48 protein-coding genes and 1 other RNA gene (2 of these 49 cut by a window edge) are annotated in these 57,671 nt (G+C 61.0%); 35 read left to right on the forward strand and 14 right to left on the reverse strand.

Going from position 1 to position 57,671, the window contains the following annotated elements:
* Positions 1-469, forward strand: the 3' portion of a protein-coding gene (locus tag AC1D17_RS05215; RefSeq protein ID WP_477564358.1) for an AAA family ATPase. Its footprint begins 224 nt before the window's first position; the window shows 469 of its 693 coding nt (coding positions 225-693); its start codon lies off the left edge, out of view; the stop codon is at positions 467-469.
* Positions 470-637: 168 nt separating this feature from the next.
* Here AC1D17_RS05215 and AC1D17_RS05220 read toward each other — a convergent pair whose 3' ends face one another.
* Both AC1D17_RS05220 and AC1D17_RS05225 read right to left on the reverse strand, forming a co-directional pair.
* Positions 638-1,927, reverse strand: coding sequence for an NAD(P)/FAD-dependent oxidoreductase (locus AC1D17_RS05220; RefSeq protein WP_477564359.1), 1,290 nt, complete (start codon positions 1,925-1,927; stop codon positions 638-640).
* A 476-nt stretch (positions 1,928-2,403) separates the two neighbouring features.
* On the reverse strand, positions 2,404-3,780 hold the full coding sequence (locus AC1D17_RS05225) for a L,D-transpeptidase family protein (protein WP_477564360.1): 1,377 nt from the start codon (positions 3,778-3,780) through the stop codon (positions 2,404-2,406).
* A 207-nt stretch (positions 3,781-3,987) separates the two neighbouring features.
* On the opposite strand from AC1D17_RS05225, the gene AC1D17_RS05230 reads away from it, so the two are divergent.
* Positions 3,988-4,842, forward strand: coding sequence for a DUF4432 family protein (locus AC1D17_RS05230; protein ID WP_477564361.1), 855 nt, complete (start codon positions 3,988-3,990; stop codon positions 4,840-4,842).
* Positions 4,843-4,916: 74 nt separating this feature from the next.
* Positions 4,917-5,255, forward strand: a complete 339-nt coding sequence (locus AC1D17_RS05235; protein ID WP_477564362.1) for a protein tyrosine phosphatase family protein — start codon at positions 4,917-4,919, stop codon at positions 5,253-5,255.
* Between the two features lie 60 nt (positions 5,256-5,315).
* Here the strand turns inward: AC1D17_RS05235 and AC1D17_RS05240 are convergent, their stop codons facing one another.
* Genes AC1D17_RS05240 through AC1D17_RS05250 form a run of 3 tightly spaced genes read right to left on the reverse strand, consistent with a single transcriptional unit; the run spans position 5,316 to position 8,911 of the window.
* Positions 5,316-6,962 (reverse strand): thiamine pyrophosphate-binding protein, encoded by a 1,647-nt coding sequence (locus tag AC1D17_RS05240; protein WP_477564363.1) that lies wholly within the window; start codon positions 6,960-6,962, stop codon positions 5,316-5,318.
* A 34-nt stretch (positions 6,963-6,996) separates the two neighbouring features.
* On the reverse strand, positions 6,997-7,947 hold the full coding sequence (locus tag AC1D17_RS05245) for a DMT family transporter (RefSeq protein WP_477564364.1): 951 nt from the start codon (positions 7,945-7,947) through the stop codon (positions 6,997-6,999).
* 13 nt (positions 7,948-7,960) lie between these two features.
* Positions 7,961-8,911 (reverse strand): lysophospholipase, encoded by a 951-nt coding sequence (locus tag AC1D17_RS05250; RefSeq protein ID WP_477564365.1) that lies wholly within the window; start codon positions 8,909-8,911, stop codon positions 7,961-7,963.
* Between the two features lie 193 nt (positions 8,912-9,104).
* Between AC1D17_RS05250 and AC1D17_RS05255 the strand changes: the two genes are divergently transcribed.
* The 4 genes from AC1D17_RS05255 to metF all read left to right on the forward strand — a co-directional run bounded on the left by AC1D17_RS05255 (position 9,105) and on the right by metF (position 13,861).
* Positions 9,105-9,872 (forward strand): ribonuclease T2 family protein, encoded by a 768-nt coding sequence (locus AC1D17_RS05255; protein ID WP_477564366.1) that lies wholly within the window; start codon positions 9,105-9,107, stop codon positions 9,870-9,872.
* A gap of 93 nt (positions 9,873-9,965) precedes the next feature.
* Positions 9,966-11,615, forward strand: coding sequence for an energy-dependent translational throttle protein EttA (gene ettA / locus AC1D17_RS05260; RefSeq protein WP_264221572.1), 1,650 nt, complete (start codon positions 9,966-9,968; stop codon positions 11,613-11,615).
* 289 nt (positions 11,616-11,904) lie between these two features.
* Complete coding sequence (locus AC1D17_RS05265) at positions 11,905-12,933, forward strand: ArsR/SmtB family transcription factor (protein WP_477564367.1); 1,029 nt, start codon at positions 11,905-11,907, stop codon at positions 12,931-12,933.
* Position 12,934: 1 nt separating this feature from the next.
* Complete coding sequence (metF, locus tag AC1D17_RS05270; RefSeq protein WP_477564368.1) at positions 12,935-13,861, forward strand: methylenetetrahydrofolate reductase [NAD(P)H]; 927 nt, start codon at positions 12,935-12,937, stop codon at positions 13,859-13,861.
* 533 nt (positions 13,862-14,394) lie between these two features.
* On the opposite strand, the gene AC1D17_RS05275 is transcribed toward metF, so the two are convergent.
* Complete coding sequence (locus AC1D17_RS05275; RefSeq protein ID WP_477564369.1) at positions 14,395-15,339, reverse strand: DMT family transporter; 945 nt, start codon at positions 15,337-15,339, stop codon at positions 14,395-14,397.
* Positions 15,340-15,415: 76 nt separating this feature from the next.
* On the opposite strand from AC1D17_RS05275, the gene AC1D17_RS05280 reads away from it, so the two are divergent.
* Entirely contained in the window at positions 15,416-16,855 is a 1,440-nt protein-coding gene (locus AC1D17_RS05280; protein ID WP_477564370.1) for a cation:proton antiporter, read from the forward strand.
* Here AC1D17_RS05280 and AC1D17_RS05285 read toward each other — a convergent pair.
* The 4 genes from AC1D17_RS05285 to AC1D17_RS05300 all read right to left on the reverse strand — a co-directional run bounded on the left by AC1D17_RS05285 (position 16,842) and on the right by AC1D17_RS05300 (position 21,150).
* Positions 16,842-18,050: a lytic murein transglycosylase gene (locus AC1D17_RS05285; protein ID WP_477564371.1), complete on the reverse strand. Its 1,209-nt coding sequence runs from the start codon at positions 18,048-18,050 to the stop codon at positions 16,842-16,844. The genes AC1D17_RS05280 and AC1D17_RS05285 overlap by 14 nt on opposite strands.
* Before the next feature lie 136 nt (positions 18,051-18,186).
* The gene (locus tag AC1D17_RS05290) at positions 18,187-18,987 is read right to left on the reverse strand and encodes a glycoside hydrolase family 25 protein (RefSeq protein WP_477564372.1); all 801 of its coding nucleotides are present in this window, start codon (positions 18,985-18,987) and stop codon (positions 18,187-18,189) included.
* A gap of 250 nt (positions 18,988-19,237) precedes the next feature.
* On the reverse strand, positions 19,238-19,903 hold the full coding sequence (locus tag AC1D17_RS05295) for a class I SAM-dependent methyltransferase (RefSeq protein WP_477564373.1): 666 nt from the start codon (positions 19,901-19,903) through the stop codon (positions 19,238-19,240).
* On the reverse strand, positions 19,900-21,150 hold the full coding sequence (locus AC1D17_RS05300; RefSeq protein WP_477564374.1) for a BtaA family protein: 1,251 nt from the start codon (positions 21,148-21,150) through the stop codon (positions 19,900-19,902). The genes AC1D17_RS05295 and AC1D17_RS05300 overlap by 4 nt, the downstream gene beginning before the upstream one ends.
* A gap of 243 nt (positions 21,151-21,393) precedes the next feature.
* On the opposite strand from AC1D17_RS05300, the gene AC1D17_RS05305 reads away from it, so the two are divergent.
* Entirely contained in the window at positions 21,394-22,752 is a 1,359-nt protein-coding gene (locus AC1D17_RS05305; protein ID WP_477564375.1) for a serine hydrolase domain-containing protein, read from the forward strand.
* 146 nt (positions 22,753-22,898) lie between these two features.
* On the opposite strand, the gene AC1D17_RS05310 is transcribed toward AC1D17_RS05305, so the two are convergent.
* From AC1D17_RS05310 to AC1D17_RS05320, 3 genes are all read right to left on the reverse strand, one after another.
* Positions 22,899-23,858: a transglycosylase SLT domain-containing protein gene (locus AC1D17_RS05310; protein ID WP_477564376.1), complete on the reverse strand. Its 960-nt coding sequence runs from the start codon at positions 23,856-23,858 to the stop codon at positions 22,899-22,901.
* Positions 23,859-23,975: 117 nt separating this feature from the next.
* Positions 23,976-24,611, reverse strand: a complete 636-nt coding sequence (locus AC1D17_RS05315; RefSeq protein ID WP_477564377.1) for a LysE family translocator — start codon at positions 24,609-24,611, stop codon at positions 23,976-23,978.
* An 84-nt stretch (positions 24,612-24,695) separates the two neighbouring features.
* Entirely contained in the window at positions 24,696-25,910 is a 1,215-nt protein-coding gene (locus AC1D17_RS05320; protein WP_477564378.1) for a pyrophosphate--fructose-6-phosphate 1-phosphotransferase, read from the reverse strand.
* Positions 25,911-26,387: 477 nt separating this feature from the next.
* Here AC1D17_RS05320 and AC1D17_RS05325 point away from each other — a divergent pair, with 477 nt between their 5' ends.
* From AC1D17_RS05325 to murB, 17 genes are all read left to right on the forward strand, one after another.
* Positions 26,388-27,095 carry a TerB family tellurite resistance protein gene (locus AC1D17_RS05325; protein WP_477564501.1) on the forward strand — a complete coding sequence of 236 codons (708 nt, stop codon included), beginning with the start codon at positions 26,388-26,390 and terminating at the stop codon, positions 27,093-27,095.
* Complete coding sequence (locus tag AC1D17_RS05330) at positions 27,092-27,856, forward strand: N-acetylmuramoyl-L-alanine amidase (RefSeq protein WP_477564379.1); 765 nt, start codon at positions 27,092-27,094, stop codon at positions 27,854-27,856. The genes AC1D17_RS05325 and AC1D17_RS05330 overlap by 4 nt, the downstream gene beginning before the upstream one ends.
* A gap of 228 nt (positions 27,857-28,084) precedes the next feature.
* The gene (locus AC1D17_RS05335) at positions 28,085-28,615 is read left to right on the forward strand and encodes a lytic transglycosylase domain-containing protein (RefSeq protein WP_477564380.1); all 531 of its coding nucleotides are present in this window, start codon (positions 28,085-28,087) and stop codon (positions 28,613-28,615) included.
* A 108-nt stretch (positions 28,616-28,723) separates the two neighbouring features.
* Positions 28,724-29,914 carry an NAD(P)/FAD-dependent oxidoreductase gene (locus tag AC1D17_RS05340; protein WP_477564381.1) on the forward strand — a complete coding sequence of 397 codons (1,191 nt, stop codon included), beginning with the start codon at positions 28,724-28,726 and terminating at the stop codon, positions 29,912-29,914.
* 70 nt (positions 29,915-29,984) lie between these two features.
* Positions 29,985-30,382: RNase P RNA component class A (rnpB, locus tag AC1D17_RS05345), an RNA gene on the forward strand.
* Between the two features lie 421 nt (positions 30,383-30,803).
* Complete coding sequence (gene mraZ, locus AC1D17_RS05350; RefSeq protein WP_477564382.1) at positions 30,804-31,244, forward strand: division/cell wall cluster transcriptional repressor MraZ; 441 nt, start codon at positions 30,804-30,806, stop codon at positions 31,242-31,244.
* Between the two features lie 14 nt (positions 31,245-31,258).
* A complete protein-coding gene (gene rsmH, locus AC1D17_RS05355; RefSeq protein WP_477564383.1) occupies positions 31,259-32,284 on the forward strand; it encodes a 16S rRNA (cytosine(1402)-N(4))-methyltransferase RsmH in 1,026 nt (341 codons plus the stop codon).
* Between the two features lie 3 nt (positions 32,285-32,287).
* On the forward strand, positions 32,288-32,698 hold the full coding sequence (gene ftsL / locus AC1D17_RS05360; protein WP_477564384.1) for a cell division protein FtsL: 411 nt from the start codon (positions 32,288-32,290) through the stop codon (positions 32,696-32,698).
* Positions 32,698-34,443 (forward strand): peptidoglycan D,D-transpeptidase FtsI family protein, encoded by a 1,746-nt coding sequence (locus tag AC1D17_RS05365; protein ID WP_477564385.1) that lies wholly within the window; start codon positions 32,698-32,700, stop codon positions 34,441-34,443. The genes ftsL and AC1D17_RS05365 overlap by 1 nt, the downstream gene beginning before the upstream one ends.
* Positions 34,444-34,506: 63 nt before the next feature.
* Positions 34,507-35,967 (forward strand): UDP-N-acetylmuramoyl-L-alanyl-D-glutamate--2,6-diaminopimelate ligase, encoded by a 1,461-nt coding sequence (locus AC1D17_RS05370; RefSeq protein ID WP_477564386.1) that lies wholly within the window; start codon positions 34,507-34,509, stop codon positions 35,965-35,967.
* A 1-nt stretch (position 35,968) separates the two neighbouring features.
* Positions 35,969-37,402 (forward strand): UDP-N-acetylmuramoylalanyl-D-glutamyl-2,6-diaminopimelate--D-alanyl-D-alanine ligase, encoded by a 1,434-nt coding sequence (locus AC1D17_RS05375; RefSeq protein WP_477564387.1) that lies wholly within the window; start codon positions 35,969-35,971, stop codon positions 37,400-37,402.
* Between the two features lie 123 nt (positions 37,403-37,525).
* A complete protein-coding gene (gene mraY, locus AC1D17_RS05380) occupies positions 37,526-38,626 on the forward strand; it encodes a phospho-N-acetylmuramoyl-pentapeptide-transferase (RefSeq protein ID WP_264221551.1) in 1,101 nt (366 codons plus the stop codon).
* A 6-nt stretch (positions 38,627-38,632) separates the two neighbouring features.
* Positions 38,633-40,024 carry a UDP-N-acetylmuramoyl-L-alanine--D-glutamate ligase gene (gene murD, locus AC1D17_RS05385; protein ID WP_477564388.1) on the forward strand — a complete coding sequence of 464 codons (1,392 nt, stop codon included), beginning with the start codon at positions 38,633-38,635 and terminating at the stop codon, positions 40,022-40,024.
* Positions 40,025-40,085: 61 nt separating this feature from the next.
* The gene (gene ftsW / locus AC1D17_RS05390) at positions 40,086-41,240 is read left to right on the forward strand and encodes a putative lipid II flippase FtsW (RefSeq protein WP_477564389.1); all 1,155 of its coding nucleotides are present in this window, start codon (positions 40,086-40,088) and stop codon (positions 41,238-41,240) included.
* Between the two features lie 22 nt (positions 41,241-41,262).
* Positions 41,263-42,387, forward strand: coding sequence for an undecaprenyldiphospho-muramoylpentapeptide beta-N-acetylglucosaminyltransferase (murG, locus tag AC1D17_RS05395; RefSeq protein WP_477564390.1), 1,125 nt, complete (start codon positions 41,263-41,265; stop codon positions 42,385-42,387).
* Positions 42,384-43,799, forward strand: a complete 1,416-nt coding sequence (gene murC / locus AC1D17_RS05400; protein ID WP_477564391.1) for a UDP-N-acetylmuramate--L-alanine ligase — start codon at positions 42,384-42,386, stop codon at positions 43,797-43,799. Before murG ends, murC begins: the two co-directional genes overlap by 4 nt.
* Positions 43,796-44,770 (forward strand): UDP-N-acetylmuramate dehydrogenase, encoded by a 975-nt coding sequence (gene murB / locus AC1D17_RS05405; RefSeq protein WP_477564392.1) that lies wholly within the window; start codon positions 43,796-43,798, stop codon positions 44,768-44,770. Before murC ends, murB begins: the two co-directional genes overlap by 4 nt.
* A gap of 172 nt (positions 44,771-44,942) precedes the next feature.
* On the opposite strand, the gene AC1D17_RS05410 is transcribed toward murB, so the two are convergent.
* Entirely contained in the window at positions 44,943-46,247 is a 1,305-nt protein-coding gene (locus tag AC1D17_RS05410; RefSeq protein WP_477564393.1) for an MFS transporter, read from the reverse strand.
* Between the two features lie 356 nt (positions 46,248-46,603).
* Between AC1D17_RS05410 and aqpZ the strand changes: the two genes are divergently transcribed.
* The 9 genes from aqpZ to ligA form a co-directional block, all read left to right on the forward strand.
* Positions 46,604-47,290: an aquaporin Z gene (gene aqpZ, locus AC1D17_RS05415; RefSeq protein WP_477564394.1), complete on the forward strand. Its 687-nt coding sequence runs from the start codon at positions 46,604-46,606 to the stop codon at positions 47,288-47,290.
* 317 nt (positions 47,291-47,607) lie between these two features.
* On the forward strand, positions 47,608-48,534 hold the full coding sequence (locus tag AC1D17_RS05420; RefSeq protein ID WP_477564395.1) for a D-alanine--D-alanine ligase: 927 nt from the start codon (positions 47,608-47,610) through the stop codon (positions 48,532-48,534).
* The gene (locus tag AC1D17_RS05425) at positions 48,522-49,454 is read left to right on the forward strand and encodes a cell division protein FtsQ/DivIB (RefSeq protein WP_477564396.1); all 933 of its coding nucleotides are present in this window, start codon (positions 48,522-48,524) and stop codon (positions 49,452-49,454) included. The genes AC1D17_RS05420 and AC1D17_RS05425 overlap by 13 nt, the downstream gene beginning before the upstream one ends.
* A complete protein-coding gene (gene ftsA, locus AC1D17_RS05430; RefSeq protein ID WP_264221539.1) occupies positions 49,451-50,782 on the forward strand; it encodes a cell division protein FtsA in 1,332 nt (443 codons plus the stop codon). Before AC1D17_RS05425 ends, ftsA begins: the two co-directional genes overlap by 4 nt.
* A 93-nt stretch (positions 50,783-50,875) precedes the next feature.
* Positions 50,876-52,657, forward strand: coding sequence for a cell division protein FtsZ (gene ftsZ / locus AC1D17_RS05435; RefSeq protein ID WP_477564397.1), 1,782 nt, complete (start codon positions 50,876-50,878; stop codon positions 52,655-52,657).
* A 346-nt stretch (positions 52,658-53,003) separates the two neighbouring features.
* A complete protein-coding gene (lpxC, locus tag AC1D17_RS05440; RefSeq protein WP_477564502.1) occupies positions 53,004-53,936 on the forward strand; it encodes a UDP-3-O-acyl-N-acetylglucosamine deacetylase in 933 nt (310 codons plus the stop codon).
* A gap of 234 nt (positions 53,937-54,170) precedes the next feature.
* Positions 54,171-55,004 carry an outer membrane protein assembly factor BamD gene (locus AC1D17_RS05445; RefSeq protein ID WP_477564503.1) on the forward strand — a complete coding sequence of 278 codons (834 nt, stop codon included), beginning with the start codon at positions 54,171-54,173 and terminating at the stop codon, positions 55,002-55,004.
* Between the two features lie 50 nt (positions 55,005-55,054).
* A complete protein-coding gene (gene recN / locus AC1D17_RS05450; protein WP_477564398.1) occupies positions 55,055-56,728 on the forward strand; it encodes a DNA repair protein RecN in 1,674 nt (557 codons plus the stop codon).
* Between the two features lie 183 nt (positions 56,729-56,911).
* On the forward strand, positions 56,912-57,671 hold the 5' end (the start) of the coding sequence (ligA, locus tag AC1D17_RS05455) for an NAD-dependent DNA ligase LigA (protein WP_477564399.1). The gene runs 1,400 nt beyond the window's last position; the window shows 760 of its 2,160 coding nt (coding positions 1-760); the start codon lies at positions 56,912-56,914; its stop codon lies off the right edge, out of view.

A 57,671-nucleotide genomic window follows, 5' to 3' on the forward strand; every position in this document is an offset into this window, starting at 1 on the left:
CCGGGCAAGGACCGACTATTTCATCATCGATCTCGCCGGCGCGCGCAACACGCTGATGGCAACCGCGATCGGCCTGTCCGATCACGTGATGATACCGATCCAGGGCTGTGCCATGGACGCCAAGGGCGGCGCTCAGGTGCTGGAACTGCTGGGTCATCTCGAGGAGAAGGCAGGTATCCGCATCAAACACTCAGTCGTCTTGACGCGGGTCAATTCGCTGGTAACCACACGGGCGCTGCAGGTGGTCAAGCAACTGCTGTCTGAGCGTTCCGTGCCGGTGCTCGATACGCCGATCATCGAGCGCGCGGCCTTCCGCGACATCTTCGACTGTGGCGGCACCTTGCAGACGATGGACCCGGCAAGGGTCAGCAATCTCGACAAAGCCTGTCAGAACGCCCGCGCCTTCGGTGACGAAGTGCGCAGGCTCGTTCCGCTGCGGCTCACAGGCGGCATGCGCCGCGCCGCGTGAAGCCAACCACTCGGCATCTCGGCGCCGCGCGTTTTTCGCGCGGCGTTTTTGCATTTTGCAGAAGGCCAAAGCGCGCCGCGATCTTTCAGATTCGCTTCCTGCCCATTAGGTCCTTCATGTGCGCATATCGTTATCGCAAAACCGCTGCGCACGTTTGCGCGACATGCTCTAAAACCTGCGGTCGATGAAATGTTTGGCCTGTGCGCCGGCATGATAGAAGGCCGATTTGAGGGTGCGCCATGGATCGGGCGTTAGCGGCGTTTCGACAAGCGGCAGGGCGTTCGGTTCGCCGCTGACGTGGTTGGCCAGCGCGCGGCCGAACACGGTGCCAGGTGCGATGCCGCGGCCGTTATAGCCGCTGACCGAAAAGACGTTGGGGGCCATCACATGCATCTGCGGCAGGTTGTTGGTGGTCATGCCGATGCGTCCGTCCCACCAGTATTCAAAGCGGAAATCGCCGAGTGCCGGGAAAAGCTTGCGTAGCGAGCGCTCGGCAAAGGCGCGGTGGGTGCCTTCGGCCAGCGCATCGAGACGGCCGACGCTACCAAAAATCAGCCGGTTCTGCTGGTCCATGCGGAACGAGGTCATGACCAGCCCGGTATCCCAGCAGCCCTGCCGTTCCGGCAGGATGGTCCGGGCGATGTTGTCGGACAGCGGGTTCGTGGCGAACTGGAAATAGGGCAGGATCGTCAATTCCTGGGTATGCGCCTTCCAGGGTGTCTTGCTCAATAGGTCGCCATAGGCTTCGGTTGCAACGATGACAGATTTGGCGGTGATCGTTCCGCCAGGTACGCCGAGTTTCCAGAGGTCGCCCCGGCGTTCGGCGGATTGCAACGCGGTTTCCGTATAGATTTGCGCGCCGGCGGCAAGAGCGGCGCGAGCAAGGCCGCGGGCATAGGCAAGCGGCTGGATCGTGCCGGCCCGGCGGTCAAGCAGGGCGCCGGAGAAACCCTGCGCACCGGTCAGCGATCGGGTACGGCCCGCATCGACCACTTCCACCGGCGCCCCGAACGTCTTCCACTGCCGTTCACGGTCGCGGATGTCTTTCAGGCCTTCGGCGCCGACAGCCAGATGCAGTGTACCGTTGCGAACGGCTTCGCAGGCGATGGCGTGTTTTTCGACAAGTTGGTAGACCAGCGACGGACCATCACCAAGCTCGGTCAGCAGCCGCGTACCGACTTGCTTGCCGAGGGTGGCAATAAGATCCTCAGGCTTCGTCCACATGCCGGCATTGACGAGGCCGACATTGCGGCCGGAGCCGCCAAAACCGATCATTTTTGCTTCAGCGATGGCGACGCTGACACCCTTTTCGGCAAGATGCAAAGCTGCGGAAAGTCCGGTAAAGCCACCGCCGATCACGGCGACATCGACCGTGATGTCGGTTGCAAGCGGCTTTGTTTCAGGAGCCGCCGGTGCCGTGGCATGCCAGAGGTTGGGGAGGGTACGTTCGGCGGCCATCACGGCATTCCTCGTCTGTCGGAATTGGTCTTTGAGTTCTCCGACAGATAAAGCATCGCGGCAATGTTTTTTAATGACAATATCTGATGAGGTGATGAAGCCTTACGATATCGGTCCAAGGGGCAGGCGGGCTAATCAGGCGGGTGGGGTCGCGGCGCTACCAAGCTTAAACGCCACGGCCCCCGATCTCCGCCTTCGCGAAAGTGTGCCCAAATTGTCTCGCGTTTCCGTACCCGGTACGGCGAAGGTCGCCAAGGCTGCGGTTAATCGTAACCTTGACCCAACCATTCTCACCGTTCTGCGGATTTCGTCACCCTCCAATTAGGGGAGAGGCCAGCGATTATTAGCCTTTGGAGCCTCGTACAGAAGGACGGCGTGGAGCGATGCTGCTCCTTCGGTCAAGCCGTCCGATGCAGCGGGCGGCCGATTTCAGGCAACCCGGAGGGCAGAATGCGTCTCATTTATCGTAAGAGGCTCTAATCGACGAATTCAACCGTTGTGCCGACGCTGACCATTTTGGCGAGCTCGGTGGCGTCCCAGTTGGTCAGGCGCACGCAGCCATGGCTCTGGGTCTTGCCGATCTTGGAGGGTTCCGGTGTTCCATGGATGCCGTAGGTCGGCTTCGACAGCGCGATCCAGACCGTGCCGACCGGACCGTTCGGTCCCGGCTGCAGCGTCAGGATCTTGTCGTTCTGGCCCTGCTTGAAGTTGATCTTCGGATTGTAGGTGTAGCCGGGGTTGAGCGCGATGCGATCGACCTGAACCGTGCCCGAGGGGGATGGCGTGTCGGACGAGCCGATGGTTGCCGGGTAGGCGGAAATCAGAGTGCCGGCCTCATCATAGGCAAACACCTGCTTGCGGTATTTGTCCGCAACGATGCGCGCCACCTTGGCCTTCTTGACCTCGCCCGGATTGATCACCTTGATGATCGTGCCCGGGATAGTGAAGTCGATACCGGGGTTCAGCTCGCGCAGATAGGCTTCGTCCATGTGGAATTTCTCGCCGAGCATTTCCGTCGTCGAGGTGAAGGAGAGGTGCGGCAGGGCTGCCTTGTGGGCATAGTCTTCCGGAATGGAGGCGACATAGGGACCGGCAGCATCGGCTGCGGTGATCGTGTAGGTGGTGATCGGCAGGCCGCCGGTAAAGCGCAGACGCTCGAGAATGTCGTCGGTATTGTTCGGATCCAGCGTTTCCCCGGTTGCCTGCTGCCAGGCCTCGATCGCCTTGGTCACGTTGGAGCCGGTCTTGCCGTCGATCACGCCCGGCGAAAAGCCTTCCCGATCGAGGAAAACCTGCAGCGCGGTGATTTCGGCACTGGATTTCTTGGTGATTCGGGCAGCCGATGGCAAGGTCTGGCGCTCAGGCATGCCTTCCTCAGGCGGCAGGGCCGCCATGTCGTTTTCGTCTTGCATCGGCAGACTTGCCGGCAATTCCTGACGGTCGACGTTTTGCGGCGACGCATCACGGTAGTCCGGGATAGAGCCGGTAATATCGCCGGGCTGCGAAAAGCCCTGGTCGGTGAAGGCGGGATCGGAATAACCATAGTCAGGATTGGTATAGACGTCGCGGTTGCGCTCGCGGCGGCGCCCGTCATTGCGCGGCCGTCCCGATCCCATCACGGTCGCGACAACATTGCCCCAGCTATCGACCAGAACGGTCCGGCCGCGGCGGTCGCGCATGATCTGCACGTCGGGGGATTCGGGGATGTAATCGAGAATTTCACCCTGCGGCGTCACCAGAACCGAATTGGGCGGCAGGCGGCCAAAGCTGTCCTGAGCTCCCGCGGCAGAGGCAGAGGCGATCACGCTGATGGCGGCAAAAAGGGCAAGGCGGGTTCTCAAAACGAACGTCACGGTGAAACCTGTTGTCTGGCAATTGAGCTCGGGGCCTACAAATCAAATGGGACGGTAATATGAATAAACTGAATTCATTATGAACGGTTCCCTAAAATCCTTCGAATTCGGTGGGTTGCCCGTTTCAGCCAGGTGATGAACCCCTTTCTTTGCGCTAGTTTTGGGCCGTCACCGATTCAGCCGGTGGTACCCACGGGAGAACAGGCAATGTCGATCAGCATCTCCGGTGGCGGCCGGGAAAATGACTTCCAGGTTCTGCTCGACCGGCAGTCAGCCCTGGACATCGGTGCTTTCGTCGTCGATGGGGTCGATCTTTCGCCGGGCACGGCCATTCCATCCGACGGCGACCGGCGCATCGACCATGCGCTGCAGGGTTTTTTCTTCACCTGCGGTCCGGACCACATCCGCCACCCTGAGCCCGTGGAAGGGAGCGATGACGGGAACATATTTCCGCTGCACGGTTCGCTATGCGGCACGCCGGTCGAACAAACGCAGATGTCCGCACCGGATGCGCCGCCAGGCTGTAGCGCACAAACCGAGGTTCTACTCGCGAATGGCGGAAAGGCGCGCATTTCCCGGCGCTGGGCCGTCAACGCCGATACGGCGGAGGTCACGCTCTGCGATCGTGTCACCAACATCGCAGACACACCGTTTGCACCGATGCTGATGTATCATATCAATATCGGCGGCTGGCTCGCGGGCGAGGAAACGCGGATCTGCGGAACGATGTTTGCCGATGAAAAACGCGCCTGGCGATTCGGTGAAGGGGAAAGCGCGCATTTCTGCCTGCCGGCCGCACCTGGTGCCGAAGACGGCTGGGCGCATGTGGCCCTGGGGCCTTTTGAGGCTCTGGCCGGCCGCTCGCTGGCCGTCCGGTTTTCCACTGGCACCTTGCCGTTCCTGCAGATGTGGCGGTGCCAGCGCGGCATAGCTGATGTGATCAGCATCGAGCCCGTTTCCCACCGGCTGGCCAAACGGACCGAACTTGCCGCCGCTGACGAAATGCCGATGCTCGAGCCCGGAAAGACGGTCGAATACGCCCTGGCGTTCCAGATCCGGTGAGCCGCCTTTCCAATTGACGCGTTGCGCCGCCGGTCTTACATCAGTCCGGACAATATTTTGAGGAAGGCTTCCCCATGGACATTCGCCAGATCAATGATGAATATTCGGTCACCGGTCAGATTTCCGTCGAGGACCTCGACGCGATCAAGGCGATGGGGTTCAAGTCCATCGTCTGCCATCGCCCGGATTTCGAGCAGCCCGATCAGCCACAGTTCGAAACGATCGCCGCCCGCGCCAGGGAACTTGGCCTCGACATCACCCATATCCCGGTCGGCCCGATGGGCGTGACTGCCGATGCCGTGCGTGACATGGTCGATGCGCTGGATACGTTCGAGCGCCCGATGCTCGGCTATTGCCGCTCCGGCGCCCGCTCCACCAATGTCTACCAGCAGACCCAGCACATTCGCGGCTGAGACAACGTCGGACCGGCGCGCGATCTTCCAATCGCGCGCCGGTCAAACATTTCCTGAAACCTAGCCGTTTCGGATCTGGCTCAGCGTCCGTGCCGGCGTGATCGCCTCCGGATCGAGCCTGATCTCGATGATCGATGGCTTGCCGCTTTGCCGGGCGCGCTCGAATGCAGCGGCAAAATCCTCCGTCTTTTCTACGAGCTCACCATGACCGCCATAGGCGCGGGCAAAGGCTGCGAAATCCGGATTGGTGAGGTCCGTGCCGCTCACGCGCCCCGGATAATCCCGTTCCTGGTGCATGCGGATCGTGCCGTAGATGCCGTTGTTGATGACCAGCGTAATGATCGGCAGATTGTAGCGCACGGCCGTTGCGAATTCCTGGCCATGCATCATGAAGCAGCCGTCACCGGCAAAGCAGATCACTTCGCGTTCAGGAAACAGCTGTTTGGCAGCGACGGCAGCCGGCAGGCCGTAGCCCATCGAGCCCGATGTCGGCGCCGCCTGCGTGTTGAAGCGCTGGAACCGGTGAAAGCGGTGCAGCCAGGTGGCGTAGTTGCCGGCGCCATTGGCAAAGATCGTGTCCGCTGCCGTATTTTCCTCGATATAGCGCATGATCGGCCCCATCTGCACGTCGCCGGGGCCGGTTTCCGGCGGGGTGGACCAGGTGAGATACGCCTGATGCATCCTTGCCGTCCGTTCGGACTGACGATGCGTCTGCGCCGGTTTCAGGGCCTCAAGGGCAGCTGCGAAATCGTCGGGTGCAGCAGCAATTGCCAGATCCGGACGGTAGACCCGGCCGAGTTCGCCGGGATCGGGATGGACATGGACCAGGGTTTGGTGCGGGTAGGGCACCTCCAGCAGGGTGTAGCCCGAAGACGGCATTTCGGAGAAGCGGCCCCCGATCAACAGCACCAGGTCGGCCTCGCGGATTTCCTTGGCCAGCGCCGGGTTGATGCCGATGCCGACATCTCCGGCATAATTGGGATGAAGGTGATCAAACAGCATCTGACGGCGGAAGGAGCATCCGACCGGCAGGCCGAAACGCTCGGCGAAAGACCGGAACTGCTGAACGGCCTCATCGCTCCAGCGCGTGCCGCCGAGGATGGCGATCGGCCTTTCGCTCTTGGCGAGCAACGTTTCCAGCGCCTGCATCTGGCTTGGCCCGGGATGGCTTTCCACCGGCTGGTACGGCTTTGCTGAGACAGCCTCGGTCTTCTGCGTCAGCATATCCTCCGGCAAGGTCAAAACCACCGGCCCGGGGCGGCCGGAGGTGGCGACAGCGAAGGCGCGCGTGACGAATTCCGGGATGCGGGCGGGATCGTCGATCTCGCCGACCCATTTGGCGATTTCGGTGAAGGCGCGGCGATATTCGATTTCCTGAAAGGCTTCCCGCTCGCGGGCGTCGCGCTGGACCTGGCCGATGAACAGGATCATCGGGATTGAGTCCTGGCGGGAGATATGCAGGCCGGCGGACGCATTCATGGCGCCTGGACCACGCGTCACCATGCAGATGCCGGGTTCACCGGTCAGCCGGCCCCAGGCATCGGCCATCATTGCAGCGCCGCCTTCCTGGCGGCAGACCAGCACGTCGATGTCGGTATCGTAGAGTGCGTCGAGCACGGCGAGGTAGCTTTCGCCCGGTACGCAGGAAATCCGCTTGACGCCGTTCGCCTTCAGCGCCTCGACGATCAATTCTCCGCCTGTCTTCATGTCTGCTCCTCCCAAAGCGTCTTAAACTGTCTTGTCAGATGGCCGGTGACACCGGCGCGATACTTGCGGTTTTGTTGATCCGGCGCTCGCGCCAGATGATGTAAAGGCCGGACGCGATGATGATCGCGATGCCCAGCCATTTCAGTGCGTCCGGCAGATCGCCGAACACCAGCCAGCCGAAGATCGTCGCCGAGACGATCTCCAGATATTGCAGCGGCGCTAGCACCGAAGCGGGGGCGGCGCGATAGGCATAGACCCCGAGCACGCCGGATATGGTTGCCGTGATGCCGACGCCCAGCAGATAGAGGCTGGCGGTCCTGTCCGGCATGACCGGATCGAAAATCTCGGAACCGGTGCCGTCGCCGATATAAAGCAGGATGCCACAGAATATCGCGCCCCAGACACCGGCATGAAACTGCATCGACCATGGGTCCTCGTTCTGTGCGACGAGGCGGGTGACCAGCAGGAAGACCGCAAGCCCGAAAGCCGAGACAACAGGCAAAAGCGCGATCCATCCCACTTCCTGCATGCTCGGCTGGATGACCAGCATGGCGCCGAAAAAACCGGTGGCGCAGGCGGTATACCGCCGCCAGCCGATGGTCTCCTTGAGGAAGATGCTGCCCAGGATGGTCAGGATGATCGGTTCGACGAAGAAGATGGCGATGGCATCCGCCACCTCCATCGCCTTCAGCGTGGTGATGAAGGAGAGCATGGATACAACCAGCAGGCCGCCGCGCAGCATATGCAGCCCGGTCTTCCTCCAGGTCAGATCGAACAGCGTGCCCCGGACAAAGACGATCGGCAGGATGAAGATCATCTGCAGCACGAAGCGGACGGCGGTGATTTCAGCCGATGGTACGGTGGTGATGGCAAGTTTTGCAAAGATATCGATCAGCGGCGAGATCAGCACCGCGATGACCATCAGGCCCAAACCGAAGGAAACGTCGTTATTGTGTGCGGCCGGTTTTGCAGAAATGTCGGTCATGCCGTGCCTTCGTTTATGTCCGCTGTTCGACAACGGAGAGGCACCATCCGGCAAAATCCCGTATGGCGCCATCGCGTTCCGTCTCATTCAAGGTTTCGTGGCGCATCGCCGGATAGACGATCGTCGTCACGCGCTTCAAGCCGGCGGCCCGCATGCGCCGTTCCAGCCAGCGAATTTCCTGCCCGCCATTGGTGGCCGGATCCTGTCCGCCGCCGACAAGGTGGACCGGCAGGTCTTGCGGCAGCCGGGCGAGCCGGTCCGGGCTTGCGCCGGCAAAGGTCAGCTTGAACAGATCGATCCACATCGAAACGCTGGCATCAAAACCGCACAGCGGATCGCCGATATATTTTGCGACTTCTGCAGGGTCGTGCGACAGCCAGTCATAGTCGGTCTTGCGCTCGGGGATCGATTTGGCCCAGGCGCCGAATGTCAGCTTGGACAGCAGCCCGCTCGGCACATCGGAACCCTTCAGCATCTTCTCGACGGCGAGGACGGCTTGCGCTGCGCGTCCGGCAAGGCCCGGATTGAAATTCGAATTCCAGACAGCCAATCCGTCGTAAAGGTCCGGGTTTTCCTCTGCGGCGTTCAGGGCGATCAGGCCGCCCATGGAATGGCCGAACAGGATGACGGGAAGACCGGGATGACGGCTTGCGGCCATCGTACGCATCGCCGCGACGTCGTCGACGACCTTGGCTGCCCCTAGCGATGGCGCATAGCGGCCGAGCGGTGCACCGGCAGCGCTGGTTGCGCCGTGGCCGCGATGATCATGCGCATAGACATTGAAGCCGTGGGCCGCCATGACTTCGGCGAAGCGGGCGTAGCGGGCGGAATGTTCGGCCAGTCCGTGGCTGATGATCAGCACGCCTTTGTGCGGGCCGCTGGTGTGCGGGGCGCCGGCTGGCCAGTGGCGCCAGGCAAGGGCGGCCCCGCTTGGGCTTTGCAACGTTTCGACCTTGGCGAACACCCCTTTTGATCCTCCCAGGCGAAGTCCTGCGCTTAACCGCTATCAACTTGATTTACCAGCCAAAGGCAACGGCCGCTTGGTGCTTGTTTGGCATCAGGTCAGGAAAGATTCGTGCGGAGATGAATTTCCGGTTGCAATTTTCCCGTTTTAGTCTCTAAATGATCTTGTTTTGTTCTTGTTTGGAGAAGCTGTCATGCGGAGAAATGTGAAGACTATCTTTGTATCGCTTCTGCATCGTCTGGGGGTGGTCATGCTCGCTGCGATGCTTGCGTCATCGGCAAATGCCGGGGAAACGGCAACGGCTGCCAAAGGCAAGACCGCGTATATTCTCGTCGTCAGCTGGCTGCCGGGATTTTGCGAGACCCGGCCGAACCGCAAGGAATGTGCCGGGCAGACCGCGGAGCGGTACGATGCGACGCATTTTTCCCTGCATGGCCTGTGGCCGGTGAAGAAGAGCTATTGTGGCGTATCTGCGGAGATCAAGGCCCGCGACCGTAAGGGCGACTGGGTGGACCTGCCGCAACTGGCCATGGCACAGGAGACGGCAGCCAAGCTTTTGGTGGCCATGCCTGGCACGCAATCGGGGCTCGACCGACATCAATGGCTGCGCAGCGGCACCTGCCACGGCGGCACCGCGCAGGATTATTTTTCGGTGCAGCTTCGACTTCTCGATGAAATCAACGGCTCGGCGGTGCGCGCGCTGTTTGCCGGCCGGCTCGAACGGGAGGTGACGGAAGGCGAGGTCAAGCAGGCCTTTGACGAAAGTTTTGGCGCCGGAGCCGGCGAGCGCGTGCGGATGCGCTGCCAGAAGGCCGGCGCCCGCAGCGTCATTACCGGGCTGACGATCGGTCTCTCGGGCGATGTTTCAGCCGATGCCGGGCTTTCAACTCTGATCCTTGCCGCCGGCGATACCGATTTCAAATGCGCAAAAGGGATCGTCGATGCGGCCGGCATTCACTGAATGGCGTTGCTAAAGCCGGTTTCTTCATTGCTCCGCCGGGATAATTCGCCTACATAGCGGGCAAAATCCCATTCCCGTCGGAGCAGTCTCTCTATGGCACGTCAATTCATTTATCATATGTCCGGGCTGAACAAGTCCTACGGCACCAAGAAGGTGCTGGAGAATGTCAATCTGTCGTTCTATCCGGACGCCAAGATCGGTATTCTCGGCCCGAACGGCGCCGGTAAGTCGACCGTGCTGCGCATCATGGCCGGCCTCGACAAGGAATATACCGGCGAAGCCTGGGTCGCTCAAGGTGCGACCGTCGGTTACCTGGCGCAGGAACCGCAGCTCGACCCCACCAAGACGGCGATGGAAAACGTCATGGAAGGCGTGGCCGACAAGACTGCCATCCTCGAACGCTACAACGAACTGATGATGAACTATTCCGACGAGACGGCGGAAGAGGGCTCGAAGCTCCAGGACATCATTGACGGCCAGAACCTGTGGGATCTCGAAAGCCAGGTCGAGATGGCGATGGAAGCTCTGCGCTGCCCGCCCGGCGATGCGGATGTGACCAGCCTTTCGGGTGGTGAGCGCCGCCGTCTGGCTTTGTGCAAGCTGCTGCTCTCCAAGCCGGACCTCCTGTTGCTCGACGAGCCGACCAACCATCTCGACGCCGAAACCATCGGCTGGCTGGAAAACCATCTGCGCCAGTATCCGGGTGCGGTGATGATGATCACCCACGACCGCTACTTCCTCGACAACGTCACGGGCTGGATCCTCGAACTCGACCGTGGCCGCAGCATTCCCTACGAAGGAAACTACTCGGCCTACCTGCTGGCCAAGGCCAAGCGCATGCAGCAGGAAAACCGCGAAGACGCCTCCCGTCAGAAGGCGATCAGCCGCGAACAGGAATGGATCGCTTCCAGCCCGAAGGCCCGTCAGTCGAAGTCGAAAGCCCGCATCAAGGCCTATGACGAACTGGTCGAAGCAGCAGACAAGATGCGTCTTGGCGATGCGCAGATCATCATTCCGATCGGCGAGCGCCTCGGTCAGGTCGTCATCGAAGCCGAGAACATTACCAAGGGTTATGGCGACCGCGTGCTGATCGACGACCTGTCGATCAAGCTGCCGCCGGGCGGCATCGTCGGCGTCATCGGCCCGAACGGCGCCGGCAAGACCACGCTGTTCCGGATGATCACCGGCCAGGAAAAGCCGGATAGCGGTACCTTCCGCGTCGGCGATTCCGTCAAGCTCGGTTATGTCGACCAGAGCCGCGATGCGCTCGATGGCAACAAGACTGTCTGGGAAGAGGTTTCCGGCGGTGCCGAAGTCATCAAGCTCGGCAAGCTGGAGATGAACTCGCGCGCCTATTGCGGCGCCTTCAACTTCAAGGGCACCGATCAGCAGCAGAAGGTCGGCAATCTCTCCGGTGGTCAGCGCAACCGCGTTCACCTTGCCAAGATGCTGAAGGCCGGCGGCAACGTGCTTTTGCTCGACGAACCGACCAACGACCTGGATACCGAAACGCTGGCGGCACTTGAAATCGCGCTGGAAAACTTTGCCGGCTGCGCTGTGATCATCAGCCACGACCGCATGTTCCTTGACCGGCTGGCCACGCATATCCTTGCCTTCGAGGGCGACAGCCATGTGGAGTGGTTCGAAGGCAACTTCGAGGACTACGAGAAGGACAAGATCCGCCGCCTCGGCCCGGAATCGGTCAACCCGAGCCGCGTCAGCTACAAACGCCTGACGCGGTAGTTAAAGCATGCGCGCAAAAGTGCGAAGCGGTTTTGCGATAACGGCATGCGTAAAATCAAAGACCTAAAGCGTGAGAAGCGAATCTGAAAGATCGCGACGCGCTTTAGGCGCGGGCGTCATCGCCTGCGGTTGCGAAGCGTCAATTTGTTTCGCCGGCTTAAAACAGAAAGAGGCGGTCCGTTCGGGCCGCCTTTTTCCTTTCCTGCTGCCTGTGGTCAATGCCACATTTCAACTTGCGGAAAATCCGAAAATCACATAAACATATCTTTATGTGTTGATGAGGTTTAGGATGGCGCGAGAGCACGGGCTGGGACTGGACGAGTTGGTAGACGTGCTGAAGGCGGCAGGCGAGCCGACGCGCATGCGTCTTCTTGCGCTCCTGGCTGCCGGCGACCTGACCGTCACCGATCTTACCGAAATTCTCGGTCAATCGCAGCCCCGAATTTCCCGCCATCTCAAGCTGCTTGCCGAGGTCGCGCTGATCGATCGTTATCAGGAGGGCGCCTGGGCCTATTTTCGCCTGAGAGGCGAGGGGGCGGGTGTTGCGCTGGTTCGGGATCTGCTTTCGGCCTCCGATATTGCGGATGCGGTACTGCGGCGCGACGGTGAGCGGCTGGTGGCGCTGAAACAGGCTCGGTCCGAAAAGGCGCAGGACTATTTTAGCCGCAACGCCGCCGAGTGGGATGAGCTGCGCCGCCTGCATGTCAGCGAAGCGGATGTCGAAGCTGCCTTGAAGAAGGTCGTCGGCACGGAGCCGGTTGACGGCCTGCTCGATCTTGGCACCGGCACGGGCCGTATCCTCCAGCTTTTCGAAGGCCTTTACCGCCGCGGGGTCGGCGTCGATGCCAGCCGCGACATGCTGGCCGTGGCCCGCGCCAATCTCGATCGCGCCGGCATCACCAAGGCATCGATCCGTCACGGCGATATCTTCAACTTGCCGCTCGACGGCCGTCAGTTCGATCTGGTTATCATCCATCAGGTCCTGCACTTCCTGCAGCAGCCGCAAGCGGCGATTGCCGAGGCTGCCCGCATGCTTGTGCCCGGTGGCCGGCTGGCGATCATCGATCTTGCGCCGCATGCGCTGGAATATCTGCGCGACGAGCATGCGCATATGCGGCTCGGCTTTTCGCGCCAGACGATGGCCGATTGGCTGGACAAGGCCGGGCTGGCCGTCGAGGAGACGGTGGACCTGACCCCGGACACGGATCGTGACCGGCAGCTGACGGTGACGATCTGGCTTGCGCGCGACCAGCGGCAGGCCGTCACATCCGATACACCTGAGAGCAACCGCGCTCTCGCCTATGCCGGAAGGACATGACATGCCAATACACACCCTTTACCCGGCCGAACGCGGAAACCTGAAGCTTTCCTTCGAGTATTTCCCGCCGAAGAATGACGATATGGAAGTCCAGCTGTTCGAGACGGTCGCGGCTCTGTCTGCCTTCGATCCCGCCTTCGTCACGATGACCTATGGCGCCGGCGGTTCCACCAAGGCGCGTTCGCTGACTGCCGTGCGGCGGATGATCCACGACGAGGGGATCGCCAGCACCGCTGCGCATCTGACCTGCGTGGGGGCGGCCAAAGCGGAAGTCGATGCCGTTGTCGCAGAGTTCATCGACAATGGCGTTCGCCATTTCGTAGCTCTGCGCGGCGATCCGCAGGGCGGTATCGGGGTGCGCTACGAGCCGTTTCCGGATGGATATGAGAATGCCGCGGCATTGGTTTCGGCACTTCGGGCGAAGGGGGATTTCGAGATTTCGGTGTCCGCCTATCCGGAAAAACACCCGGAAAGCCCGGATGTCGCTGCCGATATCGACATGCTGAAGCGCAAGGTCGATAATGGCGCGACGCGGGCGCTCACCCAGTTCTTTTTCGACAACAATGATTTCGAGCGCTATCTCGAGCGCGTCAGGCGCGCGGGCATCAATATCCCGGTCGTTCCCGGAATCATGCCGATCAACAATCTGGCGGCGATCAGCAGGTTCGCCGGGCTCTGCGGGGCAAAGGTTCCAGACGCGATCGTCACGCGGCTGGTCCACCTGGATGAAAGCCCGGAGGAACGTTTCAAGGAAGCCACCCATATCGCGGCCGAGCAGATCGTCGATCTGGCACGGCGCGGCCTTCGCGATTTCCATATCTACACGATGAACCGGTCGCCGCTGGTCGCGGCCGTGTGCGATCTGGTTGGATTTGAACGGCTGGCACCGGCTACGGTTCAGTCCCGGTCAGCGGGTGCCGCTGCCTGAGAATGGCAAGCGACGTGTTGTCTCGAATAGAAAAAGCCCTTGAGACCGGATGGTTTCAAGGGCTTTTTGTCTTTGGCAGCTTCAGGTTTTCGGTCCTTCGCGGAGCGCCTTGCCTGGCTGGATCTTGCTGCAATGGATTGCGGTCCTAAAGTCCTTCTGCATTGGCTGGCTGCATTGGCTGGACTGTTTGCTGATGCTTTCAGATGAAAAGCATGGTTGCAACGAATAYGAACGCTGCACTTATCATGAGGACATTCAACGAATGTGTCATTCCCATAACCGGCCCTCCTTGCGTTGACTGGGGAACGATAGGAGGAAAATGTCACGCATGAAAGGAAAAGTTATGCTGCGCTGCGGTAACTGCGCTGCCGCCTACGCTTATTCACAGGGTTAAGCTCATGTTTTTATAGTATTTTCTCAATTGCCACAATTTTTTCACAATGTCTTCGATCTGGTTAATGTAACGCACTGAAATGCGCCGTGAGTGACCGATTGGACACAGCATGAATGCTCGGGACGGCCGTTTGATTCCTTCATTGCGTCTGCGCGCGGCGGCCAGGCAGCAGGCGGCCGTCGAGGACGACCAGGCCAGCGGCGATCAGCAGCATGCCGGCGATATCGGTTTGTTCCAGCGTTTCCCCAAGGAAGAGAAAACCGAGGAGAATGGCGCTCGGAGGCACCAGGAGGGTGACCAGCGACGTGTTGGTGGCGCCGGCGCGGCTCATGATGCGAAAGAATAAAATGTAGCCGTAAGCGGTCGAAAGAAGCGCCAATGCCAGGATCGCCAGCACGGAGGTCACCGGCGGGAAGGCGAGCTGCCATGGCTGATCGACGATCAGGGAGAGCGGCAGCATGATCAGCGTCGATGCGGTGAGCTGTCCGGCGGCCGTGACGGGGGCTGCCAGTCCCCGGAAGCGCTTGCCGTAGGTCGCGGCAAAACCATAGCTGATCGCCGCTGCCACGGGAAAAAGCAGGGCCCAGAGCGGAACGCTGCTGCCTGCCTGCTGCAGGCCGGGCAGGGCGCTTGGGCCGATGAGAACCGCCGTACCGGTAAGGCCGAGCAGGCAGCCGGCGATCTTGGCAAGGCTCAGCTTTTCGTCGTGCGTCAGCGCATTGGCGATCAGCACCGTCCAGACAGGCGTGGTGGCGTTGAGAATGGCTGCGAGGCCCGCACCGATCTGTGTCTGGCCGAGAAAAATGAACGTGTGCGGAATGGCATTGTTGATCAGGCCCAAAAGCAGAAACTGTGGCCAGCGAGCCTTCAGTTCGCGGTAGATGTCATGGCGGCCGAACACGTAGATATGCAGCGCCAATGCGGCCAGTGCCACGCGCAACAGAACAAGGGTAAACGCCGGCACATGCTGGATGGCGATGCGCGCGAAAAAGAACGAGCCGCCCCAGATCAGCCCGAGCAGTGCCAGAAGACCCCAGGTGGCCAGCGTCATGCGGTTCTGCAAACCGTCCGTTTTCGCGTGCATGTGACTTGACCTTCCCCTGCCTCATTCGGAACATAACGACGGTTAAGGGGTATGAGGGGATTTATCCACCCGATTCTTGAACCGCACCACAGATAGGAAGGATGACCTGCTGGAGCCCGTCACGACACAATCCATCGCTGCCGCCGCACATGAGGGGCAGGGGCTTGTCCCCATTGCGATCGTGGTGGCGGTCGCCGCTATACTGGGGCTGGGGTTCCTGCGCCTGCGCCAGCCGCCGCTGGTGGGGTTCATCCTGGCCGGCGTTGCGCTGGGACCGACGGGGTTCGGTTTCATCTCCGCCAGCGCCAACGTCACGCTGCTTGCCGAGATGGGCGTTGTCGTCCTTTTGTTCTTCATCGGCATGGAACTGTCGATCAAGGCCTTTGTGCTCAGCCTGCGCCAGGCTTTGCTGGTTGCGGGCGGGCAGGTAATCGCTGCCATTGCAGCAGCCGGGCTGATCGCGCTGATCACCGGCGCAACCATGGCGGAGGGGCTAATCCTTGGCTTCGTCATTGCGATGTCATCCACCGTCGTTGCCATGAAGATGCTTGAGGACATGGGCGAGTTGCGTAGCGAGACCGGGCGGATCGCCGTCGGCGTGCTGATTGCGCAGGATATCGCAGTTGTGCCCATGCTGATCCTGGTTTCGAGCCTTGGCGGCGAGGAGACGCACTTCGCAACGATCGCGATCAAAATGGTCATCGCCATCGCCATTCTGGCGGCCCTGCTCTGGTGGTTCGGCCGCCACGGCAAGCTCCGGGTTCCCTATAGCGAGGCGGTCGAGGACAAGGTCGAGATATTGGCGCTCGGGGCGCTTGCCGTCTGCTTTGGTGCCGCAGCCGTTTCGGGCCTTGCCGGCATGTCGCCGGCCTATGGCGCATTTCTGTCCGGCATCGTGATCGGCAACTCGACGCTGCGCAGCCGGGTGATACCGGTGATCGAGCCGATCCAGAGCGTGCTGCTGGTGGTCTTCTTTCTATCGATCGGGTTGCTGATCGACTTGACCTTCATCGGCGAGAATTTCTGGGCGGTGCTGACCGCTGCACTGATCGTCATTGCCGCCAAGACCGTGCTGAACATTTTCCTGCTGCGCAAAACCGGCTCATCGCCGCAGATCGCCCTGGTCGCCGGCCTGTCCATGGCGCAGATCGGCGAGTTCTCCTTCGTGCTTGCTGCTGCTGGTCTTGGCGCCGGTGTCCTGCAGTTTGATACCTACAAGGTGGCAATCGCCGTCACGGCGGTCTCGTTGCTCGTCTCGCCGCTTTGGGTCAGCATGATGCACCGGCTGGAAAACATTGCTTCCGAACATCTGCTCACCTATCGCAAGGCCTTCGCGATCGCCTATGCGCGCGAATTGAGCGAGGTATCGAAGCGGGGTGCGGCCCTTGCCGGCGCCCGTTGGTCGCTGAAGCTGCGCTACAGGGCGTTCCGTCTTGCCCGCCACCACCGGCGGCGGGCACGATTGGAAAACAAGCCCGAAGCGGACCCTCCTGAATCGAACCTTAAAGAGCGCTGAGAACGGCCGGCGTTGCCCAGCCATCGGCGGGAATGCCGAGACGCAGCTGCTCCTTCTGAAGGGCCGCACGCGTGCCGGAGCCAAGGATGCCGTCGATCTTGCCGACGTCATGGCCCTTGTCCTGCAGCTTCGTCTGCAGTGCCTTCATGCCTTCATCGTTCAATCCCGGTTCCGGATTATGCGTGTCGTAAGACGGAGCGCCTGCCAGCCGGGTGGCGAAATAGGCAGCCGAGGTCGTGTAGATGAACGACTGGTTCCATTCGAGATAGATGTTGAAGTTCGGATAGGTCAGGAAGGCGACGCCGTGGCGGCCCTGCGGGATGACCAGTGACGAGGCAAGCTGCGGGAAGGCGGTGTTGCCGTCGCGCGGCTTGACGCCGAGTGCGAACCAGTCACCGGCAGTCATGCCGGCCTGCAGCCCGGTCTTCTCCCAGGGCAGGTTTTCCGGCAGGCTCACTTCCTGGATCCAGGGCTGACCGGCTGTGAAGCCGAGGCTCTTGATGAACTTGGCGGCGGTCAGGATGGCGTCCGGCGAGCTCTGCTTGAGGTTGACATGGCCGTCGCCATCGCCGTCCACGCCCTGCGCGATAATGTCTTCCGGCAGCATCTGGACCTGGCCGATTTCGCCAGCCCACGCGCCGGTCGTCGTTGCCGGGTCAAGATCGCCGTGCTGGACCATCTCGATCGCGGCAATCAGCTGGGGGCGGAACATTTCAGGGCGGCGGCAGTCATGGGCCAGCGTCACCAGTGCGTTGCGCGTGTTGAAGTCGCCCTGAACCGCGCCGAAATCCGTTTCCATCGCCCAGAATGCGGTGATGACCGGGGCCGGAACGCCGAATTCCTTTTCGGCACGTTCGAAGACGGCGGCATATTCCTTCATCTTCTTGGCGCCGATATCCAGCCGCGCCTTGCTGACCGTGCGCTGGGAGAATTCGGTAAAGCTCTGCTTGAAGACACCCTGGGCGCGGTCGCGGCCCAGCACCTTTTCGGAGATGGCAGCGCCGGCCAGAGCGCGATCGACCGCTTCGGCGGGAATGCCCTTGGCAATCGCCTCGGCCTTGACGCCCTGCAGGAAGGTGGCGAGATCACCGCCGCACGGTGCGGCAGGTGTGGCCGCCTGTTGCGCAAGGGCAGATGAGGCCAAAAGGGTGAGAAAGCCGATCGAGAGAACGGAGCGCAGTGTGCTGCGTGTCATCGCAAGTCCTTGTTGTGTCGGGCCGGAGCCGGCCAAAACGGCCTTTCAAAAACAGGCCGCAGTTAGCGTCGAAATTATGGGAGCCGCTGTCGCACGGCAATGGGGCGGAAAGAAGAAATGCGCCCTTTTCGCAGGCTCAATTCTGGGCCTGTTCGCGCGCCTTGGAGACAGCTGCCACCCAGTTCTTCCAATTCTTCGGCGATCCCGCGAACACGTTGATGTCAGCGTTGCCATCGATGCCGGGGATCACGCCGGTGCTGGTATATTGCCAGAAGGCCCAGCGGCGTTCCGCGTAGATTTCCGTCGGGTGCGATGCGACCGAACGGACCCAGAAATGATAGTCCTTGAACTGGCCGACGAGATTGTCACGGTGGAAATCGACCGAGGTATAGATGATCGGGCGCTTGCCGTAATAGGCTTCGAGCCGGTCCATGAAGCGCTTCATTTCGGTCTGAACGGTCAGTGGCGACGGCCGGAAGCGGCAGGTCTTGGATTCGCCGTTCCATTCGACATCGAGAACCGGCGGCAGGTAGACGGCGCTCTTGGGCACATTGGCGATGAACCAGTCGGCTTGCTGGTCGGCTGTCGAGCAGAAATAGTAGAAATGATAGGGCGCATAGGGCAGGCCGGCGGCGCGGGCCTGCTGCCAATAATCGCTGAACTTCGCGTCGATCCTATCCTTGCCTTCGGTCGCCTTGATGAAGGCGAAGGAGACGCCTGAGGCCTTTACCTTGACCCAATCGACGTCGCCCTGCCATTTCGAGACGTCAACACCATGGATATTGTGAAGCTGCGGCGTGCGCGCGCCAAAATCCTGCGGATCCTTGTCCTGGAATTTCGGCGGGATGGAGGCTGTGGAGACGAGATCGTAGTCTGTCGAGGTACAGGCGGAAAGAAGGCTCACAATAGGCAGGAGAGCCAGGAATAGCCGGCGCATGGGGTTCCCGTTCTGAAACGATCGACGAAGCTGCCTCACACGATGATATCCGTTGATGTGAATTCCCCCGGAGGCCTGAACCTCATCTTCATCACATCATCGTAAAAAATGAGTTAGTTTCAAGCAGCAATTGCCAAAGCGGTACCACCGACCCAAAAGTAGTGGTCTACGCCGGGAAAATTAGACCGGCAGCATTCCGCGGGGCTTGCGGCGGCCTATTACGCGAGGCGCCGGCAATACCAAGTCTCTATCATCGAGACTTGGTATAAGTGAAGAGCCATGCATAGCCGCGGCCGATAGGCCGGAACGCAAGCGCATCACCAAGGGTTTCAGCCTTGGCCTCAAGCACTGTTGTCATGGTCTTTCGCGGCGTGACGTGGAACCGCTTGAGCCACCCCTGAAGGCCGCGCCGGAACAGGCGGGGCAGGCGCTCCTGCTGGCCGAAATCGGCGATGTGCAGCGAACCGCCCGGATTGAGCGCGCCAATCGCCGCGTCTATTGCCTTTTCCCATTCCGGGATCATGGAAAGCGCATAGGAGATAACGATGCGGTCAAAGCCGGGCTGGCCGAATTCGCCAGCTGTGAAGCCGGTCGCGTCGGCAACGCGCAGCACTGCATCCTGACGGCCTTCCCGGGCCAGTTTGGCCTGCGCCGAAATCAGCATCTCGGCGGAAATATCGAGCCCGTACAGCCGGGCGTGCGGAAACCGCCGGCTAATCAGCGCCAGATTGCGGCCTGTGCCGCAACCAATTTCCAACACGCCGGCGCCAGCGGGGATGTCGAGTTCGCGGATCAGCGTGTCGCGTCCAAACAGATAGTATTTCCTGGTCAGGTCGTAGAAATGCCGCTGCGTGCGATACATCCGGTCCATGCGGTCGGCATGGCTGCTGCCTGCACCGGTCTCGATCGCCGTCATGCTGCTTTCCTGTAGATATGGAAGCCGCCATAGATTGCCGAGCGGTCTTTCAGATTGAGCGCCTGCGACTGCTGAGCATCATAGCGCCATTGCCCGAGCAAGGCGTCCGAGACGCGGCCTTCCAGAATGCTGGCCTCGGCGGCAGTCCGGAAGATCACTATGGCGCCTTCAGCCGAGGTGCGGGTGATTTCGCCCCACAGGTCGTTGAGCTGGCGGTCGTTCATCCAGTCCTGGGCGTCGAGCAGCACGTAGCGATCGACGGAGCCTGCAGGCTTCTTGGCCAGAAGCTCGGTAAAGCTGGCATGATGCACATGGACGCGCTCGGCATTGTTGCGGATCGCCTCGTGGCGGCCGGCCTGCAGATATACGGGCAGTTCGCCTTCATGCGGCATCGGATAGCGGCGGGCAAAGGCCTGCCAGGCAAAGTAGTTTTCCTTCAGAGGAAAATGGCAGGAGAGCTTTTCCAGCCGATGGCGCAGTACGCCCGCCAATGATTTTTCCGCGCTGAGGCTTGCCAGCTCGTCGAACTGCTGCGGCGGAATACCGAGACCGAACAGCGAGCTCTTGCGGCTGGTGATCCAGCGGATAACCGGACGGTCGAACAGGGGGGCCAGCCGCTCGTCGAAGAACTGGCGCTGTTCGCGCATCGAACGGGCACTGGCAAGTTCGCTCGGATCCACACCGTGCAGCCGCGCCAAAAGGTGGCCAAGACCGATAAACCGTCCGAGCAGGCCGGTGCGATAGATGTTCTTGCCGAAAACCTTGATACGGCGTTGGCCGGTCAGGCCGCGGGCGTTCCAGTATTTGCGCGTCTCTCTGTCGAGTTTCGGTGCGATGAAAAGGTCATAGGCCCGGACATTGCTGGCAAGATCGTGGCGGGCGAGGAAACGGACGATGTCCGCATGGGTGGGCAGATGCCGGAATGCGGCGAGCTTCAGCCGGTTCAGCGCGACGTGATGCGGGTTGAGGTCCACGACATCGATGCGTTCGGGGGCCGCAGAAAGGTAGGCCAGCATGTTGCAGCCGCCGGAACCGATGGTGACGATATGATGCTCGGGCCGCAGCTGCATCGCAGTCATGTCGACGGCTGGATCCTCCCATATCTGCGGGTAGACGAGCCCGCTAAAGAGAAGCCCGAAAAGACGTTCCGAAAGACCGTCAAGGCTCAGCGCCTTGTGCTGGATAAGCGCGGTTTTCAGCTTGCGGTTTCGTTTGCCATAGCCAGCATCGGGTGCGAGATCGGTCATGTCATCCTGCCATCCGTTAATGTTGGAGGAGCTTCTAAGACGAGTCCGCTACACTTTGATGACGAAAGCCTTATGCAATGTTCACCCGTAGAATTGCAGGGGCGAATGCTGTCCCCCCGGGGCCGGAAAAGCTCGAGGTGCGATCGATCGCCACTAGAAACATGTTTAGCACCAACGTGATTGCCACAAAGCCTTCCTAAATGCATGGAATCCTGTTCTTCTGGCCATGGCGAAGCAGGGACGATGCGGATGCGGAAAAAAAGGTGGTTCTGGCTCGCAGGCTCGGTATCGGCAGCCGTCACGGCTTTCGTGGGCTGGCTTGCCGTCGTGCCGCCGGAGCTGCTGCGGGTCGGTGACGGTTATGCGGCCAAGATTGTCTGCTCCAACGTTTTCATTGCCGGCAGGGATGCGAACACGGTTCTAGCCGATGACGTCCAGGCGCCCGGACACCCCCTCCTGCGCCTGGTGCGGATATCCGTCGATGAAACGCGAAAAGCAGTCACGGCGCGCATGTTCGGTTTTGCCGCACCCGGCCGGGCTATCTATCGCGAGGGGCTCGGCTGCACCAATGTGACCGAGGGCGAATTCGCCACTTTTCCCGGAAACAGGCAGCTTCGCCGCCGGCCACCGCAATCGGATGACGGCAAACCGTGGCCCGATGGCAGCGGCACGGCAGTCAACCCGGCAGTCCAGACGCTTTTGACCGACCCGCAGCTGTCCGGGCCCGGCATGCGCGCCATCGTCGTCGTCAAGGACGGAAGGATCGTCGCGGAAAACTATGGCGAGGGGTTCAACAGCGCGACGCCGCTGCTCGGCTGGTCCATGACCAAGTCGGTGACGGCTGCCCTGATCGGCTTGCGGATCCGTGACGGCCAGATGTCGCTTGAGCGGACTGAATTGTTGCCGCAATGGCGAAACGATCCGCGCAGTCAGATCAAACTCGCCGATCTTATGGCCATGCAGAGCGGACTTCAGTTCAACGAGGACTATGGCGATGTGACCGACGTCACGCGCATGCTCTATCTGGAAGGGGACATGGCCGATTTCTCAGCGGCCAAGCCATTGGAGGCAAAGCCAGGCGAGCGTTTCAGCTATTCCAGCGGCACCTCGACCATCCTGTCGAGGCTCTGGATGGACACGTTCGGCAGCGTGCGCGAGGCACTGACCTTTCCGCGCGCGGCGCTTTTCAGGCCGCTCGGCATGAACAGCGCGGTTTTGGAGCCCGACGCGCACGGCACCTTTGTCGGCTCTTCCTATATGTATGCGACAGCGCGTGATTGGGCCCGGTTTGGCCTCTTCCTCTTGCAGAACGGCAGCTGGAACGGTGAGCAATTGTTGCCGCAGGACTTTGTCAGCTACATGCACACGCCAACCAAGGCATCCGGCGGCCGTTATGGGGCAGGGCAGGTTTGGACGAAGTTCGGAAATGACGGCGGCCCGCCTTTGCCCGGCGATGCCTACTGGCTGCAGGGGCATGACGGCCAGACCGTGATGCTGGTGCCGTCGCTCGGGCTTGCGGTCGTTCGGTTGGGCCTCACGCCGTCGCGCAGCGGCTATGACGTGCGCCAGCTGCAAGCCAAAATAATAGAGGCGGTCAACTGACCGCCTCGAAATCCGACAGGCTATGGGGCAGGCTGGCTAGAGCGCCGCACGTCATTCATGATGCGCAAAACGTCGCTGTAACACCTTGAATTTGCCGCATAATTTTTCCTTAAATCGATTCCGATTAAAGGAATTATGCAGCAGGCCTATTTCATGCCCAGTGTTTCGAGCAGGCCCTTGCGCTTGGCGTGATAGTAATAGCCGCTGGCATAGAGCTTGACCGCGCCGTCGTTCTGGTTGTCGGCCACCATCCAGGCGCCAGCCAGATATTTCGTCGCATATTTCAGATTGGTTTCGGCATCGAACAGGCCTTCGGCCGGCCCTTCATAGCCAAGTCCCTTGGCCGTATTGTAACGAATCTGCATCAGGCCGTAATTGCCGGAGTGATAGGCCCGCGGATTATAGGTGCTTTCGCGCTTGACGACACGGTGCACCAGTTCTTCCGGGATATTGTTGAGCTTGGCATAATAGGCGATCAGGCGATCGAGTTCGGGGCGCGAGCTTGTCGGCTTGGCGCCGATACCCAGCGAGGCCGGGATGTTCTTTGCCATCGCATAGGCGCTGGCGCCGATCGACGGCTTCGGCATCGGCACGATCATGTGATTGGCGACCAGCGTTTCCAGGCCGACAGGTTCGCCGGTATCGAAATCCGATTCCATCGCGGCCATCATCATGCCTTCGGGTATCTGCGGCACGCGATCGGTCTTTGCAGATACCAGCGCATTTGCCGTTTCAGGCAGCGTGGCGGCTGTTGCCGCCTGGGCAGCTGCAGACGTCTGGGGGGCCACCAGGGCATTGGCAGCGGTCGCCGGCATCGTTACCGGATTGGTAGCGGCAACCTGTGCCGTTGTGGTTTCGCCGGGCTTCATCATCGCTGTTTCAGCAGCAAGCGCTGCTGCGGTCGCCGATGTCGCGCCGTCTGGGGTCGGCAGAGCGTAAGCCGTCATTTCCGTTCCGGGCTTCGGCAGCGGCGTTACCGTCTGCACCGCCATCAGCTGTTCCATCGGCGTTCGCTCGACGCTCGAACAACCGCCAGCCAGCGATGCCGAGATCAGAGCACAGGCCGTAACAGCCGGTTTTGAAACGAAAAAACGGAAATTAGCCATGCTGTCACTTTCGTGCTGTCAGGCCCCACAGCCCCCTGCAAATCAGCAGCCGGGAGCCGCCATGCGCTGAACGTCATTAACCTATGAGGCGGTGAACCGCAAGCATGAGGCACTTTTTCAGGCGCCAGCACGCCGCAGGCCCGCAGTCAGAAGGCCTGCGCCGATCAAAAGAGAGCCGCCGGTACGGTTGACGATGGCCTGGACTTTGGGTTTTCGAATCGTCTGGCGGGCAGCCGAGGCCATCAGCGCGTAAAGAGTCGCGTTGATGGTGGCGAGCACCAGGAATGTGCTTTCAAAGATCAGCATCTGATTGAACAGCGGACGGCCGAGGTCGAGGAACTGCGGCAGGAAGGCGACGAAGAAGACGATGCTTTTCGGGTTGAGCGCGGTGACGATATAGGTGTGCAGGAAAATCCGCACCGGCTTCTCCGCTGGCGCCGGCATCGTGCCATCGGCTTCCTCCGTTGAGATCGGCGTGCGCCAAAGCTTGATGCCCAGCCAGATCAGATAGGCGGCGCCCACCCATTTCAGCACGGTGAAAATCGCAGCCGAGGTCGCAAGCAGCGCTCCAAGGCCGAGCATCGATGCGGTCATCGCGGTGAAATCACCCAGCGCCACGCCAGCGACCGTTGCACTTGCGACCTTGCGTCCGTGCCCGAGCGCATAGGAGATGACGAGAAGAATAGTCGGGCCGGGAATGGCGAGCAGAATGGAGGAGGCGGCAACGAAGGCCAGCCAGTGTTCGATCGACATGAAAACAGCTCCGTTTGGACGTGGCGTTCGATTGAGGAAGCCATGCGCAAACGGAGCCGTCAATAGGCGTTTATGAGCGTCAGATTACTTTGCCGGCGACCATTTCTGGCCGATCACGTCCATGACTTCGCCGAACCATTTTACCGATGTGTCGAAGTGCTTGCCGCCACGGATGCGCGGGAATTCGATCGTGCGCAGCTTGCCGCCCTGATCTTCGTCGTGGCCGGTGACGCCGGACACCTTGTTCAGCGCGCTTTCGACGGCAAGATCGACCATGCCCTGGATGAGGCGCAGGTCGTCGGCGTTCGCCGGTGCGGAGCGGGCATAGTAGCCGGATTTCTGCACCATCGAGCGTTCGGCGCCGAGAAGAGCTGCGAACTGCTTGGAGAACCAGCCGCCGACATTGATGGTGTCGATCTTCACATGGCCGAAGGCATCGCGCTTGACGGCTTCACCGGCTGCTTCGCGTTCGGCAACGACGGCATCGAGGCAGGCGCCTTCCGAGACGAACAGCGTCACGAAGCCGGTCTTGTCCATCGTCGCGCGCAGCCGCGCGGCTTCGGCTTCGAGGTTGAAGGCGGTCTCGGGCAGATAAAGGCCGTCGATATTCTTCATCTGGCGGTTCATCATGAAGCCATCGACGAATTCCCGGTCGTCGATATGCTGGATGTAGGCGCGCGCGGTTGCAGCCGTGAGCCAGCCGCAATGGCGGCCCATGACTTCGTGGACGACGAGCGTGCGCGGCGCAGCACTCTGTTCGTTGCTGACATTGTCGAAGAATTTTGCGCCATATTCGGCAGCGGTCCACGCGCCGAGCGACTGGCGGATCGGCACGACATCATTATCGACGGTCTTCGGCAGCCCGACGACGGTCAGGTCGTAACCGTTGGCGCCGAGGTAGGCGGCAAGGTCGGCAGCCGTCGTATTGGTGTCGTCGCCGCCGATGGTGTGCAGGATGGTGATGCCGTCGGCGGCCAGCCGTTCGGCGGCGACCCGCAACGGGTTCTGGCCTTCCTTGACCAGGCCGCGCTTGACGCAATCGGCCGTGTTGGTCAGCTTCACCCGGCTGTTGCCGATCGGCGAGCCGCCGTGGCGGTGGAGGATATGGGCGTTTTCCCGCATGTCGCGGGTGATTTCGATACGGTCGGCGAGCAGAAGGCCCTGATAGCCGGAGCGGTAGGCAACCAGCTCGATATCGGGCGCGATATCGGTATATCGCTCGATCAGACCACCCACGGCGGAAGACAGGCAGGGCGCGAGTCCGCCTGCGGTCAGCATTGCAACTTTCTGTTTGGCCATGGAGTCCTCCTCGGGGATTGCGGCAAGATGTTCGGGGTCTCTCTAGCGCAATTCGCATGGAAGTTAAATGACATGCTTTTGGCAAGGCAGGGGATAGCTCAGCYATCCACGATCGGGCCAGGCGCCATGCCCATGGCCTGCGGGTGGGCGGAAATACGCATGGGAACTGAAACGAAAAGTCGCTTGTCCGTTCGCATCTCGGTGTTTTCCGGTCATCTTCATTTACATGATTGGACGATCACGGCCGGGAATGCTATAATAGTGAGGTGCCATCACAAATTCGTCATTTCGGCTAATTGCATGGCTTTGCCGCCTTGCAATCTGTGCTGACATCTGGTCATGCTGTTTTGTGAGCTGCATGATTGTCGTGGCGACACAGCCGTGCGTGCCACCTTGCATCTACGCATGGACGCATCGCCCGTGCCATCCCCACCCGAACGTGACGTGGATCAGCCGACCATGGGAAAGAACGTGCCTATGTCATTCTGGGATAGTATCCTCAGTATCGTCACCGCGACGGGCAATGCGCTTGCCGGTGTGATCGAGGCTGTGCGGACGCTGTTCGAAGGCGATCCTGAAACGCGCCGCAAGGTGGCTTTTTCCGTCGCCATGATTGCGCTGTCCGCCAAGATGGCCAAGGCCGACGGTATCGTCACCGAGGCCGAGGTGTCGGCATTCCGCGATATTTTCAAGTTTCCCGACGATCAGGCACGCAACGTCGCCCGGCTCTACAATCTGGCTCGCCAGGACGTCGCCGGCTACGAGGCCTATGCCGAGAAGCTGGCATCGCTCTGCGTCTCTTGTGATCAGAATTGCCCGGTGCTGGAGGACATCATCGACGGGCTCTTCCACATCGCCAAATCCGATGGCGCCGTCCACGAGAAGGAACTGCACTTTCTCACACGCGTCGCCGAGATCTTCCGTATAAAGGAAGAGCGTTTTCAGGAGATCATGGCCCGTCACGTGCACCGCGCCGGCGCCGATCCCTACAAGATCCTTGGCGTTTCGCCGAAGGACGACTTTTCGATCATCCGCAAGCGTTACCGCGTGCTTGTGTCGGAGAACCATCCCGACATGCTGGTCGCCCGTGGTGTTCCGCAAGAACTGCAGGCGATCGCCAATGATCGTATGGCCGAACTCAACGCCGCCTATGAGGCGATCGAGAAAGAACGCCGCGCCGCATGACTGACTTCGCCTGTGACTATCCTGCTGCACGCTTCGTGCCGTCGCCCAACCATGGCGAAAGGGCAGGCGGGCTGAAGCCCGACATGGTCATCCTGCACTATACCGGCATGGAAACGGCAGCTGCCGCGCTCGACTGGCTCTGCCGCGATGAAAGCCAGGTCTCCAGCCACTACTTCGTCCACGAGGACGGCCGCGTCGATCAGCTGGTTGCCGAGGATCGCCGCGCCTGGCATGCGGGCAAGAGTGTCTGGAAGGGCGAAACCGACATCAATTCCCGGTCTATCGGCATCGAAATCGCCAATGCCGGCCACCCCGGCGGGCTACCGGATTTCCCCTTGGTGCAGATCGATGCGGTCGTTGAACTGTGTCGAAACTGTGGTGAACGGTGGTCGATCGCCCCTGAAAGGGTGCTGGCGCACAGCGATATCGCCCCTATTCGCAAGGTTGATCCGGGAGAAAAATTTCCCTGGGAACGCCTGTACGCCGGCGGCGTCGGGCATTGGGTTCCACCGGCCCCGATCAGTGGCGGACGGTTTTTCCAGCGCGGCGATCAAGGCCAGCCCGTCGAGGCAGTCCAGACGATGCTGTCGCTCTATGGCTACGGAATTGAAGTGACAGGCGTTTTCTGTGAGAAGACGGAAGGCGTGGTGGCTGCATTCCAGCGCCATTTCCGTCCGTCGCAGGTGGACGGCATAGCCGATATTTCGACCTTGGACACGCTTCACCGATTGCTTTCGGGCCTGCCGGATTTCAGCCGCTGACCAGCGGTTGCGCCAGCAAATCCGAAGCCCGTTTCAGGCCGTCGCCACACAAATTTTGTGCGCTGCCACATCATCACCATGATGCCGGGGTCTTTTGCGGCCGTACCGAACCGCAGGCAATTGAGGCCCTCTAGCCCTTCCTGTTGATGACGAAAATCGGGATGCGAGACGGCAGGGCGGGGTGCGCCCACAGGGCCGTAGCGCCCGAAAGTGGAGACTTCAAGCTATATGAGACTATCGCATCTTGCTGCGGCCGCGGCATGCTTCTGCATGCTGTTTTCCGGGGTTGAAACGTCGTTTGCCGGGGGCATCGACAAGACCATCACATCCTCCATCACGCCAGTGACCAGAACGACCGGTTATCCCGTGCCGGGCGTCACCTCGCTCAAATCCTCCGTCTATAGTGGTCTGATCCAGACCTACGCCAAGCAATATGGTGTGCCGGTCGATCTTGCCCATGCGGTGATCAAGGTCGAAAGCAACTTCAACCCTCAGGCCCGCGGCAGCGCCGGCGAAATCGGCCTGATGCAGATCAAACCTGCCACGGCCCGGATGATGGGGTATTCCGGCGGCAAGCGCGGCCTGTTCGATCCCGAGACCAATATCAAGTTCGGTATGAAATATCTCGCCATGGCGCATGAACTGTCCGGCGGTTTCACCTGCGGCACGATCCTTCGTTACAACGCCGGACATGGCGCCACGAAGATGAACCCGGTGTCGCGCCGTTATTGCGGCAAGGTGCAGGCGATCATCAACTAACCAGTCCGGGTGCCGGGCCGGTTTTCCGATGCCGGTATTTTTCAAGTTCGCAGATGCCAGCCGGTGGTTGCCATGGTATTTCCGTTCCATCATTCTTGAGGACGGGACATGGCAGGCACATTCGATTTCATCATTGTTGGCAAAGGCATGATGGGGGCAGCGGCCGCCAGGCATCTGGCGAAAAGCGGTGCGAAGATCGCGCTGTTCGGGCCCGATGAGCCGGAAGACTGGGCAAGCCATGACGGTGTCTTCAGCAGCCATTATGACAATGGCCGCATAACCCGCACGATCGATCCCGACCCTGTCTGGGCGCTTCTGGCCCAGCGCTCGATCGAACGTTACGATGATATCGCGACATCAAGCGGTGTCGATTTCTACAGTGAATCCGGCTGCCTGATCGCAGCACCCTTGCCGGGCGGCGAGGAAAGCACGCTCGACAATGTGATTGCTGCCCGCAACCGTCTCGGCGTTGATGCGCCCTTCGTCGGCGAAAAGGAACTTGCCGATCGATTTCCCTGGTTCCGGTTTCCGGCCGGATACGGCGGCGTGTTCGAGCCCCGCAATGCCGGTCATATCGATCCGCGGGCATTGGTCAGGGCCCAGGTCATCTTGGCTGAAAAGGCCGGGGTGACGATTCTTCGCGCCGAGGTTTCGGCGGTCGTGCGTGTTGGAAGCAGCGTCAATGTTCGAACCATTGACGGAGCGGTCTTCAGAAGTGGCCGCGCGGTCATCGCCGCCGGTGGATTTTCGATTTCCGGGCAGCTGCTTGCCCGGCCGCTCGATCTGACTGTCAAGGCGCGCACCGTCCTGTTTGCCGAGGTGGCGCAGGCTGACCTGCCACGGTTTGCCGGGATGCCGTCGCTGATCGGTTCTGCGCTCGCCCAGGACGAGAACTACTATCTCTTGCCGCCCATCCGTTACCCCGACGGGAAGTTCTACATCAAGATCGGCGGCGATCCGAGCGACATCAATATCGGCTCCGAGCCGGAGGTTCGCGCCTGGTTTCGCGGGGAAGCCAACCAGTCTGCCGCGGACCACATGGCGGGTCTCTTGTCGCGCGCCATGCCGTCGTTCACCCCCGCCTCGCTCCGCTGGAGCCCGTGCGTTACAACCTTCACCCGTCACGGCTATCCCTATATCGGCTTTGCGGATACGGACCGCGTCGCCGTTTTGACCGGCTGCAACGGTGCGGCAGCCAAGAGTTCGGACGAGATTGGCCGGCTTGGCGCGTCGTTGCTTCTGAACGGCGTGCTGGACGCGCCCGAATACGATACGGATTTTGCCGTCTGCTTCCGGTAGACGCAGTTGCATCACGACATTGTTGCTTTTGCACTGGCAATTGCCGGGCGCCTCGGTTATGCAGCGCCTGCCAGTTGGCCGGGCAGCCGCGCTCCGCTAGGACCGAAAGGTTGCGGGGGGAGGAAAGTCCGGGCTCCACGGAAAAGCGGTGCCGGATAACGTCCGGCGGGGGCGACCCCAGGGAAAGTGCCACAGAGAGAATACCGCCTGCATCTCGCAGGTAAGGGTGAAAGGGTGGGGTAAGAGCCCACCGCACGCATGGCAACATGGGTGGCAAGGCAAACCCCACCGGGAGCAAAACCGAATAGGGATGACGTGGTTCGCGCAAGCGTTCCGGCCTTTTCCGGGCCAGTCATCCGGGTGGGTTGCACGAGGCAGCGCGCAAGCGTTGTCCCAGATGAATGGCTGCCACGTTCCGGCTTTCGGGCCGGAGCCATACAGAACCCGGCTTACAGGCCAACTGGCAAATTCCCTTATTTTTCAACGCCTCAAATGGCGATTTCAAAATTGTGTATCTGCCTGAATATCTATTTCATTTAGATGTTACTAAAACACAATAGGCGGAATCAACGAGGGGGGATTCGCCGGTGAATCCAAAGTCTTGACTGTGCATTTGTAACCATTTGTTAAACTTAACGGACTATCAATATTTGCTGACGACGCGTGCTGAAATAGAGCAAATCCCATTGACGCCCATATGGTCCCATGCTATCCCAATCATGCACTGCACACGGGCTGATTCAGGTCCACTCACCGCAAGTTTCGGGATTGCTCCGTAAGGGGTTTTCAATCGGGCGTGTCGCCCGGCTGTGGGGTGTTGCGCGTCCTTTTGATGGTGCGTGCCGGCTGTTGGGGCTGGTATGTCCCCTGGGAACGGCTGTATCGTGTCATGAACCGCTTCCTTTCGCATGCGACAAACCGGGTCGACTCCAAGGGGCGGGTTTCCGTTCCCTCGATGTTTCGTTCCGTTTTGACGGCGCTGGATATTCGGGAGCTTTATTGCTTTCAGGATTTCGTCTTTCCGGCTATCAGCGCCGGCGGTCCCGATTTGCTGGATCGTTTCGAAAGGCAAATCAGCGGCGAGGATCCGTTCTCGCCGCAGGCCAATCAGATGTCGCTCCTCGTTCATGGGGGCGGGGTCTTCATGAAGCTCGACCAGGAAGGCCGGTTGATGGTCACGGATTTTATCCGCGATTTCACGGGTATCGACACGGAGGTAACCTTCGTGGGGCGGGCGGATCATTTTCAGTTGTGGGCGCCGCACGTGTTTGCGGAAACGCAGGCAGCGGCACGGGAAGAACGCAGGTTGCGAGGTCTGCATTCGGGCTAGAGTGGAGAGACGGAATGATGACGGATCAAGGCACAGGTCTTACTGATGCCGAAGGCGGACCGGTCCGTCACATTCCGGTTCTTCTCCCCGAGGTTCTCGCCAGTCTGGATATTGCTCCAGGTAAAATCATCCTTGATGGTACGTTTGGTGCGGGCGGTTATACCTCGGCGATCCTCGCTGCCGGAGCCGATGTGATCGCGCTCGATCGCGATCCTGCAGCGATCCTGGGCGGTCAGTCGCTGGTGGCGGCGAGTGCCGGTCATCTCACTCTGGTGCATGCCCAATTTTCCGATCTCGCGCAGCATGCCCCGGCCGGTGGCCTGGACGGTGTCGTACTCGACATCGGAGTTTCCTCGATGCAGATCGACGAGGCGGATCGCGGCTTCTCCTTTCAGCGCAAGGGTCCGCTCGATATGCGCATGTCGTCGGATGGCGTGTCGGCCGCCGATGTCGTCAATAGGGCCAAAGTCTCGGACCTCACGCGCATCTTCGGTTTTCTCGGTGAAGAGCCGCAATCCGGCCGGATCGCCCGCGCCATCGAAAAGCGCCGCCTTGAAGAGCCGTTCGTCACGACCCGTGATCTCGCCGGTCTGATCGAGGTCGTCACGCCGCGCAAGGCCAAGGACAAGATCCATCCCGCCACCCGCGTCTTCCAGGCGCTGCGCATTTTCGTCAATGACGAGCTTGGCGAATTGGCCCGGGCGCTGTTTGCGGCCGAGCGGACCCTGAAGCCCGGCGGGCGGCTGACGGTGGTCACCTTCCATTCGCTTGAAGACCGGATCGTCAAGAAATTCTTCCAGGATCGCGCCGGCAAGGCGTCAGGCTCCAGGCATTTGCCGATTGCGCATGAGCGTGCCGCAACTTTCGCACCAGTTGGAAAATCTATGGTGGCGGCCAGTGAAGAAGAAGCGTCCCGCAATCCACGTGCCCGCTCTGCCAAGATGCGGGTCGGTATGCGGACCGAGGCTCCGCCTGAGGCAGATGACCTGTCCATTTTCGATTTGCCGAACCTTGCAAGCCTTGGAAAGATGGGGGGCTGAGACATGTTGCGTAGTCTTGACATCGTCCTGATCGTCGTCATGACGGCCGCCGCCACGGTCACCTACACGATCAAGCACCAGGCTGAAAACAAGCTTGAAGAGGTTCGCAAGCTGGAGGCCGGGATCAAGCTTGAGGAAGACACGATCGATCTCCTGCGCGCCGACTGGGCGCTGCTCACCCAGCCAAACAGACTGGAAAAGCTCGTCGGCGTCTATCAGAAGGACCTGCAGCTGGCGCCAACCGACCCGACCCAGCTTGCCCGTCCGGAGGAATTGCCGATGCTGAGGGCCGACCTGCCGCCGCCGGCGGATGTTCTGGAGGCGATGGGGCTTGCCAAGGGTAACGGCAACGGCAAGGCAAAGAAGCCGGTGGCTGACACGGATGATATCGCAACGGGTTCGGTGGCGCGCTGATGTCTTTTCTCTCCCGCATCATGGTCGTCAAGAGCAAGGCCCACTTCTCAGCCGGCGGTAACAATCACCCCGGCGATCTCGGTAGGCCATTTGAAGGCACGCGCAAGCGCAGCAGCAACCAGGCGAAAAGCCGCGTGGCGATCGTCATCGCCAGTTTCACCGCTGTCTACTGCATCATTGGTGGCCGTCTGGTTCAATATGGTCTGGCTCAGCCCGAAACTGTCTCCAGCATCGGTCGCGCCGACAATCTGATGGCATCGCGCCCGGATATTCTCGACCGCAACGGTGAAATTCTTGCGACCGATATCCGCACCGTCTCGCTCTATGCGGAACCGCACAAGATTGTCGATGCGGATGAGGCGGTCGAGCAGCTTTCGACGGTTCTGCCCAATCTCAACGTTACCGACATCTATAACAAGCTGAAGTCGCCATCGCGCTTCCAGTGGCTGCGCCGTCAGTTGACCCCGAAGCAGCAGAGCGAAATCCTGGCGCTTGGTATTCCGGGCATCGGCTTCAGGCCGGAAAAGCGCCGTTTCTATCCGGGCGGCGCTACCGTCTCGCACGTCGTCGGTCACGTCAATGTCGATAACCGCGGCATCGCCGGCATGGAGCGCTGGATCGACAATCAGGGGCTTGCCGATCTGGCTGCCATCGGCATGACCAGTGATGCGAAGCTTGAGCCCGTCAAGCTGTCGATCGACCTGCGCGTCCAGAACATCCTGCGCGATGTCGTCGTCGAGGCCATGACGAAATTTCGTTCGCTTGCCGCCGGCGGCGTGGTGATGGACGTGAAGACCGGCGAAATTCTCGCTATGGTGTCCTATCCGGATTATGACCCGAACAAGCCGGCCGATGGCGCCAAGGAAGGCTGGATGAACCGCATGTCGAACGGTACGTTCGAGATGGGTTCGACGTTCAAGTCGTTCACGACGGCGATGGCGCTTGATTCAGGCAAGGTGAAGCTCACCGACAGTTTTGATGCCACCAATCCGATCCGCATTGGCGGGTTCACCATCAAGGATTTCCACGGCAAGCGCCGCGTGCTCAGCGTTCCGGAAATCTTCCAGTATTCGTCCAATATCGGAACGGCCAAGATGGCCGACCTTGTCGGCATCGAGGCTCACAAGGAATTCCTGACCCGCATCGGGTTGCTGACCAAAATGCAGACGGAACTGCCGGAAGTGAAAATGCCGAGCCAGCCGCGTGAATGGAAAAAGATCAACTCGATCACCATCTCTTTCGGCCACGGGGTCTCTACCACGCCGCTGCAGACGGCAGTGGCCGGCGCAGCCCTTATGAACGGCGGCAATCTGATCGAGCCGACCTTCTTGCCGCGCACTGAGGAGCAGGCCGAGGCGGCCTCGACCAAGGTCATCAAGAAATCGACCAGCGACGACATGCGCTTCCTGTTCCGCTGGAATGCTGTCAACGGTTCAGGCAAAAATGCGCGCGTGCCGGGTTTCAATGTCGGCGGCAAGACCGGTACGGCCGACAAGGTTGTCAATGGCCGCTATTCCAACGATGCCAACTTCAACGCCTTCCTGGCCGGCTTTCCGATTGATGCTCCGCGCTATGTGGTCTTGACCTTTATCGACGAGCCGAAAACCGACAAGGGCAATGGCGCGGCACTGGCAGGCAATACGGCAGCACCGATGGTGCACGACATCATCAGCCGCTCGGCGCCGCTTCTCGGGGTCGAGCCGAAATTCGGTGAAGACGGTTCTGCCTTGCTTGTGTCTTATTGACCATGGAATGACAATCTGGAGGATTCGCCGCCCGGCGCGTCGGTATAACTGAAAAGTGCATCCATGAAGATCAAAGACCTGATCGGGAAGGATTTCCCGGAAATTGCTTCACAGCTGGGTTCAGGGGCCGGCGACATCGACATCGCCGCCATCACCGCCGATAGCAGGCAGGTTGCCCCGGGCTCGCTATTCATGGCGCTGTCGGGAAGCAAGGCCGATGGCCGCGCCTTTATCGACGATGCAATCGCCCGCGGGGCTGCAGCCATCGTCACCGGCTCGACGTTTGACGGTAGCGCACCGGTTCCCGTCCTGTCGGCATCGACGCCGCGCCGCGTTCTCGCCATAGCAGCTGCCAATTTCTACGGACGCCAGCCGGATACGATGGTGGCCGTCACCGGCACGGCCGGCAAGACGTCGGTTGCGTCCTTTGCCCGGCAGATCTGGGCGCATGCCGGTTTTGCCGCCGCGATGATCGGCACGACCGGCGTGATTGCGCCTGGCCGCAACGATTACGGTTCGCTGACGACACCGGATCCGGTGGCCTTGCACAAGCTTCTTGCCGAACTCGCCGAGGCCGGCGTCACCCATGCGGCGATGGAAGCCTCCAGCCATGGGCTGGATCAGTACCGGCTCGATGGCGTTCGCCTTGCCGCCGCCGGCTTTACCAATCTTGGCCGCGACCATATGGATTACCACCCGACCGTCGAGGACTACATGGCTGCCAAGATGCGGCTGTTCGACGGCGTGCTGCCCAAGGGCGCGCCTGCGGTGATCTTCTCCGATGACCCCTGGTCGGCGCAGGCGATTGCCGCCGCCAAGGCCGGCGGCCATGAGGTCCTGACCGTTGGACGCAAGGGCGACTACCTGTCGCTCAAGCGCGTCGAGCATTTCCGCCATAAACAGATTGCCGAGATTCATGTCGGCGACGAGATTTTCGAAGTGCATGTGCCGCTCGCCGGCGACTTCCAGATTTCGAACGCGCTGGTCGCGGCCGGCTTGGCGATGTCGACCGGGGTCAGTGCGAGGGCGACGATGGCAGCGCTTGAAAAGCTGCAGGGTGCGTCTGGCCGTCTCGAACTGGTCGGCCATACGAAGGAAGGCGCGCTCGCCTATGTCGACTACGCTCACAAGCCGGATGCGCTGGAAAACGTGCTGACCTCGGTTCGTCCGTTTACCACTGGCCGCGTCATCGTGGTCTTCGGCTGCGGCGGTGACCGCGACAAGGGCAAGCGCCCGATCATGGGCGAGATCGCTACGCGGCTGGCCGATGTGGTGATCGTCACCGACGACAATCCGCGCTCGGAAGTGCCTGCCGTCATTCGCAGCGAAATCATGGCTGCCGCGGCGGGCGCAACCGAAATCGGTGACCGTGCCGAGGCGATCAAGGCCGCCGTCGATATGCTGACATCGGGCGACACGCTGATTGTTGCCGGCAAGGGCCATGAGGAAGGGCAGACCGTCGGTTCCGTCACTTTGCCGTTCTCCGATCACGCCGAACTGCGCAAGGCATTGGGAGGTCATTGATTTGAGCTTTCTGTGGACCACAAGCGACCTGATGGCGGCCATGCACGGCCGCCCGATGGGCAATCTGCCCGAGGGCATCACCGGCATTTCCATCGACAGCCGTTCCCTTGGCAAGGGCGAGGCCTTCTTCGCCATCAAGGGCGACCGTGTCGATGGCCACGACTATGCCGGCATCGCGATAGCCAATGGTGCAGCGCTTCTGGTCGTCAGCGAAGCCAAGCTGCCCGCGCTCGGGCGGCTGAATGCGCCGATGATCGTCGTCGATGACGTTCTGGATGCGATGGTGCGGCTTGGTTGTGCTGCACGCGACCGCAGCGCTGCCAGGATCATCGCCGTCACCGGGTCGGTCGGCAAGACGACGACCAAGGAGATGCTGCGTCACATGCTTGAGTCATCCGGCCGGGTTCATGCGTCCGTTGCGTCGTTCAACAATCACTGGGGCGTGCCGCTGACCCTGTCGCGCATGCCGGAAAATACCGATTTCGGCATTTTCGAAATCGGTATGAACCATGCCGACGAAATCCGGCCGCTGGTCAAGATGGTGCGCCCACATGTGGCGATCATCACCACGATCGCTGCCGCTCATCTCGGTAACTTCAAGGATCTGGCGGAAATCGCGAGGGCCAAGGCCGAGATCATGGAAGGTCTCGTCGACGATGGCCACGTGATCCTCAACCGCGACAACGCCCAGTTCGCGATGTTGGAGAAAGCCGCCAATGCGCTTGGCGTATCCCATGTTCATAGCTTTGGCAGCAACGCCAAGGCCGATTTCCGCATGGTCGAATATGCAGGCGGTTCCGAAGGCGGCGTGCTGTGGGCGGCGCTCGACGGCAAGACGCTGGAAATCCAGATCGGCGCACCCGGGCGCCACATCGCTGAAAATGCGCTGGCTGCACTCGGCGCCGTGAAGCTTGCCGGTGCGGACATGAATGCGGCCCTTGTGGCGCTTGCAACGCTGCGGCCCGAAAAGGGGCGCGGCGCACGGCATCGCCTGGGGATCGGGTCAGGAACCTTCGTACTCATCGACGAAAGCTACAATGCCAACCCGGCTTCCATGCGGGCCGCGATCTCGCTTCTGAAGGATACGGACCTGCCGGAGGGCGGGCGCCGGATCGCCATCCTCGGCGACATGCTGGAAATGGGCGAATCCGCCAGCGCCGTCCATGCCGCCCTGGCCGCTCCGCTGGTCGAGGCCGGCATCACCGATATCTGGCTTGCCGGTCCGGAAATGGCGCATCTGCGCGATGCGCTGCCTGACGGCACGCGCGTCGAATATCGCGGGACGGTCGATGCACTGAAGGAATTTGCGCTTGGATCCATCGCTGCCGGGGATGTGGTGATGATCAAATCGTCGAAGGGTACCGGCTGCGGCAGGATCGTTTCGGCTCTTCTTGAGCTCTACCCGGCCCATTTGGGTGCCGATCAGGCTGAATAAAGGCAGGACAAGGCTTTCTTGGCCGCTGTTCCATGCTGACACTTTTGATACGACGCGGTTATCCTTCCATCAGGTGATTCTGATCGATGGAATCTGCAACGAACCTTTGGGGAAAGGTCCCTCATGCTCATCTGGCTTGTCGAACTGGCGGACCATTTTCAATTCTTCAACCTGTTCCGGTACATCACGTTCCGTACCGGCGCCGCCCTGTTCACCTCGGCATTGATCGTTTTCCTGTTCGGACCGCGGATGATCTCGTCGCTGCGCGTGCGGCAGGGCCGCGGCCAGCCGATCCGTGCCGACGGACCGCAGACCCATTTCAAGAAGGCAGGTACGCCGACCATGGGCGGCCTGATGATCCTGGCCGGCATCGTCGGCAGTTCGCTGCTCTGGGCTGACCTCTCCAGCGTCTACGTGGTTTCCACGCTGCTGGTGACGCTCGGCTTCGGCGCCATCGGTTTCTACGATGATTATCTCAAGGTGACGAAACAGTCCGACAAGGGCTTTTCCGGCAAGGCGCGCCTTGGCCTCGAATTCCTGATTGCTGCTATCGCCGTCTTCTTCATGATGCGCTCGGCGCTTTCGGCAGGCGTGGCAGGGTCCACCTTCGGTTCGTCGCTGACCTTTCCGTTCCTCAAGGACTTCACCCTCAATCTCGGCTATTTCTTCATCCTGTTCGGCGGCTTCGTCATTGTCGGTGCCGGCAATGCCGTCAACCTGACGGACGGTCTCGACGGTCTCGCCATTGTGCCGGTGATGATCGCTGCTGCCTCCTTCGGCGTCATCGCCTATCTCGCCGGCAACGCGGTGTTTGCAAACTACCTGCAGATCCATTTCGTGCCGGGCACGGGTGAGCTGGCCGTCATTCTCGGAGCGGTCATCGGAGCAGGGCTTGGTTTCCTGTGGTTCAACGCGCCACCGGCGGCCATCTTCATGGGGGATACCGGTTCGCTGGCGCTTGGCGGTCTGATCGGTACCGTCGCCGTCGCCACCAAGCACGAGATCGTCATGATCATCATCGGTGGCCTGTTCGTCATGGAAACCTTGTCCGTGATCATTCAGGTGTTCTGGTTCAAGCGCACCGGCAAGCGCGTTTTCCTGATGGCGCCGATCCATCACCATTTCGAAAAGCTCGGCTGGACCGAAAGCCAGGTGGTTATCCGTTTCTGGATCATCGCCGTCATCCTGGCCATGGTTGGTCTCTCGACCCTGAAGCTGCGGTAAGAGACGATGATCCCGGTCACCACATTCAGCGGCAAGAAGGTCGCCCTTTTCGGGCTCGGCGGATCGGGGCTTGCGACTGCGCAGGCGCTGGTTGCCGGTGGCGCGTTGGTCACGGCCTGGGACGACAATCCCGACAGCGTTGCCAAGGCGGCTGCCGCAGGGATCGCTACCGGCGATCTCCATCAATCGGACTGGACGGATTTCTCCGCCTTCGTCCTTTCGCCTGGGGTTCCGCTGACACATCCGAAGCCGCATTGGACCGTTGATCTCGCCCATGCCGCCGGTGTCGAGATCATCGGCGATGTCGAGCTGTTCGTGCGCGAGCGTCGCGTTCACGCCCCGGATTGCCCGTTTATCGCCATCACCGGCACCAACGGCAAATCGACCACCACGGCGCTGATCGCCCATATCCTGAAATCCAGCGGCCGCGACACGCAACTCGGTGGCAATATCGGCACAGCGGTGATGACGCTCGATCCGCCGGCGGCCGGCCGGTTCTACGTCGTCGAATGCTCGTCCTACCAGATCGATCTGGCTCCGACGATCAATCCGTCCGCCGGCATCCTGCTCAACCTGACGCCCGATCATCTCGACCGGCACGGCAGCATGGAACACTACGCCGAGATCAAGGAGCGATTGATCGCAGGCAGCGACACCGCAATCGTCGGCGTCGATGACGTCTACACAGAAGCGATTGCCGACCGGGCAACGCTTTCCGGGCGCCGCGTCATCCGTATCGCCCGCCATCGCCCGCTCGGAGAAGGACTTTATGCCGAGGGGACGCGCGTCATGCGCGCCGAAGGCGGTTTGTCGGCCGTTGTTGCCGATCTCGACGGTATTGCGACCTTGCGCGGCAACCACAACGCCCAGAATGCGGCGGCAGCGATTGCGGCCTGTCTGTCTGTCGGCGTCTGCGAGCGCGAAATCCTTGCCGGACTGGCCTCCTTTCCGGGCTTGAAGCACCGGATGCAGCCGGTCGGCCGCAAGGGCGACGTCGTCTTCGTCAACGACAGCAAGGCAACCAATGCCGATGCGGCGGCGCCGGCGCTGTCGAGCTACGAGCGGATCTACTGGATCGCCGGCGGTCTGCCCAAGGAGGGCGGGATCACCACGCTGTCGCCGTTCTTTCAAAAGATCGCCAAGGCCTATCTGATCGGCGAGGCCGCACCGGCCTTTGCGGCGACCCTTGGGGAAACGGTTCCTTTCGAGATTTCCGGAACGCTGGAGCGCGCCGTTGCCCATGCCGCCGCCGATGCGGAAAAGGATAACTCCGGTTTCTCCGCCGTGATGTTGTCTCCGGCTTGCGCAAGCTTCGACCAGTACAAGAACTTTGAGGTGAGGGGCGATGCCTTCGTCAGCCATGTCGCGGCGATCGACGGCATGACGATGCTGATATGAGGGCCGGTGGCCCTGACTTTGAGAGATTGGCGCCGGACGCGCCGTTGAAGGGGACGAAGAAATGGTAAGCCGTGCCGAACGTGGCCCTGTGGCCGACTGGTTCTGGACGATCGACAGGTTCTTCCTGGCGACCTTCATTCTGTTGATGGGCATCGGTTTCATGTTGTCCTTCGCGGCAAGCCCGGCGGTTGCCGAGCGGCTCAATCTTGACAGCTTCCATTTCGTCAAGCGCCACGCGGCCTTCCTGCTGCCGTCGCTCGCGGTGATGATCGGCATTTCCTTTCTGACGCCGCGGCAGGTGCGCCGCACCGCGATGATCCTGCTTCTGGTGTCGCTCGCCATGATGGTTCTGGCGCTGTTCTTCGGCGCAGAGGTCAAGGGATCGCGCCGCTGGATTTCGCTGGCCGGATTGTCGGTACAGCCGTCGGAATTCATGAAGCCGGCCTTCGTCRTCGTCTGCGCCTGGCTGTTTTCCGAGCATGCGCGCCAGCCTGAAATTCCTGGAAACCTGTTCGCCATCCTTTTGTTCGGTATCGTTGCAGCGCTGCTGGTCGCCCAGCCTGACCTCGGGCAGACGATCTTGACCACTGCCGTCTGGGGCGGCATGTTCTTCATGGCCGGTATGCCATGGCTCTGGATTGTCGTGCTCGGCGGCTCCGCTGTTGGCGGTCTGGTGGTTGCCTACACCGTGCTGCCGCACGTGGCTGGCCGTATCGACCGGTTCATGACCGGCGAAGGCGATACATTCCAGGTGGACACCGCCCTGCAGGCGATCATCCGCGGTGACTGGTTCGGCCAGGGACCCGGCGAGGGCGTCGTCAAGCGGATCATCCCGGACAGCCACACCGACTTCATCTTTTCGGTCGCTGCGGAAGAATTCGGCATCGTCTTCTGCATGGCAATCGTGCTGATCTTTGCGTTTCTCGTCATGCGGGGCCTCAGCCACGCTTTTCGCGAGCGCAATGATTTCACCCGTTTTGCCGTTGCAGGCCTCGTGCTGCAGATCGGCATCCAGTCGATGATCAATATCGGCGTCAATCTGCAGTTGCTGCCGGCCAAGGGCATGACCCTGCCGTTGATCTCCTACGGCGGTTCGTCCATGGTGGCGATCTGCGTAACGGCGGGATTTATCCTGGCGTTGACCCGCCATCGTCCGGAAAAGCGCGCTGTCGAGCGCAGCCTGTTTCGCTCCGGCATGGGCGTTCCGGCCGAATAGGCCGGTGGAATAAGGACTGAACATGACCAAAGGCATTATCATGCTCGCCGCCGGTGGCACCGGCGGCCATCTGTTTCCGGCGGAAGCGCTGGCGCATGAATTGAAGGCGCTCGGCTATTCCATCCATCTGGTAACCGACAGCCGCGCCGAGCGTTTCGCCGGAAAATTTCCGGCCGATGAGATCCATGTCGTGCCGTCTGCGACGATCGGTTCGAAGAACCCCTTGAAGGTCGCATCGTCCCTGTGGACGCTGTGGTCTGGTATCCGAATTGCCCGCCGGCTGATGGCGAAGGTGCGGCCGAAGGCCGTCGTCGGCTTCGGCGGCTATCCGACAATCCCGCCCTTGCTGGCTGCCACCGGCATGGGCATCCCATCGATGATCCATGAACAGAACGCCGTCATGGGCCGGGCCAACAAGGCGCTGGCCAAGCGCGTCCGCGCAATCGCCGGCGGGTTTCTGCCCGAAACCGATGGCCCCTATGCGGCAAAGACGGTGACCACGGGCAATCCGGTTCGGCCAGCCGTGCTGGAGGCCGCCAAGGTTTCCTACCAGCCCTCCGGCGAGGGGGAAGAGTTCCGTCTTGTCGTCTTCGGCGGTAGCCAGGGTGCTCAGTATTTCTCCAAAACCGTGCCGACCGCGATCAGCCTGCTCGATGATGATTTGAGACGGCGTCTGAAGGTGACGCAGCAGGCACGCGCCGAAGATATGGCGATGGTCGAGGGGTGTGTCGCCAAGCTCGAGATGAATGCGGACATCGCTCCCTTCTTCACTGACATGGCCGACCGTATCGCCAAGGCCCACCTGGTGATCTGCCGCTCTGGTGCCTCGACGGTCTCCGAGATTGCAGTGATTGGCCGGCCGGCGATCCTGGTGCCGTATCCCTATGCGCTCGATCATGATCAGGCGGCGAATGCGGCAGCGCTTGCGGCAACCGGCGGCGCCAAGGTGATCGTTCAGGCCGAGCTTTCCACCGAGAAGCTGAGCAAGATCCTGACCGAAGCGATGAACAATCCCGCCAAGCTGGCGAACATGGCGGCCAGCGCCAGACAGGCCGGTAAACCCGATGCGGCACGCTTGCTTGCCGCCATGGTTGAAGCTATTGCCAACGGTTCTACGATTGCACAGTTCAAGGAAACACGCTCATGAAGATGCCGCAGACAATCGGCCGGGTTCATTTTATCGGTATCGGTGGTATCGGCATGAGCGGTATCGCCGAGGTTTTGCATAATCTCGGCCACAAGGTTCAGGGCTCCGATCAGTCCGACAGCGCCAATGTCCAGCGTCTGCGTGACAAAGGCATCGAGGTCTTCGTCGGCCACAAGGCCGAGAATATCGGCGAGGCCGAAGTCGTTGTCGTTTCGACCGCCATCAAGAAAAGCAATCCGGAACTGATCGCCGCGCGCGAAAAGCTATTGCCGGTGGTCCGCCGGGCTGAAATGCTTGCCGAACTCATGCGCTTCCGCAATGCGATCGCCATCGGCGGTACGCACGGCAAGACGACGACGACCTCGATGGTTGCGACGCTGCTCGAAGCCGGTGGTCTCGACCCGACCGTCATCAATGGCGGTATTATCAATGCCTATGGCACCAACGCCCGCATGGGCGAGGGCGAGTGGATGGTGGTGGAGGCCGACGAATCCGACGGCACCTTCCTGAAGCTGCCTGCCGACGTTGCCGTCGTCACCAATATCGATCCGGAGCATCTCGATCACTACGGCAATTTCGATGCCGTGCGCGCCGCCTTCCGGCAGTTCGTCGAGAATGTGCCGTTCTACGGCTTCGGCGTCATGTGCCTCGATCATCCCGAAGTGCAGACCATGGTTTCGAAGATCGAGGACCGCAAGGTCATCACCTATGGTGAAAATCCGCAGGCCGATGTGCGCTATTCCAATATCCGCATGGACGGCGCCACCTCGGTGTTCGACGTCGAAATCCGCCGCCGCCGTACCGGCAAGGTGATTCAGATGCAGGACCTGCGACTGCCGATGCCGGGCCGCCACAACGTCGCGAACGCCACCGCTGCCATTGCGGTCGCCCAGCGCCTTGGTATTTCACCGGAAGACATTGCCAAGGGGCTTGCGTCGTTCGCCGGCGTCAAGCGCCGCTTCACCTTCACGGGCGAATGGAATGGTGTCCGCGTCTACGACGACTACGGCCATCACCCCGTCGAGATCAAGGCTGTGCTGAAGGCCGCGCGCGAAGCCTGCCAGGGCCGTGTCATCGCCGTCCACCAGCCGCACCGGTTCTCGCGTCTTCATAGCCTGTTCGAGGATTTTGCCGCCTGCTTCAACGATGCCGACACGATCCTTTTGGCGCCGGTCTATTCGGCCGGCGAGGAACCGATCGAGGGCATCAATTCGCAGGAACTCATCTCCCGCATCAAGGCCGGCGGTCACCGCGACGCGCGCTTCATCGAAGGCCCGGAAGCGATCGCGCCGATCGTCTCCGCCATTGCGCAACCGGGTGACTTTGTGGTTCTCTTGGGGGCTGGCAGCATCACCTACTGGGCTGCCGCACTCCCGAAGGAACTCGCAGGCATTTCAGGAAATTCCGCATGAAACAGGTACATGGAGAAAAGCTACTGGCCTCTCTGGGGAACAGCGTCAAGGAACTGCGCGGCCGTCTGACGCCGGATGCGCCGATGGATCGTGTTACATGGTTTCGCGCCGGCGGCCTTGCCGAGCTGATGTTCCAGCCGCATGACGCCGACGATCTCGTCACCTTCCTGAAGCTGTTGCCCGCCGAAGTGCCCGTCATGGTCGCAGGCGTCGGTTCGAACCTTCTGGTCCGCGACGGCGGTATCCCGGGTGTCGTCATCCGGCTTTCGGCCAAGGGCTTTGGCGATGTCGAGCTCGTCTCCGAAACGCGCGTCAAGGCCGGGGCGATCTGCCCGGACAAGAATCTCGCGGCGATGACGCTCGACCACGGTATCGGCGGCTTCGCATTCTACTACGGCATTCCCGGATCAATCGGCGGTGCGCTGCGCATGAACGCCGGCGCCAATGGCGGCGAGACGCGCGAGCGTGTCGTCGAGGTCCATGCGGTCGATCGCAAGGGCAACCGCCACGTGCTCTCCAATGCCGGCATGGGCTATAGCTATCGCCACTCGTCGGCGCCGAAGGACCTGATCTTCACGCATGCCGTGTTCGAAGGCTATCCGGAAGACAAGGCGAAGATCCGTGCCGACATGGATGCGGTGCGCCAGCATCGCGAGACAGTGCAGCCGATCCGCGAAAAGACCGGCGGTTCGACCTTCAAGAACCCGGAAGGTCATTCTGCCTGGAAACTCATCGATGAGGCCGGCTGCCGCGGTTTGATGATCGGCGGCGCTCAGATGTCGCCGATGCACTGCAATTTCATGATCAATACGGGGCAGGCGAGCGGCTACGAACTCGAATATCTCGGCGAAACCGTGCGCCAGCGCGTGTTTGAAACCTCGGGTATTTCGCTCGAATGGGAAATCAAGCGCATCGGCACATTCATGCCGGGCTACGAGGTCAAGGAATTTTTGGGCGAACTGACGGCCTGACGGCGGATGGGCTTCTCTCTACGGATGAGAAGAATCCGGCGAATGGCGGGAGGCGCGCTATCGTCATCTGCATCCCGGCGAATAGGCGCAAGCCGTACGAAGCGCTCGGAACAATAAGGCCGCCGGTTCACGAGAGCCGGCGGCCTTTCATTTGTCATCGCCTGATGTTGCCTCAGACTTCGTCCTTGCCCGAAAGCAGGATGCACGCCAGCGTGATCACGGCAGCAACGCCGAGATAGTAGCCGACATAGGTCATGCCGTAGTTTGCCTGCAGCCACGTCGCGATATAGGGCGCCAGCGAGGCGCCGAAGATGCCGGCGAAGTTGAAGGTGATCGACGAGCCTGTATAGCGCACGTTGGTCGGGAAGGGGGCGGCGAGCGCCGTTCCGATCAGGCCGTAGGTCATGCCCATCAGGCCCATCGCGAAAATCACGAAGACGAAAATGCCGCTTTCGCCGGATGTCATGAGACCCGGCAGGAAGAACGAGAAGAGGCCGATCAGAACGGTCGTTGCGATCAGCACTTCGCGACGACCGAAGCGTTCGGCCAGCTTGCCGGCGACCGGGATGAAGATGCCGAACAGGATGGAGCCGACGATCTGGATTTCCAGCGCGTCGAGGAACGGGATCTTCAGGACCTTGACGTTGTACGACAGGAGATAAGCCGAGCCGATGTAGAACAAGACGAAGGTCGCCAGCGCCACGAAGGTGCCGAGCACCAGGCTACGCTTGTGGTTGCGGAACAGTTCCATCACCGGCACCTCGACGCGTTCCTGGCTGTCGATGGCCCTCTGGAACGCCGGCGTTTCGGTGATCGACAGACGCACCCAGAGGCCGACGGCAATCAAAACGATCGAAGCGATGAAGGGAATACGCCAACCCCAGCTGAGCAGTTGCTCCTGGGACATCAGGTGCAGTAGGAGCCAGAAGGCGCCCGAAGACAGGAACAGACCGACCGGTGCGCCGAGTTGCGGGAACATGCCGTACCAGCTGCGCTTGCCTTCCGGCGCGTTTTCCGTGGCAAGCAGGACGGCGCCGCCCCATTCGCCACCAAGCCCGAACCCTTGGCCGAAGCGGCACAGTGCGAGGAGAAGCGGTGCGATCACGCCAATCTGCTCATAGGACGGAAGCAGGCCGATGATGACGGTCGAGATACCCATGGTCAGCAAAGCGGCCACCAGCGTGGTCTTGCGGCCGACACGGTCGCCGAAATGGCCGAAGACGACGGCGCCGAGCGGGCGGGCGAAAAAGGCGATCGAGAAGGTGGCGAAGGATGCCAGAAGTGCCGTCGTCGGATCGGTGTTCGGGAAGAACAGCGTCGGAAACACCAGCACGGCAGCGGTGGCGTAGACGTAGAAATCAAAGAATTCGATGGTCGTGCCGACCAGGCTTGCCAGAAGAACGCGGGCTGGCGAATTGAGCGTGCCCTTGTTCAACGGCTCTGCCGCCGGCGACAACCTGGAGAGTGTGTCGCTCATTGTCATGTGTCCGTATTGGGAATGTTATTGCCGTCTTGGGAGGCAGCCGCCCGGCTCTAGCGCAGACGAACCGGCAATAAAACCCTTCAAACGCAACTATCGGCAAGATTTCCGGGGTGTCTCGTCGCAAAAATGTCGCGCTCACATCGATTTCGCCGAACTGATCAAGAATGCACCCGCAGCGGTTCTTTCACCCGCCATCCTTGACCAGAATCGAATTGTCGCAAATCTTAGGTTGTGTACTCGGTAACCGGGTGGGCAAACAGGCTGGGATTGCAAGCGTTTCTTTCAGCGGTCTGATGGAGGCGCGCGCATCAGGCACGTGAGGGGCATTTGCTCCGTTTGAAGGGGAAACCATGTTCAAGAAGCTTTCTGCGGAATTTTTAGGAACGTTCTGGCTTGTGTTCGGCGGCTGCGGCAGCGCGGTTCTCGCGGCGGCCTTTCCGGAAGTCGGCATCGGCCTGCTCGGCGTCGCGTTTGCCTTCGGCCTGACCGTGCTGACGATGGCCTATGCCGTCGGCGGCATTTCGGGCGGACACTTCAATCCTGCCGTGTCGGTAGGGCTGACGGTTGCCGGTAAATTTCCGGCCTCGTCGCTTGTCGGCTATATCATTGCCCAGGTGGCGGGTGCGATCGTCGCGGCCGCAGCCTTGTATCTGGTTGCCAGCGGCAAGGCTGATTTCCAGCTCGGCGGCTTTGCTGCAAACGGTTATGGCGAACATTCGCCGGGCGGTTACTCGCTGACCTCGGCGCTGGTCATCGAGGTGCTTTTGACCGGTTTCTTCATCTTCATCATTCTGGGTGCCACCAGCGGCCGCGTACCCRCCGGCTTTGCCCCGATTGCCATCGGTCTGGCCCTGACGCTGATCCATTTGATCTCCATTCCGGTCACCAACACATCCGTCAACCCGGCCCGTTCGACCGGTCAGGCGCTGTTCGTCGGCGGCTGGGCGTTGCAGCAGCTGTGGCTGTTCTGGCTCGCCCCGCTTGTCGGCGCTGTCATTGGCGGCATCATCTGGAAGGTTGTCGGCGAAGACGGCTGAAACGCTGCCATTTGCTATAACTCGCGTATGAAGGGTCCCGCGCAAACCGCTGCGGGGCCCTTCATTTTTTCGGCGCTCTTGCCGGCCTTTTCTCTTGCATCGCCATTAACGCTCTGATTCTAAGCGATGAATCGAAGCGCCGATGCGAGTCGGCGCGAAATAATTTACCCACCTCCTGGATAGGGTTAACCAAAGTAAACGGTTCATTAACCATAATGCCGCTCTAGTGGGGCTGTGCCTGAAGGACGCGACTCGCGTTGTAAACAAGCTAGGCGCAAGCGGCGATTTGTAAGGCTGGCGTAATGTCGGGGGTTTTTATGAGTGGTAAGCATGTAGCTGTCCTGATGGGCGGATTTTCTTCGGAGCGGCCTGTCAGCCTGTCGTCCGGGACTGCGTGCGCCGATGCGCTGGAGGCCGAGGGCTACCGCGTCACCCGAATCGACGTCGATCGCAATGTCGCCTCCGTTCTTGCTGATCTGCGTCCAGATGTTGCGTTCAACGCCCTGCATGGTCCCTTCGGCGAGGACGGTACGATCCAGGGCATCCTCGAATATCTTCAGATTCCCTATACGCATTCCGGTGTTCTTGCCTCGGCACTGGCCATGGACAAGGCGCAGGCCAAACTTGTTGCCAGCGCTGCCGGTGTTCCAGTTGCCGAGGCGCGCGTCATGGATCGCCATGATTTCGGCTCCGTTCATCCAATGAAGCCGCCCTATGTGGTCAAGCCGGTGCGTGAAGGCTCCAGCTTCGGCGTGGTGATGGTCAAGGAAGACCAGTCGCATCCGCCGCAGATCGTCACCTCCAGTGAGTGGCGCTATGGCGACCGGGTGATGGTGGAGCGCTATGTGTATGGCCGCGAGTTCACTTGCGGCGTCATGGGCGATACGGCCCTCGGTGTCACCGAAGTGATACCGCAGGGGCACGCCTTCTACGATTACGATTCAAAGTATGTGAAAGGCGGTTCAAAACACGTCATCCCGGCGGATATTTTACCGAATATTTACCAAAAAATACAAACACTATCAGTCATGGCGCATCAGGCGATTGGATGCCGCGGCGTAAGCCGCTCCGACTTCCGCTTTGACGACCGTTTCTCTGCAGAAGGGGAGCTTATCTGGCTGGAGGTCAATACTCAGCCCGGAATGACTCCAACCTCTCTGGTCCCTGAAATGGCTGTTCATGCAGGCCATACGTTTGGTGAATTCCTCAAGTGGATCGTGGAGGACGCGTCGTGTTTGCGTTGAAGGGCAGGAAGGCAGGAAGAGGACGGGCTCCGCTGGAGGCGGCTGATCTTGATGGTCAGCGCGTTTTGCCGCGGCCGCTGCGTCGCGTCGTGCGTTTCCTCGTCAGCCTTGGGACGGGCCGTATCCACTTTGCGCCCTATACCGGCACTGTGTCCGCCTTGGCGTTTTTCGCCGCGACCGGTTTCTACGGCATGTCGCTCGGCGGCCATAGCCAGGATTTCGCCCAGACGACCACGACGGCCGCCGGTTTCGCGATCGAGGACGTCAAGGTGTCCGGCAACGACCAGACCTCGGAAATCGACATCCTGCAGCAGCTGGGTCTTGATGGTGCGACCTCGCTGGTTGCCCTCGACATCGGCGTGGCGCGCAAGCTGATCAGCGAAATGCCCTGGGTCGAGGACGTTGCCGTGCGCAAGGTCTATCCGGGCACGATCGAGGTGAACCTCAAGGAGCGCAAGGCGTTCGGCATCTGGCAGCACGGCTCCGATCTTTCGTTGATCGAGGCGAGCGGCAGTGTGATTGCACCGCTGCGCGACAACAAGTTTTCCGAACTGCCGCTGTTCGTTGGCCGCGATGCCGAAACCACGGCCGCTGCGTTCTACGCACGATTCGAGCAATGGCCGGAAATCAGCAAGCGCGTCAAAGCCTATGTCCGGGTTGCCGGCCGCCGCTGGGATCTGATCCTGGACAACGGCATCAATATCAAGCTGCCCGAGCACGATCTGGAGCGCGCCATGCAGGTGCTCTCGACGATGGAAGAGGGGCAGCAATTGCTCGAGCGGGACATCGCTGCGGTCGATCTGAGACTGGAGGACCGCACCACGATCCAGTTGACCCCGGAAGCCGCCGCCCGCCGCCAGACCGTTTTGGAAGCCCGCACGAAGATGTTGAAGAAGCAGGAAAAGGAAAGCCGTATATGAGCATCTTCGGCTCCTCGAATTTTGGGCTGCCGCGTCTGAAGCCGCTTTCTTCCAAGCGGTCGCATGTCGTTTCCGTGCTCGATATCGGCTCGACCAAGGTGGTCTGCATGATCGGCCGGCTGACGCCGCGTGCCGAAAGCCAGATCCTGCCGGGCCGCACCCACTCGATCGAGATCATCGGTATCGGTCATCACAAGTCGCGCGGCATGAAGAACGGCGTGATCGCCGATCTTGACGCCGCCGAAAGCGTTGTGCGTCTCGCGGTCGATGCGGCCGAGCGTATGGCCGGGCTGACCATCGACAGCCTGATCGTCAATATTTCCGCTGGCCGCCTGCAGAGCGACATCTACACGGCCTCCATCGATCTCGGCGGCCAGGAAGTCGATGCCGCCGACCTGAAGAAGGTTCTGGCTGCGGCCGGCCAGCAGTCGCTGCGCCAGGATCGCGTCATCCTGCATTCGCTGCCGACCGGCTTCTCGCTCGACGGCGAGCGCGGTATCCGCGACCCGCTGGCAATGTTCGGCGATGCGCTTGGCGTCGACATGCACGTGCTGACGGCGGAACGTGCCGCCCTGAAGAACCTCGAACTCTGCATCAACCGCGCCCACCTGTCGGTCGAAGGCATTGTCGCGACACCCTATGCAAGCGGACTTGCAGCACTCGTCGATGACGAAGTCGAACTCGGTTGCGCTGCCATCGACATGGGCGGCGGCACCACGACGATCTCGGTCTTTGCCGAAGGCAAGCTGGTTCATGCCGATGCGATCAGCCTCGGCGGTCACCACGTCACGACGGACCTTGCTCGCGGCCTGTCCACCCGCATCGAGGATGCGGAGCGTCTCAAGGTGGTTCACGGTTCCGCGCTGCCCAACAGCGCCGACGAGCGCGACATCGTGTCTGTTCCGCCGATCGGCGAGGACGACCGCGATCAGCCGACGCATGTGCCGCGCGCGCTTGTTTCGCGCATCGTGCGGGCCCGCATCGAGGAGACACTGGAACTCATTCGCGACCGCATCCAGCGTTCCGGCTTCTCGCCGATCGTCGGCAAGCGCGTCGTCTTGACGGGCGGCGCTGCGCAACTGACCGGCCTGCCGGAATCGGCACGCCGGATTCTCGCCCGCAACGTCCGCATCGGCCGGCCGCTCGGGGTCTCCGGACTGCCGGCAGCAGCCAAGGGCCCGGCCTTTTCGACGGCCGTCGGTCTGATGATCTATCCGCAGGTCGCGGACATGGAAACACATGCGGCGCAGGGCGGTCTGCTTTCGTCGCTTGCAGGAAACAACAGCCGTATCGCCCGCATGGGTCAATGGCTGAAGGAAAGCTTTTGATCCCCTCGGCCTGACGCTGACGGGATGCAATACGGGATTTAGTGATTTGGCCGGCTCGGCAAGGCGGCCAGAAACCAGGAAGGAACGGGTACAATGACGATCAACTTGCAAAAGCCGGATATCACCGAGCTGAAGCCCCGCATCACCGTCTTCGGTGTCGGCGGCGGCGGCGGCAATGCTGTCAACAACATGATCACCGCAGGCCTCGAAGGCGTCGATTTCGTCGTCGCCAATACCGATGCCCAGGCGCTGACCATGACCAAGGCCGAACGCATCATCCAGATGGGTGTTGCAGTGACCGAGGGTCTGGGCGCCGGTTCGCAGCCGGAAGTCGGCCGCGCGGCTGCCGAAGAATGCATCGATGAGATCATCGATCATCTGAATGGCACGCATATGTGCTTTGTCACTGCCGGCATGGGCGGTGGTACCGGTACCGGTGCTGCTCCGGTCGTTGCCCAGGCTGCCCGCAACAAAGGCATCCTGACGGTTGGCGTCGTCACCAAGCCGTTCCACTTCGAAGGCCAGCGCCGTATGCGTCTCGCCGACATGGGCATCCAGGAACTGCAGAAGTCCGTCGATACCCTGATCGTCATTCCGAACCAGAACCTGTTCCGGATCGCCAATGACAAGACCACGTTTGCCGACGCCTTTGCGATGGCCGACCAGGTTCTCTACTCCGGCGTTGCCTGCATCACCGACCTGATGGTCAAGGAAGGCCTGATCAACCTCGACTTCGCGGACGTTCGCTCCGTGATGCGCGAGATGGGCCGCGCCATGATGGGCACCGGCGAAGCGTCGGGCGAGGGCCGCGCAATGGCCGCTGCCGAAGCCGCGATTGCCAACCCGCTGCTCGACGAAACCTCGATGAAGGGCGCGCAGGGCCTGTTGATCTCGATCACCGGCGGCCGTGACCTAACGCTGTTCGAAGTCGATGAAGCTGCGACCCGCATCCGCGAAGAAGTGGATCCGGACGCCAACATCATCCTCGGCGCGACATTCGACGAAGAACTCGAAGGCCTCATCCGCGTTTCGGTCGTGGCAACGGGTATCGATCGGACGGCCGCGGAGGTGGCCGGCCGTTCCGCTGACTTTCGTCCGGTAGCAGCCAAGCCGATCATTCGCCCGTCCATTGCGATCCCTGCGGCACCTGTCCAGCAGACGGTTGCCGTTCAGCAGCAGCCGGCTCCTGTTGCCCAGCAGCCTATCGTCCAGCAGCAGCCGGCCGCACAGCCGGTCCAGCAGACCAGCGATTCGATTGCAGCGGCCATCCGCGAAGCCGAACTGGAGCGCGAACTGTTCCTGTCCATGCCGCGTGGCGAGGTTGCTGCCCCGGTCCAGCAGGCCCAGGACGATTTCCGCCCGCAAAGCAAGCTGTTCGCCGGTACCGCTCCTGTCCAGCAGCCTGTCGTCCAGGCCGCCGCTCCGGTTCAGCGTCCGGTCGAAACGACTGTTTACCAGCAGCCGGTAGCCCAGGCTCCGGTTCGCCAGGAGCCGGTTGCTCCGGTGATCCGCCAGCAGGCCGAGCAGGTTCGTATGCCGCGGGTCGAAGACTTTCCGCCGATGGTGAAGGCTGAGGCCGAGCATCGTGCGCAGCCGGTCGCCCATGAAGAGCGCGGTCCGATGGGCCTGCTCAAGCGAATCACCAATTCGCTCGGACGCCGCGAAGAAGAGACCCACGATGTCGCTGCCGACATGACTGCCGGTGCGCCGGCCGCCGCCTCGCAGCAGCGCCGTCCCCTGTCGCCCGAAGCCAGCCTCTATGCGCCGCGCCGGGCTGCTCCCCTCGATGACCGTGCCCGCGCTGCTTCGCAGCCTCGTGCACATGAAGACGATCAGCTCGAAATCCCGGCTTTCCTGCGCCGGCAGTCGAACTGATTTTTCGCCCACCTTCCTCCTTGCCGAAATGCCCGGGCTTGCGCCCGGGCATTTTTTATGAATTCGTGAATTATTCCAACATCTAAGCCAAGTGTGTCAGCCGCGTAACAAAGCGAAAGAAACAGTGATTTGGAATGACGGCCCACTGCAATTATCTTCACAATCGGGACTGATGGGGCGGCATTGCGATTCTAAACGCGCTGGCTTGCATGTTGGACCGGTTGGTGACGTGAAGCGTCACTTGCCGACTGTGTGTCTTGCGGCTTTGGAAAAAGACGCGCGGCTCCGTCCCCTTGAGACATTCGGCGGCAACGCCACGCAGCATTTGAAGGCGAGAAGCATGGGACTGGGAATTGGACTGCTTGGGTTTCAGACAACGATTGCACACTCTGTAACTTTGAGCGGCACGGGCGTGCATTCTGGCGCCGAGGTAGCAATCACCTTTCATCCGGCGGAAGCTGACAGCGGCATCGTTTTCCAGCGTATCGCCGGCGAGCAGACGATCAGCGAATTCAAGGCGGTTTCCTCGCAGGTCGGCAATACCGATCTGTGCACCATCCTCGGGTTTTCGCCGGCAACCTCGATCGCCACGATCGAGCATGTGATGGCAGCGATCTACGCGCTCGGCGTCGACAATCTTCTTATCGAAGTGCACGGCGCCGAAATGCCGATCATGGATGGCAGCTCTGCGCCGTTCATCGAGGCTATCGAGCAGACCGGCATCAAGGCGCTGGCGGTCAAGCGCCGCTACATCCGCATCCTCAAGCCGGTCCGCATCGAATCGGGCGCCTCCTGGTCGGAATTCACGCCTTATGACGGCATGCGTTTTGAAGTGGAGATCGATTTCGATTGCCCGCTGATCGGCCGCCAGGCCTGGAAGGGCGACATCACGCCGGCTGTCTTCAAGACGGAATTGTCGCGCGCCCGGACCTTCGGTTTCATGCGGGATGTCGAGCGCATGTGGGCTGCGGGCCGGGGCCTGGGTTCGTCGCTTGAAAATTCGGTCGTCATTGCCGATGACAACACGGTCATCAACATGGAAGGCCTGCGCTACAAGGACGAGTTCGTTCGCCACAAGACGCTCGACGCGGTTGGGGACCTGGCTCTGGCCGGTGCGCCTTTCATCGGCTGCTACCGTTCCTATCGCGGTGGTCACAAGATGAACGCCCATGCGCTGAAGGCGCTGATGAGCGATCCGACGGCCTACGAAATCGTCGAAACTGCAACGCAGCGCCAGCGCTCGGCGCCGCGCGAAGTGATTGCCGTCAGCGCGCCGTAATGCGCAGCCATTTGTTCCTGAATAGGAAAATCTGGTCTGATGTTTGAGGAGAGCCGGTCTTTTGACCGGCTTTTTCATGATAAGACTGCCACAAAATTGCGTTAATCAATCATCATGACATTGCGGTCTTGTTGCATCTTGATCTAAAACGCGGTTCATAGGCGGCGGTATTCTTACCGGCGCGGGAGTTGGGATTTACGAATGGTAATTGCAGGCCAGTTTGAATTGAAGAAGATGGCACGTGTTGTTGTCATTGCGCTTGCGGCTTGCGCGACCAGCGTCCTGGTCACCGCCTGCCAGAACGATCCCGACATCGACATCACCAAGCTGGCCGCCGAAACGGACCCGCCGGAAGTGCTCTACAATCAGGGTCTTGCCAACCTGAATGCCGGTAAGACCACGGAAGCGGCGCGCAAGTTCGACGCCATCGACCAGCAGCATCCGTTCTCCGAATATGCCCGCAAGGCGCTGGTCATGCGTTCGTTTATCAACTACCGCAACGGCCAGTATCAGGACGCCATCAACGGGGCGAGCCGCTACCTGAACCTCTATCCCGAATCCGAAGACGCAGCCTATGCGCAGTACATCGTCGGTCTTGCCTATTCCAAGCAGATCCCGGCGGTGACGCAGGACCAGAAGCCTGCCTTCAAGACGATCGAGGCGATGCAGGCCGTCATCACGAAATATCCCGATTCGGAATATGTCGAGGATGCGCAGGCCAAGCTGCGTTTTGCCAAGGACCAGCTGGCAGGCAAGGAAATGCAGGTCGGCCGTTACTATCTGGAGCGCAAGGAATATCTGGCCGCGATCACGCGCTTCCGCTCGGTGGTCGAGCAGTATCCGAACACCAACCAGATCGAGGAGGCGCTGGCGCGTCTGGTCGAGACCTATTTCGCCATGGGGATCACCACCGAGGCGCAGACCGCAGCCGCAGTTCTCGGCCACAACTATCCGGACAGCCAGTGGTATGCCGACAGCTACAAGCTCCTGCAGACCGGTGGTCTGGAGCCGCGTGAAAACGGCAACTCGTGGATTTCGCGCGCAGGCAAGAAGCTTCTCGGCGCCTAGAATTCTGGATGCATAGAATCAGGACCCAAGACGAAGAGATTTGAACCGGGATGCTTTCACAGATTTCGATCCGCGATATCGTCCTGATCGAACGGCTTGATCTGTCCTTCGATGCCGGCCTGTCCGTGCTGACCGGCGAAACCGGCGCCGGAAAATCCATTCTGCTCGATAGCCTGTCGCTGGCGCTGGGCGGCCGCGGCGACGGTTCGCTCGTTCGTCACGGTGGCGACAAGGGGCAGGTGACGGCGGTTTTCGATGTCGGCATCGGCCATCCGGCCCGCCTTCTCGTCCGCGAAAACGGCATCGACGATGACGGCGACCTGATCTTCCGCCGCGTGCAGTCGGCCGATGGCCGCACCAAGGCCTATGTCAACGACCAGCCGGTTTCCGTACAGCTGATGCGTCAGGCAGGGCAGCTGCTGGTCGAAATCCACGGCCAGCACGACGACCGCGCCCTTGTCGATACCCATGCCCATCGCACCCTTCTCGATGCCTTCGGCGGTCTGGCCGAAGAGGCGCAGGCTGTGGCCGGCCTCTACCGCGTCTGGAAGGATGCCGAGCGGACGCTGAAGAAACACCGCGACAAGGTCGAGGCTGCCGCCCGCGAGGCCGATTACCTGCGCTCGTCGGTGGAAGAACTGGAAACCCTGTCACCGCAGGATGGCGAGGAGGACGATCTCGCCGAGCGCCGTTCGCGGATGATGAAGGCCGAGCGGATCGCCGTCGATATCAACGAAGCAAGCGAGTTCCTCAACGGCAACGGCTCGCCGGTGCCTCTGATTGCCTCGATGGTGCGCAGGCTGGAGCGCAAGAGCCATGAAGCACCGGGCCTGCTCGAAGAAACGGTGGAGTTTCTGGATGCGGCGCTCAACCAGCTCTCCGATGCGCAGATGGCGGTCGAGGCGGCGCTCAGGAAAACCGAATATGACCCGAAGGAGCTGGAGCGTGTCGAGGAGCGTTTGTTTGCCCTGCGCGCAGCAGCCCGCAAATATTCCGTTCCGGTGACATCGCTGCCGGCGCTGGCCGTCCGGATGATTTCCGATCTTGCCGATCTCGATGCCGGCGAAGAGAAACTGAAACAGCTGGAAACGCAGCTGGGCCTGACCAAGGGTGCCTTCGATGCGGCTGCCGTGGCGCTGTCGACGAAGCGTCACAACACCGCAACGGCCTTGTCCGAGGCCGTGATGGCCGAACTTCCGGCGCTGAAGCTCGAGCGCGCCCGCTTCATGGCCGAAGTAACCTCCGATCCGGATGCAGCGGCAGCCGAGGGTATCGACGTGGTTGAATTCCATGTCCAGACCAACCCCGGAACCCGGCCCGGCCCGATCATGAAGGTTGCGTCCGGCGGCGAGCTGTCGCGCTTTCTTCTGGCTCTCAAGGTGGCGCTCGCCGATCGCGGCTCGGCACCGACGCTCGTCTTCGACGAAATCGACACCGGCGTCGGCGGTGCTGTGGCGGATGCCATCGGCCAGCGCCTCAAGCGGTTGTCAAAGACCGTTCAGGTCCTGTCCGTCACCCATGCCCCGCAGGTGGCGGCGCGCGCAGCAACGCATCTTTTGATCTCCAAGGGGCCGTCGGCGGAAAAATCAGAAACCATCGCCACCCGCGTCGCCCGCATGGACGACAGCGCCCGTACCGAGGAAATTGCCCGCATGCTGGCCGGTGCCTCGGTCACCGACGAGGCGAGGGCGGCGGCGATGAGGTTGCTGGCGGGCAACGTGTAAATTGACCCTCCTCTTGAGGGGAGGGTCGGCACGCAGTGCCGGGGTAGGGTGACCCGTCATGCCCCCCACCGTCACCCCCACCCGCGCGTTCCGCGCGAGCTCCCCCTCAAGGCGAGTTGGGTTCAACATCTTCCCATTCTTCGAAAATTCTCTAAAACGGAGCCCAAATCAGGAGTCTCCCGCATGTCGACCTTATCCATTGCCGTTGAAGATCTGACGCTTGAAGATGCGGCGACTGAACTGGAACGGCTGGCGACGGAGCTTGCCCATCACGACGCGCTTTATCACGGCAAGGATGCGCCGGAGATTTCGGATGCGGATTATGATGCGCTGAAGCGGCGCAACGAGGAAATCGAGGCGCGGTTTCCGGACCTCGTGCGCGCCGACAGCCCGTCGCGCAAGGTCGGGGCGGCGCCGGCCGGTATTTTCCAGCAGATCACCCATGCGCGTCCGATGCTGTCGCTCGACAACGTATTTTCCGACGAGGACGTCAGCGATTTCATCTCCAGTGTCTATCGGTTCCTTGGCCTGCTGCCGGACAATTCCATAGCCTTTACCGCCGAGCCGAAGATCGACGGGCTCTCCATGTCGCTGCGCTACGAAAACGGCAGGCTCGTCAGCGCCGCCACACGCGGCGACGGCACGACCGGCGAGAACGTCACCGCCAATATCCGCACCATCAAGGAAATCCCACAGACCCTGCCAGCCGATGCGCCCGCCATTGTTGAGGTTCGCGGCGAGGTCTACATGGGCAAGAGCGACTTTTTGGCGCTGAACGAACAGATGGTGGCCGAGGGCAAGCAGACCTATGTCAATCCGCGCAACACGGCAGCCGGATCGCTGCGGCAGCTCGATCCGGCGATCACCGCCAGCCGCAAGCTGAAGTTCTTTGCCTATGCCTGGGGCGAGATATCGACCATGCCGGCCGATACGCAGTCCGGCA

Source organism: Pararhizobium sp. P1_E7 (assembly GCF_056405855.1).

What these genes read in the sequence shown, in the direction of transcription:
- AC1D17_RS05245 (WP_477564364.1), bottom strand. Translation starts at nt 7,947, where the DNA reads ATGACCGACATTTCTGCAAAACCGGCCGCACACAATAACGACGTTTCC.
- AC1D17_RS05290 (WP_477564372.1), bottom strand. Translation starts at nt 18,987, where the DNA reads ATGCGCCGGCTATTCCTGGCTCTCCTGCCTATTGTGAGCCTTCTTTCC.
- AC1D17_RS05340 (WP_477564381.1), top strand. Translation starts at nt 28,724, where the DNA reads ATGGCAGGCACATTCGATTTCATCATTGTTGGCAAAGGCATGATGGGG.
- murC (WP_477564391.1), top strand. Translation starts at nt 42,384, where the DNA reads ATGAAGATGCCGCAGACAATCGGCCGGGTTCATTTTATCGGTATCGGT.
- AC1D17_RS05265 (WP_477564367.1), top strand. Translation starts at nt 11,905, where the DNA reads ATGGCGCGAGAGCACGGGCTGGGACTGGACGAGTTGGTAGACGTGCTG.
- AC1D17_RS05410 (WP_477564393.1), bottom strand. Translation starts at nt 46,247, where the DNA reads ATGAGCGACACACTCTCCAGGTTGTCGCCGGCGGCAGAGCCGTTGAAC.
- AC1D17_RS05370 (WP_477564386.1), top strand. Translation starts at nt 34,507, where the DNA reads ATGAAGATCAAAGACCTGATCGGGAAGGATTTCCCGGAAATTGCTTCA.
- AC1D17_RS05320 (WP_477564378.1), bottom strand. Translation starts at nt 25,910, where the DNA reads ATGGCCAAACAGAAAGTTGCAATGCTGACCGCAGGCGGACTCGCGCCC.
- ftsL (WP_477564384.1), top strand. Translation starts at nt 32,288, where the DNA reads ATGTTGCGTAGTCTTGACATCGTCCTGATCGTCGTCATGACGGCCGCC.
- ftsA (WP_264221539.1), top strand. Translation starts at nt 49,451, where the DNA reads ATGAGCATCTTCGGCTCCTCGAATTTTGGGCTGCCGCGTCTGAAGCCG.
- mraY (WP_264221551.1), top strand. Translation starts at nt 37,526, where the DNA reads ATGCTCATCTGGCTTGTCGAACTGGCGGACCATTTTCAATTCTTCAAC.
- AC1D17_RS05310 (WP_477564376.1), bottom strand. Translation starts at nt 23,858, where the DNA reads ATGGCTAATTTCCGTTTTTTCGTTTCAAAACCGGCTGTTACGGCCTGT.
- rsmH (WP_477564383.1), top strand. Translation starts at nt 31,259, where the DNA reads ATGATGACGGATCAAGGCACAGGTCTTACTGATGCCGAAGGCGGACCG.
- mraZ (WP_477564382.1), top strand. Translation starts at nt 30,804, where the DNA reads ATGAACCGCTTCCTTTCGCATGCGACAAACCGGGTCGACTCCAAGGGG.
- AC1D17_RS05365 (WP_477564385.1), top strand. Translation starts at nt 32,698, where the DNA reads ATGTCTTTTCTCTCCCGCATCATGGTCGTCAAGAGCAAGGCCCACTTC.
- AC1D17_RS05255 (WP_477564366.1), top strand. Translation starts at nt 9,105, where the DNA reads ATGCGGAGAAATGTGAAGACTATCTTTGTATCGCTTCTGCATCGTCTG.
- AC1D17_RS05240 (WP_477564363.1), bottom strand. Translation starts at nt 6,962, where the DNA reads ATGAAGACAGGCGGAGAATTGATCGTCGAGGCGCTGAAGGCGAACGGC.
- ettA (WP_264221572.1), top strand. Translation starts at nt 9,966, where the DNA reads ATGGCACGTCAATTCATTTATCATATGTCCGGGCTGAACAAGTCCTAC.
- murD (WP_477564388.1), top strand. Translation starts at nt 38,633, where the DNA reads ATGATCCCGGTCACCACATTCAGCGGCAAGAAGGTCGCCCTTTTCGGG.
- AC1D17_RS05220 (WP_477564359.1), bottom strand. Translation starts at nt 1,927, where the DNA reads ATGGCCGCCGAACGTACCCTCCCCAACCTCTGGCATGCCACGGCACCG.
- metF (WP_477564368.1), top strand. Translation starts at nt 12,935, where the DNA reads ATGCCAATACACACCCTTTACCCGGCCGAACGCGGAAACCTGAAGCTT.
- AC1D17_RS05295 (WP_477564373.1), bottom strand. Translation starts at nt 19,903, where the DNA reads ATGACGGCGATCGAGACCGGTGCAGGCAGCAGCCATGCCGACCGCATG.
- murG (WP_477564390.1), top strand. Translation starts at nt 41,263, where the DNA reads ATGACCAAAGGCATTATCATGCTCGCCGCCGGTGGCACCGGCGGCCAT.
- recN (WP_477564398.1), top strand. Translation starts at nt 55,055, where the DNA reads ATGCTTTCACAGATTTCGATCCGCGATATCGTCCTGATCGAACGGCTT.
- AC1D17_RS05315 (WP_477564377.1), bottom strand. Translation starts at nt 24,611, where the DNA reads ATGTCGATCGAACACTGGCTGGCCTTCGTTGCCGCCTCCTCCATTCTG.
- AC1D17_RS05275 (WP_477564369.1), bottom strand. Translation starts at nt 15,339, where the DNA reads ATGCACGCGAAAACGGACGGTTTGCAGAACCGCATGACGCTGGCCACC.
- AC1D17_RS05445 (WP_477564503.1), top strand. Translation starts at nt 54,171, where the DNA reads ATGGCACGTGTTGTTGTCATTGCGCTTGCGGCTTGCGCGACCAGCGTC.
- AC1D17_RS05305 (WP_477564375.1), top strand. Translation starts at nt 21,394, where the DNA reads ATGCGGATGCGGAAAAAAAGGTGGTTCTGGCTCGCAGGCTCGGTATCG.
- ftsZ (WP_477564397.1), top strand. Translation starts at nt 50,876, where the DNA reads ATGACGATCAACTTGCAAAAGCCGGATATCACCGAGCTGAAGCCCCGC.
- AC1D17_RS05330 (WP_477564379.1), top strand. Translation starts at nt 27,092, where the DNA reads ATGACTGACTTCGCCTGTGACTATCCTGCTGCACGCTTCGTGCCGTCG.
- AC1D17_RS05235 (WP_477564362.1), top strand. Translation starts at nt 4,917, where the DNA reads ATGGACATTCGCCAGATCAATGATGAATATTCGGTCACCGGTCAGATT.
- AC1D17_RS05335 (WP_477564380.1), top strand. Translation starts at nt 28,085, where the DNA reads ATGAGACTATCGCATCTTGCTGCGGCCGCGGCATGCTTCTGCATGCTG.
- AC1D17_RS05230 (WP_477564361.1), top strand. Translation starts at nt 3,988, where the DNA reads ATGTCGATCAGCATCTCCGGTGGCGGCCGGGAAAATGACTTCCAGGTT.
- AC1D17_RS05420 (WP_477564395.1), top strand. Translation starts at nt 47,608, where the DNA reads ATGAGTGGTAAGCATGTAGCTGTCCTGATGGGCGGATTTTCTTCGGAG.
- AC1D17_RS05325 (WP_477564501.1), top strand. Translation starts at nt 26,388, where the DNA reads ATGTCATTCTGGGATAGTATCCTCAGTATCGTCACCGCGACGGGCAAT.
- murB (WP_477564392.1), top strand. Translation starts at nt 43,796, where the DNA reads ATGAAACAGGTACATGGAGAAAAGCTACTGGCCTCTCTGGGGAACAGC.
- AC1D17_RS05285 (WP_477564371.1), bottom strand. Translation starts at nt 18,050, where the DNA reads ATGACACGCAGCACACTGCGCTCCGTTCTCTCGATCGGCTTTCTCACC.
- AC1D17_RS05300 (WP_477564374.1), bottom strand. Translation starts at nt 21,150, where the DNA reads ATGACCGATCTCGCACCCGATGCTGGCTATGGCAAACGAAACCGCAAG.